The sequence below is a fragment of the Marivirga tractuosa DSM 4126 genome (assembly GCF_000183425.1).
GTDB classification, from domain to species: Bacteria; Bacteroidota; Bacteroidia; order Cytophagales; family Cyclobacteriaceae; genus Marivirga; species Marivirga tractuosa.
Window position 1 is genome coordinate 57672 of sequence record NC_014759.1, and the last position, 57671, is coordinate 115342.

Sequence of the window (57671 nt, forward strand, 5' to 3'; positions counted from 1 at the left end):
TGACTTGGATACTGAACAAGAAACTAGCTTAGAAGAACAAGCAGTTTAATCATCTCGCTATTCAATATATTTTTTTACATCCTGAGCGGTAATTGTATCTGCTCCTAATATTATCAGTCGCTCCACCACATTTCTAAGTTCACGAATATTACCACTCCAATTGTATTCTTTTAATTGAGTTAAAGCATCTTTATCAATTGATTTCTTTTTGGACCCATGTTCTTCTGCAATGTCGCTGAGGAATTTCTCAACTAATTCAGGAATGTCATCCTTTCTATCCTTCAATGGTGGAACATTTATTCTAATAACACTTAATCGGTGGAATAAATCTTCTCTAAATTCACCATTTTCAATAGCATCTTTGAGATTTTTATTGGTAGCCGCAATGATTCTTACATCTACTTTAATATCCTTGTCTCCACCGACTCTGTTGATTTTATTTTCCTGGAGAGCTCTTAATACCTTTGCCTGAGCAGATAAAGGCATATCCCCAATTTCGTCCAAAAACAAGGTTCCTCCTGTGGCTTGTTCAAATTTCCCTATTCTTTGCTTTACGGCAGAAGTAAACGACCCTTTCTCATGACCAAATAACTCACTTTCTATCAATTCTGAAGGAATTGCTGCACAGTTGACTTCTACCATTGCTGATTTAGCTCTATCGCTTTGTTCATGGATTTGTCTTGCTACCAGTTCTTTACCAGTACCATTTTCACCTATGATCAATACTCTTGCATCAGTGGAAGCCACTTTTGCTATTGTCTCTTTTACCTCTTCTAATTCTTTAGAAGAGCCAATCATTTCATACTTTTTGGAAACCTTTTTTCTAAGTGTTTTAGTTTCGGCCATTAGACTGGATTTATCCAAGGCATTTCTCACTGACACCAATAATCTATTTAAATCTGGTGGCTTGGAAATGAAGTCGAAGGCGCCTTTTTTAGTAGCTTCCACGGCATTGTCTATTGTGCCATGTGCTGAAATCATAATAAATGGAATTTCAATACCTTTTTCATAAACAGCATTGAGGAGTTCCATGCCGTCCATTTTTGGCATTTTGATATCGCAAAGCACAAGGTCATAATGCTCATTTTCGATTTTCTTTAAGCCATCAGCGCCATTTGCTACTTCTTCTACTTGATATTTTTCATATTCTAGTATTTCCTTTAAAGTTTGGCGAATGCTGGCTTCATCATCTATCAGTAATATTTTGGACATATTCTTGAAATTTGGATACTTTAAAATAAATAAAAAAATGCAAGCCTATAAGCCGAGTTCTGTTTCCGTCAAAAGACGGACTCTTATCATTTATCTAACGCAGTCTACCCCTTTTTACTACCCCGAATACTCGGGATTTTCGGACGAGCAGCCCTTATTCCTCAGCTATAAATAGCCAAGAAAGCAAAAATGTATGTGACCTTACAACCCGAAAGGTTTACCGTGCACTCGAATATTACTATACGAGACGGTGGGCTCTTACCCCACCTTTTCACTATGACCATAACGATTTAGACAAGCCAAATGTCATGGCTACCTATTTTCTGTGGCACTATCTGTTCCTGATTTTAACATCAAGACCCTTGGTTTCTCAAGGTACGGTGCTCTATGTTGCTCGGACTTTCCTCCCTCCGATAAATCGGAGAGCGATAAGACAGCTTGCAATTTTTTTTAATACATTATAATTGACAAAAATAAGACCAAAAAATCGATTTGGAAGAGTAAGTAAAGAAATTAGTTGAAATTAAGGTGTAGAAAGATGGGCAAGTTTAGTGTACGTCCTGCCCAGTTAATTTATGTTCCCAAGCATCAGCAACAGTAGCCACTTCCTCAATGATATCTTTTAATACAGCTTCTGTAGCACTTTCTTCTAGAATAGCTGCTTCCACTCTAATAAAGTCATCGACCAAAACAAAGCGTGCTGAACAAAATGTAGCATTTGCTCTGATAAGGTTTTCTAGATTAATTCCTGTATTGAATTCACAAACTTTGGAAGTAAATTCTATGCTGGGTTTATTGGTGATATCACTCTTCTTTAAAGTGCCCAACACAGCTTGATATCTATTTCCGCCTAAAGGATAAATAACTACCGATTTATTGGTGTCATACTCTTGGAATTGCCCACCTACTTCGTTGGCGTATGATTCCATAAATTCATTAAAATTCATAAGGCTGTTATTATAAAGTTTTCTTAGTCATTCTTAAATGATTCCTCAATCAATAAGGTTCATTTAATAACAAATTTAGTAAATTATTGTATAAAATTTAGAAATAATTTTATTTAATCTTTATTAAAGTTGCGCCATAACCAAACTTTTCTTTGTGAGTATCTTTAAAAAACTGGATATTATGATGTTGTGATAGTAGTTTATGAATGTTGTTTCTCAAAACTCCGTTGCCGACTCCATGAATAAAGATAATTTCATCTAAACCAGCCATAACAGCTTCATTGAGTTTTTCCTCGAATTTTGACAGTTGAATTCTTAAAATGTCCTCTTTAGGTAGGTTCTCATAATAAGGGTCAATAGTTTCTATATGTAAATCTATTTCTGGGATTTGAGCATTATTTTTTACTGTTGCTCTAAAATTCTCAATATCTTCCCGTCCCTTAAATAGACTGTCTTTTAATTTATCAATATCAATCTTTTCTGGCTCTACTGTTTCTTTTGAAGATTGATTTAAAGGAATTAAATAGCCTTTTTTATTTAGAAATGGAATTTCAGTTTTATCTTTTTGGAAATGTTTGGCTTTTATTTTAACGGTGATTTTTTCAGGTCTTATTGGAATAGACCATTTGCTGTTTTCTGTTAAGATGGTAAAGGAAAGCGGAGCCCAAGTATTGAGATGATCCATATTTCTTTCCGTGATTTTACTGGATTTTTCAGCAAATATTTTTTCCGATAAAATTGTTTTCTCTTCATTATTGCCACTTACTTCATTGGCTAATATTAGAATATCTTCTTTGGAAGGATTCAGGAAATATATACTGTTAAGATGATCATTTAAAGGTATGATAGCTAAATGAAAGCCTTTCAATTGATTGGGTTTTTCGTAAACTGTTTTTTGTTTAGTTGGCTTTTGACTTTCGTATTTAGGAGTATCAAATGCTGTGCTTTCATCAGAAGAAACCACAACCAATTCAGATTCCAATACAGGGATAGCAAATCCGTCTTCTATTTCAACTTCTACCAAAGATTTGTCTAGCATCTTCACTACTATGCCTTCTTCAGTGCCTTTCATTAATCTTACTCTATCGCCTATTTGCATGATTGTTCTAATTTAAAAATATAAGGGATGCAAAACTACGTCTTTTCCATTCCATTCTACAGCTGGGAACGGAATTTTCACCTTATTGATTACCTTCAATATAATTTTTAACCATTGCTGTTCAACTTTTATTTTTTCAAAGTTTAAATCCATGCTCAATAACCATTGTCTATTGGAATAATATCCATTTTCCAAATTATCAAATGGGTTTCCGTAAACCATTTGATTTCCACTGTAACCAATTGAAAATTGTAACCAATTGGGGAATTTATTCTCTTTACTGAAAATATTAAAATCAGTACTTAGCCAATACGTCTGGCCATTATAATCCTTAATTAGCTGTTCAATGTAGTTTTTGCCAAGGGTATTAGGCCTTAAATGGGCATACCGGCTTTGTGAAAATGAAAATTTGGGATTGATGTAATTTTGATCAAAAAGAAATTGTTGATAGGGGAGGAAGGCACCAATAATATTTGCTAAAGCATCTCCCCAAGAAGCTCCATAACTTGTAGAAAAGCCATCAAATATCTCTATAGGAAGCATCATGGCAGTAGAGCTTATACTACTGTAGAGCATGGCTTTTTTAGGCCTCATTCCTGCATTCTTTAATAATAGGTAGTTAATATTGGTAAGATGATAAGCAGTATAAAGATGGCCAACTTTATCCATCTGTAACCATTGATTATTGTCATTGAAGAATTGAAAGGATTGTGATTCATTGTCTTTATACCACAAAAATCCTAAGCCAGTCATTCCGGCAGCATATAGTGTGCTTTCTGCAAGAATAATATTTCTCAATTTCTTTCCATCAATGCTGTCTTTTTGTATTTGAGCAGATAACGGATTTTGGAATAAGAGTAAAATTGAAAAGGCAATAAACAATATCCTCATAATTCAAAATTAGGGATATTTCGCTATTATGCATTGTCCAAAGCAGATTTGTAGGTGTCCAATGCTCTTTGTCTTGCTTTTTTATGGTCAACCATTGGTTCAGGATAATCTGATGTGTTAATTTCAGGTATCCACTTTTTAATGTAAGCTTTATTTTTATCAAATTTATCCGTTTGGCTGTAAGGATTGAAAATTCTAAAATATGGTTGAGCATCGGTGCCTGTGCCAGCGGCCCATTGCCAGCCGCCATTGTTGGAAGCGAGTTCATAGTCCAATAATTTTTCAGCAAAGTAGGCTTCTCCCCACCTCCAGTCGATTAATAAATGCTTGGTCAAAAAACTTGCAACAATCATGCGGACTCTATTGTGCATATAGCCTGTTTCATTTAATTCTCGCATACCAGCATCTACTATAGGATAACCCGTTTTTCCTGCACACCATTTTTGGAAATCTTCTTTACTATTTCGCCAAGGAATAGCATCGTATTTTGCTTTAAAAGCATTCTTCACTACATGAGGAAAATTAGCTAGGATCATACTGTAAAAATCTCTCCAGATCAATTCATTGAGCCAAGTATCATTTAATTTTTGTGCATGAGCCACGGCTTCACGAATACTAATAGTGCCAAATCTCAAATGAATTCCTAACCTGCTAGTACCATTTTTTGCAGGGAAGTCACGTTCTTGATCATATTTTTGTATAGTGCTTTCTTCATATTCTTTCTTGGGAATAGGAACATCGGATTCCCTAAAACCAATTTCGTCTAAGGTTGGTATTTCTGGTTCAAATTGAAAGAAATTCTCTGCAGTTAAATGAATTTCATAAGGATGAATATGACCTGATTCTAATTTTTCTAACCATTTGTTTTTGAATGGTGTGAAGACTTTATAGGGTTCGTTTCCGCCCGTCAGGATTTCATCTTTTTCAAAAATCACATGATCTTTGAAATCATAAAAACCAATCCCTTTTTGTTGCAGAATATTGTCAATTTTTTGATCTCGTTCTAAAGCGTAAGGTTCATAATCTCTGTTGGTAAATACAGCTTGAATATTATATTCCTTTATTAAAGATTTATAGACTTCTTCTGGTTTTCCGTGTTTTATTAATACGCCAGAGCCTATTTTTTTAAGCTGATCATTAATTTCAGTAAGCTGATCATGGATGAAATTAACTCTGGCGTCTGACTTATCTTTAAGATCATCTAATATCTCTGAATCAAAAATAAATAGGGGAAGTACGGGGATGTTTTCTTGTATTGCATAGTATAAAGCAGTATTGTCATATAGTCTTAAATCTCTTCTGAACCAGAATATTGAAATTTTTTCCACTGTGAAAATGTTTGTTTAAGTCAATAACCAATCAGATTATTATAAGTTTTCTATTATTCTGAATTTTCATCCTCTTCTCTCAAAACCGCATCTGAATTGATATTTTGGGGCTCTTCTTCTTTTTCTTCTTTCTTTTTCTCAGAATTCTTCTTCTTTTCTTCTTTATTATTTTCAAAAATCTCTCGCAATTGATCGAAGCTAGTTACATGTACTAAACTGACTCCTGTACTAGTAGAGGCAGTATTATTGATTCGATCCAAAGCATTGAAATTAGTTCTATTATAGATTTTAGCCCTAAGCTTTCCATCAGGGGTTAGCAAATATTCAACAGACCAATCTCCCAGAATACCTAAAATTTCTTGGTTTACATTATCGGTTTCTCCTTGAGTAAATCCTCCATCTCTTGTTATTCTTAGTCTTCCACCCAGAAAGCTATAAGATAGCCTTAACTGGAAGGTATTGAATTGATCTTCATCAAATGAGCCTAAATCAACATCGATTTCAAGGTTTTCATCAATTTGTGTTACCCAATAGCTTAATTGGTTAGATAAAAACTCGCTCACGGAATTACCTACTGATCCACTCACAGCAAATGATGAACGTGGAGAGAGTCTTCGTAGAATTATTAAACTGAATACTTGTCGCTTTAATTCTTGCTCATCAGCTTCGAGTTCTGCCTCAAAGGCGGTTACGCTAGTCCTTAAGGGAAAACTTGTACCCGCTTCAGTGTAGATCTGATCTGGGTAGTTGATAAAATTAATATCAAAATCTACCTCTGGTTGTAATAAATCTCCTTTCAAATCCAAAAGAACTTTAGCTGGATACCTTCTTTTCAGTTCTGGAGAATTAGCAAGGGTTGAGTCTTGCTCCAAATTAATAATTGGTAATAAGGATACATTTTGTTCATAAACCGCTTGAATATCGAGATTAGCTTTATATGGATCTCCATCCCAAGTGATCTGGCTACCAGGCTGAATGCTAAATTCTTTATTGATGATGTTATAGAGAGTAAAATTGTAGCCTCCTTCAGTTAGTGTATAATCTCCTATCATAGAAAAAGCCCCATTGGTGTCAATATTCATACTGAGTTTGCCATTTCCCCTGCCCCGGATAATATCGCCTGATTTAATATCAAAGATGATTTCGGCATAAGCATCCGGAGTAAGTTCCAAATCAAAATTCATAGTTACCCCTCTAATGTCTACTTCTTCAATTCTATTGATTTTTTTGGTATTGTTATTTGCGGTATCCTTCACATTGATGAAATGAATATATTCTTCTCGCTCAATTGAGGAGCTGCTTTCTACCGGAATGAAAATTCTAGTTCCGCTTTCTGATTTTGCTTGGGCATCTATCGTTAGATTTCCCACACTTCCTGAAAAAGATACATTTCCAGTTACAAATGCAGTACCATAATACAATTCATTATCTTTTGCTGAAGTATTGAGTACCTTTAATTCATTCATGTTCCCTAATAAATCTAACCTTAGATCAGTAAATCCATCATGTAATAAATCACCATTTAGAAAACCCTTGTTCCCTTGATCATCAGTGAGTTGAATGTTTTCGAAAGTAACCTTCTCCTGATTGAAATTTATATTGCCTATATAATCATAATAGGTGTTCAAGTAATTAACTCTTATTCCGCCATTGGTAATTTTTCCTGTCCCATTGACAACCGGCCTATTTAAATTGCCGGTAATGCTAAATTCGCCATCAACTTCACCTTTCATATCCGAAAAAATAGTGTTTATAAATGGCTCAACTATCACTAAGTTTGTTTTCCTCAGTTTTGCATTTAAGTTTAGGGGGTTTACCGATAGGGAAGGAGCAAAAGTGCCTTCCAGTCTTATAATGTCTTTATCTTGGCGCTGGACTGTGTAGTCCATCAATAATTTTTGTTCGTTGGGTTGCCAATTAGAAAAGCCATTAATGTTACCAATCAAAAATTCATCTAAGTAAAAATTCAGCAAACTCAATTCAGTGGACAGCAAAAACTGATTTTGGAAATTTTGTATATCTATAAATCCATTTGCTATACCTTTGAAATCATGTTCTTCTACTAGCTCATCAATATTTTCAACATTGAAACTGTCTATTTCAATCAGTAGAGATTTTGTAGAATCCTTGGAAAGTTCACCATTTGCTACGATGCGTTCATCATTTGAAGAAATCCCAAAGTTCTTAAAGATGTAATTGTTGCCAGTAATTTTCAGGTAATTGTTTTTTACAAAGTTCCAGCTTTTTGAAAAGACTTGTATATCGGACTTTTCTATTGATAGGCTTAAACTGTCTTGCAAAAACATTAGATTTCCGCTGATATTGAGTTGGTTTTTACTTTGAAATTGATCCAAATAAGTACTGAAATTGATTTCTCTACCAGTCCAGTATAGTTCCATGCTCAGATTTTCACTATTGATATTGCTATTTAATTGTTGTCTTTCAGAATTTATAAAGCCTATTCCCAATACATCCTGACTCAAATGGTATTTACTGAAATTTAAATCTATAGTGTTTTTGGAGAATATATAATTCTCGTATTTCACTGTGTCAAAAGTTGATTCAATGAAAATAGTACTGTTTTCACCGTTTTGAAATTGCCCTTTAATTTCAGCACCATTTTGTACTGAAAGTTGAGGTATAAAAAGTTGAATTAAAGGGTTGATTTTCTTAATTCGAAAATCAAAATTCACAGCATACTCTTCCAAATTTACATCTGGATCAATTGTATTATAATAATTTTCAATATCATCCTTATTATTTTCAATATTAAGTCGGTATTCCTTTACTGTTCTAAAAAGATCTTTTTGAAGTTGAGTAAACTGATATTCACCGTCAATCTTGGCTCTAAAAAGGTCAGAATTGATTTTCAATTTTCTGAAACCATCATTTTTGGAAGTATTGACTGTTAGCGAATCTAACTGAAGAGAATTGTCCTTATAAACTGCATAGATTTTTTGCAATGAAGTGTTACCTTCAATACTATCTAAGGTTATTCCTCTACCATTAAGATTTCCCTTTGCTGTCAAAATGAAATCATCTTTGGTGATATTGAGGTCTTTAAAGTTAATGGTGTCTAAATCTGCCGTTACATTTATCAAGTTCTTATTTTTTCTTAAATCAATAGATCCATCCATCTGAAATTTTAGAAGGGGATCATTTATTTTAAGCTTACCATTAAAAAATTCTGATGCCAATTCAGCATTGGTGATAATATTTTGATATTCATACCCATTTATTCCTATTAAATTGATAGTGGCATTCAAATTCAACTTGGCAGTTTCTAATGTGAAACCACTGCCTTGAATATTTCCCGTCATCTGTACTTTTTGAAAAATAGAATCAGCATCAAGAAATTTACCTAAATCAAAATTATAAGTAGAAAGGCTTCCTTTGTAGGTTGAATTTCTCGAATCCTTTGCGATTTTTAGATTCAAATCTGATTCCACTCGGCCTAAAGGAGAAGTGAAAACACCATCTGCAACAAAGTCAGTTGGGAATCCTATGAAACTTCCTCTAAAATTGGTAATCCCAAAATTTTGAATTCTTTGAAAGGAGATACTGTCGTTTACATATTGTTGAAGATCAGCTGGTGTTAAAGATGAATTAGTTAGCTTTAAATCAATAAATGACTCTGAAAAATTAGGTAGTCCGTCAATTCTCACATTTCCTTGTAAAAAACTTGATTCACCAAATTTCATGTTCAAATCTTTTGCTGAAAACCTTTTTATTTTCCCATTGAATTTTCCAGAGAGATTGATCTTATCGTCATATTTTTTAACATAAGGGGCAAAAAGTGCTAAATCCTCCGTATGGATCACAGAATTTTTGAAATTCGCATTAATATTGACCGAATCAATTATATAAGAGAGGTCATTCATGCTGTTATAATTGAATACAATCGAATCAGCGATGATGCTATTATTAACTTCCAAATTGAGTTTAGTCAAAGAAAGTCTGCTCTGAGAAATTTCGAAATTTGAATTCAAATGGTGAATAGTTAGATTCGTCACAGAATCTATTGCTGATAACTGATTTATCTGAATTTGAATAGTATCTGACTTGCTAAAGAAATTGCTCAGATCAGCATTTAGCTCATGTAAAACAAATTGATTATAATTAAAGCCATCCTTAATACTATCGGTATCTAAATTGATAACTCCTAAATTAATGTTGGAGAGTGAGGCCTCACGGATTAATAAGTTTTTAACCGCCTTATTAGAGCTGTCGTTTGTCGGTGCAGATAAATTTCTGATGGCTTCTACAAGGTAATCTATGTTGAAATAGTCATCTCCTTTCTCCCTTATGAGCATTATCCTGCCATCTTGCAATCTTAAATTGTCAAAAAGTATGCTTTCATCATTGATGAGCTGCTTAATATCATAATCAATCCAAATCTTTTTAAGATCAATAAATCTGCTCTTATCTTTATTTTTTACATAAAGTCCAGACAATGTGATTTGATCAAACCATTCAATATTGATTTTTTCGATGCTGATATCAAAGCCTAATTTTTCACTCAGATAATTGCTACCATATTGGGCTACTTTGGTTTGGACTGCAGAGGATTGCATTGCCAGGACGATAACACTTAATGAAAAAAATAGAATAAGGAATACCCATAATATTGCTTTTGCAATACCTTTTTTAATACCTTGCGTTATATTTTGCTCTTCTTTCAAATTTTATGGATATCAATATTTTAGCCATCGAATCTTCCTGTGATGAAACTTCTGCGGCAGTTGTACAAAACGGGAAAGTACTTAATAATATTATCGCTACTCAGTCGGTTCACGAAAAATATGGAGGCGTAGTTCCCGAACTGGCTTCCCGTGCGCACCAACAACATATTGTACCTGTTGTAGAACAAGCACTTTCCGGTGCAAATATAAGCAAGAAGGATTTAAAAGCAGTGGCTTTTACCCAAGGTCCTGGTTTATTGGGTGCATTATTGGTGGGGAGTAGTTTTGCTAAGTCGTTGTCATCAGCTCTGAAAATACCCTTAATTGGAGTAAATCATATGCAAGCCCATATTTTGGCACATTTTATAGAAGATCCTAAGCCAAACTTTCCTTTTCTGTGCCTAACAGTAAGTGGGGGACATACCCAAATTGTGAAAGTCAATGATTACTTGGATATGGAAATTTTAGGTGAAACCAAAGATGATGCTGTAGGCGAAGCGTTTGATAAAATAGCCAAAATTATAGGTTTGCCTTACCCAGGTGGACCGATGATAGACAAACAAGCTAAAAATGGAAATCATCAAGCATTCCAATTTCCTGAGACGGAAATGCCAGGATTCAATTACTCATTCAGTGGAATTAAAACTGCGGTTTTATATTTTCTTCAAAATAATAGTCAAAAAAATGCCAATTTTGTAGCGGATAATCTGGATGATATTTGTGCTAGCGTTCAGCATCGCTTAATCATGACTTTACTGCAGAAATTAAAAAAAGCATCTAAACATACAGGAATAAAAGAAGTAGCCATAGCAGGCGGAGTGTCTGCAAATTCTTATTTAAGAAAAATGTTAGCTGAAACAGGAGAAGAGTTAAATTGGAACACTTACATCCCAAAGTTTGAGTATTGCACAGATAATGCTGGTATGATAGCCATGACAGCTCATTTCAAATATCAAAAGCAAGAATTTTTAGGAATGGATGCTGCACCAATACCAAGAATGAAATTTTCAATTGATACCATCAAATGAAAGAAATTTTTATAAAAGGAGATAAGAAATCCCATACTTTTCAAGTAAAAGCACAAGATGTGGCACATTTTGAACAAGAAGCCGTACATGACGTATGTGCTACTTTTACTTTAGCCAGAGAAATAGAATGGACAACACGTTTATTCGTTAGAGAAATGCTAGAAGATGGAGAAGAGGGGATAGGAACACATTTAAATATTGAACATTTATCTCCTGCTTTAATTGGCAATGATGTTGAAATTGAAGCAGAATTTAGTGGTATTAAAGACAGGGAAATAGTGTGTAAATATGTAGTAAAAGTTGGAGAAAGGCTTGTAGCTACAGGTTCTACAGGTCAGAAAATCCTTCAAAAAAATAAATTAGCCCAACTTTTTGATAGTTTATCAAAATAAAGTATTAATTTTTGTTAGAATTGTGAAATATGAGTGATAAAAAAGAGTTTAGTACTTCGGTAACCGTAAAAAATAAGAAAGCTCGATTTGAGTATGAATGGCTGGATACTTATCTAACTGGTATAGTTTTGCAAGGGACTGAAATAAAAGCTATTAGATTACATAAAGTCAGTCTACAAGAAGCCTATTGCTATATTCACAGAGGAGAGGTATTTGTCAAAGGAATGCACATTGGGCATTATGAATTAGGTACTCATTACAATCATGAAGAAAAGCGTGAACGTAAATTGCTCCTAAAGAAGCAAGAAATAGAAAAAATAAGAAAACGGATGGAAGAAAAAGGCTTAACCCTTATTCCAACTAAACTTTTTATTAACAATAGAGGATTAGCTAAGTTGGAAATAGCCTTGGCAAAAGGTAAAAAAATGCATGATAAGCGAGACAGTATTAAAGAAAAAGATATGAAGCGTGAACTGTCCAAAATGAAATTTTAGTCTATGATTTCAATTGGGGAAAAAGGTATTTGTAGATTAAGTATTGTTCCAGTGCGAGCAGAAGCATCCGATGCTTCTGAAATGGTTACACAGTTATTATTTGGGGATCATTATGCCGTTACGGAATTTTCAAGTGATTCTAAATGGATTAAGATTAAAATTTACTTTGATAGCTATGAAGGTTGGATAGATGCAAAGCAATATCATTTCATAACAGATGAGTATTTTGAGCAAATCAATAATTCAGATTATAAGATATGTACAGATTTAACGGCAAGTATTTTATATCATAAAAATTTATTGCCCGTTACAATGGGTGCCATTATTCCAATCTCAACCAATGAGATATTTGCTATTGAAGAGCATTTGGGTTTTAATGGCGAAGCAAAATCTTTAAGTGCGAGACGAGATTTCGATTTCTTAAAAAGCATATCCAAAAAATATATGAATGCGCCCTATTTATGGGGTGGAAAATCTCCTTTTGGCATTGATTGTTCCGGTTTTACACAAATTGTTTTTAAAATCTGCGGTTACAGTTTAAAGCGAGATGCTTCTCAGCAAGTACAGCAAGGGAAGGGTGTAGATGGTTTGGAAAATGCGCTGCCTGGCGATTTAGCTTTCTTTAGAAATGAGCATAAAAAAGTAACGCATGTGGGCATTTTACTTGAGAATCAGGAGATTATTCACGCTTCTGGCAAAGTAAAAATTGATTTTTTAGATGAAAATGGTATCTTCAATGCTGAACAAAAAGGATACACACATTATTTGACAGATATTAAAAGAGTATTAGCATGAGAAATTAGGCCGATTTTTCATGCTTGATTAAAAATTTGAAAGCATGAAGATTGGTTCCACCCGCGCATTAGTATTAAATCAGGATTATACTCCTGTTACGGTTTGTAGTATTCCTAAAGCTTTTCTATTGTTATTTTTGCAAAAAGCGGAGCTAATTGAAAAAGATGAAGCTCGTAAACTACGATCAGTTGATCGCTCTTTTCCTTTTCCATCTGTCATCAGATTAACTAATTATGTAACTATGCCTTATAAAGGTGTGATGCTAACTCGTCAAAATGTTTTTAAACGAGATGGACATGAATGCCAATATTGTGGTACTTCTAAAGATTTGACTTTAGATCATTTGATTCCACGTTCAAAAGGAGGTAAGTCTAAATGGACTAACTTGGTTACTGCCTGTAAGCGATGTAATGCAAGAAAAGGAAATAACACACCAGAAGAAAGCGATTTAAAACTCAAACGGCCTCCATTCAAACCTAATTATGTGATGTTTATTCGTGATTTTTCCGGACAAATAGACGAAAAATGGATGCCTTTTTTGAAAACGAAACAAATGAGTGCATAAAAAAACCGCTCTGTTGTTACAGAACGGCTTTTCAATTTAGTGAATAGTTGGTTATGGTTATCTATTACTATCTCAAAAATAGCAATTCTCTGTATTTCGGCAATGGCCAAAGTTCATCATCTACATACAGCTCAAGTTTATCAGCAGCATATCTGATTTTGTCAAAATAAGTCTCTTTTACTTCATCACAATATTTTGCTGCCCTTAAAGTAGTATCGTCAATTTGGTTGAGCTCTTTACGCTTTTCAATCATTTCATGCACCATGCTTCTTAAATCTTTGGTATATCCTGAGATTAATTCAATATTTTTCAAGATTTCAGAATTATCCAATTTCAAAGCACTTAAATTCTTGGCATTCTGCGCTAAAGTGTTTTGATATTTTACCGCAGTAGGAATGATTTGATTTAATGCAATATCTCCCATCAAACGTGACTCAATTTGGATTTTCATTATATAATTCTCCAAATAGATTTCATTACGAGCCTCCAATTCCTCAGGAGTCATCACATTGTGCTTAGCAAAAAGCTTTTTGGATTTTTCTGATACAAATGATTCTAAAGCTCTTGGGGTATTTTTCACATTCGGCAAGCCTCTTTTCTCGGCTTCTTTTTCCCAATCTGCTGAATATCCATCTCCCTCGAATCTTACTTTCTTAGAGTCTTTAATATATTTTCTTAATATGTTGACAATAGCAATTTTCTTGTCGGTTCCTTTTTGCATTTCAGCTTTCACTTCCTTGTGGAACTCATTTAATTGTTCGGCCATAATCAAATTCAAAATTGACATTGGCTGTGCCACATTTTGATCTGAACCTACTGCCCGAAACTCAAATTTATTACCCGTAAATGCAAAAGGAGAGGTTCTGTTTCTATCGGTATTGTCCAAAATGATTTGAGGAATTTTATCTATGCCCAGTTTCATGTACATATTATCCCCTTTATCTATCTTGATATTACCTTTTTCCTCTAATTCATCTAGTACGGCTGTTAACTGCGAACCAATAAAAACTGACATAACAGCAGGAGGTGCTTCATTTGCCCCCAATCTATGGTCATTACTAGCGGAAGCAATAGAAGCTCTTAATAAATCACCATTTTCTGCAACAGCTTTAATGGTGTTTACCAAGAAAACTAAAAATAAAAGATTTTCTCTTGCACTGTTGCTTGGCTGGAATAAGTTAACTCCAGTATTGGTAATCAATGACCAGTTATTGTGTTTTCCACTTCCGTTTAATCCTGCAAATGGTTTCTCGTGGAAAAGTACTTCCAAATCATGTCTGGCGGCTACTCTTCTCATTACATCCATCATCAAACTGTTGTGGTCAGTGGCCACGTTGATGTCTTCAAATAATGGAGCTGCCTCGAATTGGCTTGGAGCCACTTCATTATGTCGAGTTGAAATCGGAATGCCCAGTTTTAAACATTCAATTTCAAAATCTTTCATATAATTATAAATCCTGCTTGGGATAGATCCAAAATAATGATCATCCAATTGTTGGCCCCTAGCTGGATTATGACCAAATAAAGTTCTTCCAGACATTAATAAATCAGGTCTTGCATTAAAGAGCGCTTTATCCACCACAAAGTATTCTTGTTCGCAACCCAAGGAAGCATTTACTCTGTTTACATTTCTGTCAAATAATTGCACTACTTTGGTTGCTGCTTGATCAACAGCTTCTACTGCTTTAAGCAATGGAGCTTTATGATCTAAAGCCTCTCCTGTATAAGCTACAAAAATAGTAGGAATACAAAGCGTTCTTCCAAAAATGAACATAGGGGAAGAAGGATCCCAAGCTGTATAACCTCTAGCTTCAAAAGTAGTTCTCAATCCTCCATTAGGGAATGAAGATGCATCAGGTTCTTGTTGAACCAACATGGAGCCAGCGAAAACTTCAATACCTTTTTGAGCATTGAAAAATGAATCGTGCTTTTCTGCAGTTGAACCTGTTAATGGTTGGAACCAGTGTGTGTAATGGGTCACGCCTTTAGTGATTGCCCAAGCCTTTACTGCAGAAGCAATTTGGTCTGCAGTTTCCATATCTATTTTTTTGCCTTTGTCTATGGCACTACTTACTTTTTTGAAAACATCAGGAGCCAAAGTTGCTTTCATTTGGTCCAATGTAAATACATCCTGTGCAAAATAATCTGAAATTTTGTTGGATGGTGCCTCGATTCTATCCGTAGTTCTTTTTGAAACGATATCGAGTGCGTTGAATCTTAAATGAGCCATTATTATGTTTTTTGGTTTAAATTTCGATTCAAATTTAATGATTTTTTGGAACTTGGCTTAATTTAGGTTAAAATTATATCTGACTTTTTTGATTTATATTGTTTTTTGTCTGAAAAGAGGTTTTTTTGAAGCGTTATTTTAAAAAATTGTTTCTTTTTGAAATTATAAGCAGCTTTATCATCTTTGTAAACTTATTCTATATAAACCCTGCATGCTAATCGAAATGAAGGTAAGAAGGCATAGAATGTTGATGAACTTGGCTGTTAAACCTTGACCATTCCTTGTAGTAAATTAAAAGTAGTTATACATATATGAAACAAAGACTCTTATTTTTAGCTCTCTATGGGTTAGCTTGGTTGTTACTTTTTACTTTTTTTCGCGTTGTTTTTTATGCTTACCAATTCGCATTATTGGAAAATATAGCCATTTCAGGAATATTGCGTTCATTCTATTATGGTCTTCCTCTTGATTTATCATTTTCAGCTTATATTTTGGTAATTCCTGCACTTCTCATTGCGTTCACCACCATTTTTTCAGCGCATATTATCAGACCGATATTGAAATTATATTCTGCCTTAGTTGTAATATTTGTGGTACTAGTACAGACAGTAGATTTAGAATTATTCAGAACATGGGGCTTCAGAATCGATAATACCCCATTACAATACATCGATACACCTGGCGAAATGTGGGCGTCTTCTGCTTCTTCACCAATTCTCCTTCTTGTTTTAATATTTATTTTCACCATGGTAGCCATCAATTATGGTCTAGGTAAATTGATAGATCGTTCATTTAGGTCTTTCCCTGAAATGAAAATATATTACTTCCCTGTTTTTATTGTGTTAATGGCTTCATTGATAATACCTATTCGTGGTGGATTTCAGTTGGCACCCATCAATCAGAGTATTGCTTATTTTTCTACAGATGATATTCTGAATCAAGCCGCTTTGAATGCTCCTTGGGTTTTCTTTCACAGTGTAATGGCATCTGATGGAAAACCTGTTAATCCTTATGTTTCAATGGATTGGGAAAAAGCTGACTCCTTAGTTTCACCACTTTATAAAAAGCAGGCATTACCACCGCAAATTCTCAATAAAGACAGTTTGAATGTGGTGCTTATTGTCTGGGAAAGTTTCACGTCAAATGTGGTAGCGTCTTTAAATGGCGAAAAAGGTGTTACGCCTAAATTTGAGGAACTAATGAAAGAAGGTATTTTGATTGAAGGTATGTTTGCAACTGCCTCACGTAGCGACAAGGGCTTAGTAGCCTTATTAAGTGGTTACCCTTCTCAGGGAAATGAGTCCATCATGAAAATTCCTAACAAAACGAAAAAACTACCAGCATTAGCACATGACTTCAAGAATGCAGGTTATAAAACCAGTTTTTATTATGGTGGTGAATTGGAGTTTGCCAATATGAAATCTTACCTTATGAATAGTGGGTTTGAAAATATTTATGGTAAAGAAATTTTTGATGAGAAGGATATGAATTCCAAATGGGGCGCTCATGATGGTGTGGTTTTTAACAAACTCCTGGAGGATATGAAAACTGCAGAAACTCCTTTTTTTAAAAATATATTTACCTTAAGTAGTCATGAACCATTTGAAGTACCGGTAAAATCTGTTTTTGAAGGTAAAGATGAGCGAAGTTTATTTTTGAACAGTATGCATTATACCGATGAAGTACTCTATGATTTTTTACAGCAAGCTAAGCAACTTCCCTCGTACAAAAATACGCTCTTTGTTATAGTTGCTGATCATGGGCACCGACTTCCTGAAAATGTGCAGACAGAAAACCCTGAAAAATATGAAATTCCTGTATTATGGTATGGCGAGCCTTTGCAGTTTAAAGATTCTGTAATCCGGAGAGTTTGTCAGCAAACTGATTTGGCTTATACTTTATTGAATGAACTTAAATTGGATGCCTCAGCCTATAAATGGAGTAATAATATTTTCGATGCGGATACACACCAGTTTGGCTTAGCGACAGCTAAAAATGGATTTGTTTGGATTGATACATTGGGCGCTGTTTCTTATGATTATTTGGCTCATAGTACGATTTATAATGCACACCCTAAAGCTGACAGTGTGCTGGAATTAGGGAGAGCACATTTACAACTGACATTTCAGGATTACTTAAATAAATAGTGTCTTTGCAGCTCGAAATAATCATGCATTTCCACTTATAGGATTTAGATAACACATTGTGCAGTATTAAGTGGTTGTAAAAAATGAAGTAATGAAAAAAGTAGCATTTTACACCTTAGGTTGCAAACTTAATTTCTCAGAAACATCCTCTATTTCAAGAATGTTTGAAAACAGAGGTTACGAGAAGGTGGATTTTCAGGCAAACCCTGACATTTTTATTATCAATACCTGTTCAGTAACAGAAAATGCTGATAAAAAATGCAAAAAGGTTGTAAAAGAAGCCAAAAAAATCAATCCTGATGCTTTTGTAACTATTATCGGCTGTTATGCACAGCTAAAGCCAAAAGAAATTTCAGAAATTAAAGGGGTCGATGCCGTTTTAGGTGCAGCAGAGAAATTTCAGTTGATTGATAAATTGGATGGCTTCACTAAAAAGGATGCTCCTCAAGTATTAGCTTCCGATATAAAAGAAGCCAAGAGTTTTAATAATGCTTTTTCGATAAATGACAGAACTCGGACTTTTCTAAAAGTTCAGGATGGTTGTAATTACCATTGTGCATTTTGCACCATTCCTTTAGCTAGAGGGAAAAGCAGAAGTGACACCATCGAGAACATTGTAAAAAGCGCCAAGCAAATTGCAAGTGAAGATGTAAAAGAAATTGTATTAACAGGAGTGAATACGGGGGATTTTGGTATTCAAGAGGGGAAAAGAAAGGAGCGCTTCGTGGATCTTGTTAAAGAACTGGATAATGTAGAAGGGATAGATAGATTTAGGATTTCTAGTATTGAACCTAATTTGTTAACAAATGAAATTATCGAGTTTGTAAGTCAATCCAAAAGATTTGTGCCCCATTTTCATGTCCCACTCCAAAGTGGTAGTAATATAATTTTGCGTAAAATGAGAAGACGCTATTTGCGAGAACTTTATGAAGATCGAGTAGCGAAAATTAAGCAATTGATGCCGCAATGTTGTATTGGTGTAGATGTTATTGTAGGATTCCCAGGAGAAACAGATGAAAACTTTTTAGAGACTTATCATTTCTTGAAAGAATTGCCGGTCTCCTATTTGCATGTGTTCACCTATTCTGAAAGACCCAATACTGATGCAGACGAAATGGACGAAGTAGTTCCAATGAAAGTTCGTAATGAGCGTTCTAAAATGCTAAGAAGCTTATCTGAAAAGAAAAAGAGAGCTTTTTATGAAGAAAATCTGGATAGGGAAGAAGTAGTATTATTTGAGAAGGATATCCATGATGGCTTGATGGAAGGCTTTACGGATAATTATGTTCGAGTGGTAGCCAAATACGATCCGATCTTGATTAATGAATTGAAAAAGGTGAAACTCAGCAATCTGAATGCTGAGGGATTGATGGAAGTGACCGAGGTAGAAACTGAAGTTTTGCAGCATTGAATTTCCTAAGTTGACAAGTTAGCACGTTGTCAAGTTTTCAGGTTGACGTGAATCTCCCTGACTCGTTTTAAGTAAAGTTTACATAAAAAAAGCTGTCTCTTACGATTAGTAAATGACAGCTTTTTTTGTCTTAATTCTAGAATCTTATTTAGATATTCTCTCAATTAAATCAGCGGCTCTGTTAGAGTAGCCTGCTTCATTATCGTACCATCCAACAACTTTGGCTAATTTGCCTGAAACTGAAGTTAAGGCAGAGTCAAAGATACAAGAATGCGTGTTTCCAACGATATCAATTGAAACAATTGGATCTTCTGTATACTCTAAAATACCCTTCATGCTACCTTCAGATGCTTTTTTCATAGCAGCATTAACTTCCTCTTTAGTTGCTTCTTTCTTCAATTCTAAAGTGAAATCAGTTAATGAACCATCAGGAATTGGAACCCTCATTGCTATACCATCTAATTTACCTTGTAAGTGAGGTAAAACTAAACCAACAGCTTTTGCAGCTCCTGTAGAAGTAGGGACGATAGAGTAAGCAGCAGCTCTAGCTCTTCTTAAATCCTTATGGGGCCCATCTTGTAAGTTCTGATCAGCAGTATAAGCGTGAACAGTAGTAATGTAACCCTTTTCAATTCCAAAAGTGTCATCTAAAACCTTAGCCATAGGAGCAAGGCAGTTGGTAGTACAAGAAGCATTTGAAAGGATGGTTTCATCTCCTGTCATTGTATCGTCATTAACACCTAATACAACAGTAGGAACGTTTCCTTTTGCTGGTGCAGAAATTACTACTTTTTTAGCACCTGCCTTAATATGTTTTCCAGCATTTTCTTCATCCACAAAAAGCCCAGTAGATTCTAAAACGATTTCTACACCCATTTTTCCCCAAGGAAGGTTGGCTGGGTCTCTTTCAGCTGAAACAGCAATGCTTTTTCCATTAACAATAATAGAATTGTCCGTATGCGAAACATCTCCTGGAAATTTACCATGAACTGAATCGTACTTTAATAAGTGTGCTAAAGTTTTGGTATCAGTAAGGTCATTGATACCGACCACTTCAACATTATTTTTTTGCAGCAGGGCTCTGAAAGTTAATCTTCCAATACGCCCGAATCCGTTAATTCCAACTTTTACGTTTGACATGTTGATATAATTTATTTTAGTTAAGTTAAATTAAGGCGTAAATATAAACCTACTTGCCAGCATTATCAAATTAGAACCCTAAAGGTTTAGCTTTGAAAATTATTTTCTTTTTTTTTAGGGTAAGGGTTTGTAATTAAAAAACAGCCTTCTATATTTGCATCTCCATTTACAAATGGCCCGTTCATCTAGGGGTTAGGATATCAGGTTTTCATCCTGGAAACAGGGGTTCGATTCCCCTACGGGCTACTTTAGAGTACTTAATAAAGTCGTTATTAAGTGATAGATTTTAATGGAAGATTAGATTTTTGTTCAGGTTATTTTTGAATGAAATTTTATCAAATTACCGTTTCACTTTGGGGTGATCAGTCTTCAGCTGACATCTAGGGGTTACAGTATCAGGTTTTTCACTTAAAGAGTGACCAGCTTCTGGCTGGCATCCGCAGGATAGAGCTTGATATTAGAATTAGGTTATAAAAAAAAAAGTAGCATGGCCCGTTCATCTAGGGGTTAGGATATCAGGTTTTCATCCTGGAAACAGGGGTTCGATTCCCCTACGGGCTACAAAGGCTGTCAGAAATGGCAGCCTTTTTTTATTGCTATCAAATCAATTACTTTAGTATTTAAAATAATTATGATCATGTGGTATTATTGTTATGTATTAGAGAGTACAGTAGACCATACTACCTATGTTGGGTCTACGGACAACTTAAAGGAGACTCTAGGAACATAATAGCGATAAAACAAAATCTCTAAAACACAAAATTCCAATGAGGTTAGTTTATTGTGAAGCCTACAGAAGCAAGACACTAGGCATAAAAAGAGAGTGATTTTTAAAAAAGAATAGTGCGGTAAAAGCTGAGCTTTATAGCAGAATTTTTGAATAGAAATTAAGGGTTCTCAGCCGGAGGCTGACCAGCCTCTGGCTGGGATTCTCCGCTAGCTAGCGGACTACAAAGGCTGTCAGAATTGGCAGCCTTTTTTTATTTCTAGCTAAAAATACATTTTAATAATTAATGAAAATGTAAAATGTCTTGTTATTTATTGAGCTAAAAACGACTCAATATAATATTACTCATCCTTCTTTATCCACTTTTTCCGCATAATCAAGCCAAAGACAATAGAAAACAGTACAGTCTTGAAAAATGATTCCTGTATTTGATCAGTAAGTGTTGTTTCATCTTCAATTAAATACATTAAGAAAGAATCTAATATCCAAAATACCAAGGCCGTAATCCCAATCCTGATCAGAAATGTTTTATTCATATCTCTCAATTACAAATTACTCCTCCAGTGTGTCTTCCAATTCTCTCAAATCCACAGGAACCACTCTAGAAATTCCTAATTCAACCATAGTTACACCATAAATCACATCTGTGCTGGACATGGTTCTTTTATTGTGTGTCACAATAATAAACTGTGATTCTTTCGAGAATTCTCGGATGATATTATTGAATTTATCAATATTGGCATCATCCAACGGGGCATCTACCTCATCAAAAATACAGAAAGGTGCAGGCTTTAAAAGATAAATTGCAAAGAGTAGGGAAGTAGCCGTTAAGGTTTTTTCTCCTCCTGATAATTGATTGATGGTCAATGGTCTTTTACCTTTTGGCTTTGCCATGATCTCAATTTTGGACTCTAAAGGATTATCTGGATCAGATAATTGTAAATCACACTCATCTTCATGGGTGAAAAGCGTACGGAATACCTTTTGAAAATTCTCTTTTATTTTTTCGTAAGCTTCAATGAAATTAGTTCGGGCTACTTCATCAATTTCAGTAATGGTGTTGAGCAATGATTCTTTCGCATTGCGTAAATCTTCTCGCTGGGTTAAGATGAAATCATTCCGTTCTTTAATTTCTTCATAAGCCTCCATTGCCATTGGGTTAATGGGGCCAATGCGCTCCATTCTTTCCTTTAATTTGCTTACGGTATTTCTTAAATCATCAGCCGTTTCATCAGTCTCCACTTCCTCTTCTTGAGAATTCATGATCTTATCCAAATCAATATCGAATTCCACAGAAAGCCTTTCTTTCACACTATTCAGCTCTAGTTTGGTTTCATTCAGGTTATTCTGAATGTGCATCAAAAGCTCGTCTACTTGCTCTTTATTGCGCTGAATATTCCGGCTTTCTTTCTCAATTTCGTCAATTTGCCCACGGGCGGCATAGTAATCTTTCTCTACATCATTTACACCAATTTCAATCTGCTCTTTTTCATCATACATTCCCAATAATTCATCATCATTGGTTTCAGCCGTATCAATTATGCCTTTTATGGCTTCCTCATTTTCTTTTAATTCAAGCTGGTTTTTCTCTAATCGGTCTTTGCTACTTTCAAAAGCAGTTTGCTTATAGCTTATTTCTTGCTCGAGGCTATTGACCCTATTTTGCTGCTGATGAAATTCAATATTTTCCTGATTGAAGGCAGATGATTTTTGGCTTAAAATTTCGTCTTGAACACTGAGGTCTTCACTTATAATGCTGAGCCTTTGTTCAATCTCCTTAAGTTTATCAGACTTTTTGCTAGCATCGGGCTTAATGGCTTCAATTTCCTCCATTAATGTTTCTCGCTGCTGTTCCATGCCCTCGCGCTTATTGGCAGCACTATTAAGCATTTGAGAAAACTGTTCTTGTTTAGTTCGAACGGAAACATATTCAGAGTTTACTTCATTTATTTCCGTTTGAAGGATTTCAATATTTTCTCTGTAGCTATGTTCCTTTAAGTTATCCAAATCATTTTGTCGGCTTTCCAGGCTTTCTTTGATTTGGCTTATTTTTTTATTTAAATCCTTTATTTCAACTTGAAGCTTCTCTAAGTTTTTGGCTCTACCAATTCTTTTTCCTTCAAAGAGCCCTACGGAGCCTCCAGACATGCTGAATTTCCTTTTGGTAACCTTTCCGCTTTGGGTGATAAAGACACTGTCTTTATCATCAGGAATGGAATTGTAGTCACCTTTTACTACATATACATTGTCAAGAATGAAACCAATAAGCTTCTTGTACTTGGCATCATACTCTACAATTTCAGTAGCAGCCACAGCCTGATCGTAAAGCTTTGAATCACTTGGTTTGAATTTGTCAAAATTATCTAAAATGAAAAAATGTGCTTTTCCTTTGCTAGCATCACTTAATAAATTGACTGCTTCAAAAGCTTGGGCTTCAGTTTCCACTATATAATAATTCATATAGGGCTCAAGGAAGTTTTCAATAGTAATGCGGTAATCTTCAGAACAAGTTAAAACATCTGAAAGGAGAGGAGCATTTTTACCCCATTTTGAACTCTTCTTTAGGAATTTAATAGCTTCAGGAAATCCTTCTAAATTATCAACCAAAGATTTGGTCAGATTGTATTCGTTTTCCCTTGCATCCAGCTTACGAGAAGATTGGGTCAATTCCTCCCTGATTAATTCAATGGTGTTTTTATGGTCTTCAATTTGTTGATTGAGATGATCTTCCTTGTGTTTAAGATTAGATAAGTATTCGTTTTTTTCTTTTAAGATTTTTGAAAGCTCTTCCAGTTTAGCGTCAAATTCTTCCAAACTAGCAGATTGCTCCGTAGTATCTGTACTACTCTTTTCCAATTCCTGTTTTACTGATGAAAGCTGAATTTCTTTGATTTCCAGTGATTTGTTGAGCTGGTAAACTTCATTTTGTAAAGCTTTTTGCTGTTGATTTAAAGTATTGACTTCCTCTCGGATAGCAGCAGTTTTATTTTTCTGTTCTTCAAATTCAGATTTTAGTACTTCAACTCTTTGTTCTGTCTCAAAGAATATCTTTTCTGCTGAGGTCTTTTCTTGCTCTAAACTTTTAATACTGAAAGAAGCCCGTTCATTGCTTTGCTTATCCTGCTCAATTTGATTTTTTAAACTATCACTTTTATCCTGCAAGAAGCGTAATCGCTCATTCTTGATTTTCTTTTCGCTTTCATATTGCCTGATTTTATTCACGTGTTCATTGAGTGCTTTCTGACGGCTAGCCAATAACTTCTCTTTTTGCAATAATTCAGATTTGCCTTTTTCCAAAGCTGCTTCCTGTTCAGCTAATTGTCTATTTAGGCTGAGTTTTTTGTCATTTTCAGCTTCAACTTGTTTGGTGAGGTTAAGAAATACTTCTCTTTTGTCTGCTACTGTTTTCTTAGCCAGTAAAATACTTTTCTCCTTGTATTCACCTTTGTATTGATAATATCGCTCAGCTTGCTTCGCTTGTTTCTCAAGTGATTTTAAGTTTTTCTCAATCTCAAAGAGTAAATCTTCTACTCTTTCTAAATCAGCGTCCGTATCGGATAATTTTTTGATCGTTTCCTTCTTTCTGATTTTGAATTTACTAATACCAGCCGCCTCTTCGAACAAGCCTCTTCTGGAATTGTCTTTGTCAGTCAAGATATCATCCACCATTTTTAATTCAATGATGGCATAACTATTAGAGCTAATCCCAGTGTCCATAAAGAGGTTTGTAATATCTTTTAATCGACAACTCACTCCATTGAGTAAATATTCACTTTCCCCGGTTCGATAATACCTTCTGGTGATGGTAACATTAGAGTATTCGGTTGGAAGAAGATTTTTGGTATTATTAAAAGTAAGTGAAACTTCAGCTAAATTACTTTGCTTACGTTTTTTAGTACCATTAAAAATAACGTTCTCCATTTTATCGGATCGGAGCATTCGTGATTTTTGTTCACCTAATACCCATCTAATGGCATCCACTACATTGGATTTACCACATCCGTTTGGCCCCACAATTCCAGTGATACCTTTATCAAAATTAATGACCATTCGGTCACCGAAACTCTTAAATCCTTTTATTTCAAGTTTGGTTAGCTGCATAATTCTTACTCAAAAAATCTACGCTCGAAAAAAGCGGATAACAAATTTATAATTTATTTGGAGAAGTGGGTAATGATAAAGGATGTTCTGTTTAAAAAATGCTTAAACGGTTGATATAAAACTACTGAATTGATTTTGTAAACTTATTTGAAAGTAAATTTAATCGTAAATAATACTGTAATGACTCAATTTTTAGTTGAAATTTTATTATTTATGTGTCGGAAAAAACCTAAAAATCACCAAAACTATGAGTCATCCTAATCTGCTCACCTCTACCCGAGAACCCCTGGATGTTGAATTGAAAGTTAAAGAAGGAAAAGTGCCTGATGATTTATCAGGCTTTGTATTTATCAATTCAGGTGCAGGAACAGTTAATAGTGGAGGATTGCCCTATGAAAGAAAGCTTCCTAATGGGGAATTTAACCAGGAATTTGGTTCACCTGTTATAAACGGAGATGGTTATATGTACCGTTTTGATTTTACAGAAGAAGGCAAGGTGAAGCTGAAAACACGATTGTTAAAAACACCTTGTTTTTATGCTGATATTGCTTCTAGCCCTATTTTGAATCCGAATAATCCTTTTGCAGATATTGCCTTTAAGAATAGGGGGTTAGCTAGGATGTCTATGAAGTTAGGGACAAGGAATCAAATTAATACTGCCATAACACCATTCCGAAAACCAGGTGATAAGCAATCACGGCTTTTAGCCACTTTTGATGCTGGTAGACCCTTCGAATTTGATCCCAAAAGTTTGGATTTAATTACACCAATAGGTGAAAATAAGTTTTGGAGGGCTGGAACTCCGCCATTTTTGAATAACCCATTTCCCATGGTGTTGACTACAGCTCATCCGGTTTATGATCCCGAAACCAAGGAAGTTTTTAGTGTGAATTTTACTAAGACTACTAGAAATTTGTTGAGTGCTACAGAGATTTTTCATTTGATATTCAGGAGTGAGGAAGAAATTGAAAGAAGATTAGAAGAAAGAATTAGTAGATGGGAAGCCATAGATGATAAAGAGCAGGTAGTAAAGGAGGTAAATGATTTCTTTTACGAAGAAGCCACGGAAAAAGAACCCAAATCCATTTGGGATAAACTAAGGGGATGGTACTGGAAGTTAATTGGGAGACATTTTTCCAATGAAGATGCTGTTTATTTAGTTCAATGGACAGGATCTAAAAATCCTAAGTCCTATAAAATTGTGAATGAGAATGGTTCTAATATTCAGATTCAACACAATATGCATCAAATTGGATTCACTAAGGATTATGTTCTTTTAGCGGATACCAATTTTAAATTTACATTAGATGTGATGTTGAATAATCCTTTTCCTAATAACCAGAGGATTGATTCATTTTTAAGGGAATTGTTGGATGGTGCTCAAAATGATTATTCAACACTTTACATAGTACATCGAAAGGATTTAGTGCCTGAAAATAAGGAAGTGAAGGCACATAAGGTAGTACTTCCAGTGGAAACGGTTCATTTCTCAGCTAACTATGAAAATCCTAATGGGGTTGTTACTTTACATGCGGCACACAATTGCAGTGCATGTCCAGCAGAATGGGTTCGCTATTATGATGAATGTAAATTACATAATAAACCAATCGATCCCCAAAGAGTTGGGATGTTAGCAGTAGGGGAGATGGATATTGGGAAAATTGGTAAGATTGTTATTGATGTAAAAAATCGGGATAATCTTGAAGATAAGACGGTGTTTTTACATTTGGAAGGTAAACCTGGGACAAAAGATCCTGGCCCTCATACTTGGGGAGTTGGGCTTTACACCTATTGTGATATGCTTTCACCTGATAAAAATGTTGGTGAGATAAAACATATTTTCTGGCAGGCATACGGTTTAGATGATCAGCTCTTAACAGATTTTATGTACAGACTTTATCAGGATCCTAAAAGAAACAGAGTGTATAGTGCTGAACAGATGCTTGAATTTACAAAAAAGGGTGCTCCATTTGTTCTAGAGACAGTTGAAACTGATTCGATGAAAGCTACGGATCACTATAGTTTTCCTGCTCATACGTTTATGTGGTCCTTGCAGTTTATACCTAGTAAGACTAAAAATAATGCTATTCCTGAATCTTTGAATGGTTATATTTTATGTACGGTAATTGGAGAACAAAAAAATGACCAACAGACGAATTCCTACTTCTCGGAAATATGGATATTTGATGCGTCTGATTTGAAGAAAGGTCCTGTAGCAAAGCTACATCATAATGAATTGCAGTTCGCTTTTACGATCCATTCAGTATGGGTGAAAGAGGCTGCGGAAGTAAGTATTCCTGATTATAAAATTGATATAAAGCAAGACTACAATGAGCAGATAAAACATATTAAGCGTAGGTGGCTACGTAAAAAAGTACAATCTTTGATGAATGATCATGTTTATCCTCATTTTCGATAAATGATTTTTATTTTCAATAATACTGTGTTAATCTCGCATTGGAATTTTTTATAAAAAGTACATGAAGCTTAATATTGCAGATAGTTTTGGTATCAATTTGAATGAAGCTTGGAAAGAGGAGTATAAGCGAATAGGACATGTTTATGCACGATGGGGTGCACTTCTGGTTATATTTCTATTTCCACTAAGTACTATTCCAGAGCTTTCTATTGAAAAGGCTAATATCAACGTTTGGTATGCCTTTAGATACGGACCGTCCGTCATTGTAGGGATTGTATTTCTACTGCATCAAAAGTATAAGTTTAGCCATGAATTGTTGTTTGAGATTATTGCATTCTGTCTTTTTACATCTGCTGCTTATATGGTGGATTGTGCTGATTGGATGACCTACATGATTTCAATGGTCACAGTTTTTATCACCAGCGCAGTTTTGGTCATATTAAGACCATTTTATTTTGTCATTAACTTCTTTGCAGTATTCCTAATTCAGGTACTAGTCCACACTTATTTTTGCGAGGCAGGAGTATTAGATTATTTCATGATGAAAGGAGTTAACATTTTAATTGTAGTAGGTATTGCTACATTTTCAATGGCAGCTTTTAGATACTATATCATGAAGAATAACTTCATGCATCGTGTGGCTCTTCAGGAAGCTCATTTTGAATTACAAGAGAGAAATCAAAGTTTGATAAAGGCACAGAAAGATCTAAGATTTAAGAGTGATCAAATTTCTGAGCAGAATGAAGAGCTTAAAATGCAGAAGGAAGAAATTCTTTCACAAAGGGATGCAATGCAATCGCAGAAAGAATTTATTGAAAAACAGAACAGAGATATAATTGGTAGCATTCGGTATGCTCAAAGGATTCAATCTGCTATGCTATGGCCGCAATTATTTTCTTTCCATTTATTTCCGCTGCCCAATAAAAATCACCTGAAACAATATCCCTAGGTATAAATAATACAAAAGACTTAGGTAGTAATTTTTTAATAAATGTATTGGTAGATAGACTGTACTGGTCATGGTGTTCCTGGTGCTTTCATGTCGTTGGTGGGTGATACCAACATGAACCAGATAGTTTTGCAAGAAGAAGTGACCGATCCAGCAGAGATTTTAAATAAATTACATGAAGGTGTTTGTGGTTATTTAAAACAGTCTGAAACGGAAAATCAAGATGGAATGGATGCAGCTATAGTGGTTATTGATGAGCAGAAAAAGTCCATTCAGTTTGCTGGAGCTAAGAATCCACTTGTGATAATTAATGATAAGCAAGAAATTGAAATCATTAAGGGTGATAAAATGTCTATCGGTGGTAAGAGAAAATCCAATATTGATGAGCGCTTCAAAACACATAAAATTGAATATAACTCTCAAAACACTTTCTATATTTTCTCGGATGGGTACCAGGACCAATTTGGCGGTCCAAATGATAAGAAGTTTATGGTCAGAAGCTTTAGAAAGTTACTACAAGAAGTTTCTGGAAAAGCGATGAATGATCAGTATCATGTCTTAAACAAGCGATTCGATGACTGGAAGCATGGCTATAGTCAGACAGATGATGTACTATTGATTGGTTTTAAGTTAGAATAGTTTAATGATTTACTTTTTCATTAGCGAATGATAGCTTTTTTTATCTAAAGTTTTCGTAATTTTATTTTATGGAAGATTACAAAATCCTCATATATATAGTTCTTTCAATTTTATACTTTCTATTTAAAGGAAGGGGTAAAAAGAAAAAGCCTGTCACTAGGAAAAAAGCTGATTCTCAGCAAGCTGAACAAAGTTCAAATCAGAAAAAGAGACCAAAATCTTTTGAAGAATTGTTGGCAGAATTAAGTGGTGAAAATCTTGAGAAGGAAGAGGAGACACAAAGTGGTGATGAAATTCTAAGAGAAAGTGAAGAGATTAAATCTCTTTCAGAGCAAGTTGATGAACGTCCAATGCATCAGCAAGTAAGCCAAGAAGATTATGAAAATGCTGATGAAACTTTAAAAGAACTTTATAAAAAAGGAGAGAAATTAAAAAGTATTGATGAGTTAGTTAATATTGATAAAGTTTCAACCCAAAGCAACAGGTTCAAAGAGTTTGAGGATCAATCAAATGAAAATCAATTTGCTCAAGAAATAAGAGAGGGCTTGTCCGATCCTGAAAGTGCTAAGAAAGCAATTGTTTATGCTGAAATTCTTAATCGGAAGTATTAATGCTGACCTCTTGTAATTTATAATTTTCTATAAACCACTCGTCATCTGCATTTTTTTCCAGCTGCGCATCTAATAATATTTTTTGTTCTTTTTCATAATACATTCTCGAATTTTGATAAGATAACAACACTTTCGCTGTGGATTTTGTAAGCATAAATTCATCAATCCTGATGATGAATTTATGCTCTAAATCGTCTAAGTCTCTTTCAGAAATAATTCGAACAGATTTATCATGTACTTGTAGTGTAATGTCTTTATTCTCCAATGCAGGAAAGCCTATCATTAATACTTCTTGTCTAGAGTTTGTACTGACAAACCGAGGGGAATAAGATAAGTGTTTTTGAAATTCTTCAATATCAAAAACACTCTGTAAGATCTCTTGTTGCTCATTTTGTTGCGATATTTTCGAAGTAAAGGGAGTTAGCAGTATAAAAAATAGGCTGAGAGCGTAATTCATTTTATTATTTAATTGATATAAATAAATATAATCAAATCTAATTAAAATGATTATGAATTAATATCTTAAATTTTATGGAAGTACCTTTTAATTACAAATTGCCTATAAAACGAACCTGATTGGGATAACTCTTCTAGAATTAACATTTTCTCCATTTTGTTTACCAGGAATCCAGTCACCGTAGTTTTTAAGTACTTGAATAGCTAATTCATCACAGCCACCACCAATTCCCTTTACGGCTTGCATGTTACTTAAGCTTCCATCCTTTTGAATCACAAACTGGATATAAACCACGCCTTCTATTCTATTACGAATGGCTTGTTCAGGATAGTTTCCTTGTAAATCATCACTTATAGCTTTATAAAATTCATGAATTCCGCCTCTAGGCTTTGCCTGTTCCTCAACTAAGGTTAAGACTCTTGTGTCGTCAATATCATCATTTTGTAGTACTTCATTAGTGGGTATAGAATTGCTTTCCTGTTTTAGGACTACTTCCTCTGATTGATTTAAGTCGCAGGCAAATATAGTACTTATCAAAACCAAACTGAGCCCCACTAAGAAAGGCTTACTTTTTGAATTTTTGTTACTTCTCAACATGTTCAACCTGTTTAAGATGGTAGGCTTCGCAAAATAGCTTACAAATTGAAGTTGCTTGTAGTTGAGTGTTTGCTGGACTAGCAATTGAACGTAATTAGTTTTTGGAGTGTCTTTGCATGCATATTCATCAGCTAAAAACTCGTGATTTTCAACTATATATTTTTTGATTTTCTTGTTAAAAGGATTGAAAATTAAGATTGATGATAAGATTTCTACCCAGATAATATCAAAAAAATGGAATGTTTTTCGATGAGCTTCTTCGTGTTTAATTATGACATTTTTGTTTTCATCATTCTTCAGTGTATTTGGAATCAAGGTTTTGTTTAGAAATGTAAAGGGAGGGATTTCATCTTCAACCCAATATATCTTTCGCTTGAAATCAAATCTTGCGAAGCGATAAAGCAGTTTGAATTGGTAATAACTTTTTGTAAATTTTATTAAAAAAATAGAAGTGATAATGAAACTAAAAACCCGTATATCCACGGGAAAATTACTTCAAAAGTAACTAAATTGTTTGCTGCTGTATTAGCAGAATTACTCATTCCTGCACTGTAGGTAGCAGTATCTAATAGAGATGGTTCAAGAAATTTTATGTTGTTAAAAATTTTAAAGTCTAGCAAAGGGGCAACAATACTTACCCCATATATTGCTAGAAGATAAAAACGATTGAAGGTGAAGCTTTTTTCAGTTCTTAAAGTAAAATGATAAATACCCCCTAGAATCAAAAACAACAAATGGGCTTTTAAAATGTAAATTAAGGTTTCCATTATGGACTATTTTTGATCTTTCAGATGCTTCATAACTTCATCTAATTCAGTGGTACTGAGGTTTTCCTCTTTCGCAAAAAATGAAGCCATATTAGCAAATGAGCCTTCAAAATAGCCATGAATAAGTTTTTTGAGGCTTTGCTTTTTGTATTCATCCTTTTTTAGTAACGGATAATACAAATAGCTTTTACCTGTTTTTTCATGTCCAACTACTCCTTTTCTTTCTAGTATTCGAATAATTGTACTTACGGTATTGTAAGCTGGCTTGGGTTCTGGCAAAGTTTCTAAAACTTCTTTTACATAAGCTTTCTTCAAGCTCCATAGCTTATGCATGATTTGTTCTTCTGCTCTTGTTAATACTAACATAATTTTCCCTATTATTTTGTTAAAAGCGTCAATATAAAACTAATGGCCTAGTTTTGAAAGCATATCGTAAGTTTTTTAGAAAAAAAAACATTAATCTTACTGAATATTATAAATACCTGCTTTACAGCTTGCTATCATTCATTTTCGTTGCTGCTCATATTATAGTTTTTATTCTTCAAGAAAATTAAACGATCATCTTTTCCCACCTCTTCAGGATAGCCTGAAATGATGTGTAATTTCTTTTCAGAAGTAATGATAAATAGAGGGATTATTGTTTTTCCCTTTTCTTCCAAAAATTCTTCATATTCGGATTCCCCATAAAATTTAACTTCTGATATCTCGCTATTTTGTCTTAAAAGATGATTAAGGCTAAGATAGTCTAACCTTGATTTAAATAATACATTTTTGGGTAATGGTAAATTCTCATTTTCAGCTTCTTCCTTGCTTACAATTCTGTAGGTGTTTTCCATCCCTAATTCATTGTCAAACCAACTCAAAGCAAGCGAATTAATGCCTGAGTTACTGGTGACAGCCATCATCTTGCCAATTTGTGATAAATCTACTTCTTCAAATATTTCTTCCGAAAGTATATTGCCTTCATATACTTGCAAATTGAGCTTTCTAGCCTCATTTACATTATGTTTTGCTGTATCAGCTAGTAGAACATAAAAACCTTCTTTTTTAAGGAATAAAGCTAATTTCTTAGCTATTTCATTCGCTCCCACAAACAAAACTCCTTGAGGTTCTTTTCTCAAAACACCTAACCATTTCCCAACGTATTTGGCACTAGTTCCTTGAATGACAACAGTTCCTACGATTACTAGAAAAACCAATGGTAATAATAATTCTGCTTCTGATTTAAGGGCTGCACTGGTGGTATCTGAACTCAATAAATCCAAAGAAAACAGTGAAGCAACTGCTGCTGCCACGATACCTCTAGGACCAATCCATGCTACAAATAATTTTTCTTGCCATCGAAGCGTTGACCCGATTGAACTCAGCCAAACACCTAATGGTCTGAGAATGAAAATTACTACAGCAAATAATAATAGACTTCTAGTTCCTAGTTGTTCAATTTGAGCAATATCAATTCTACTCGACAGTAGAATAAATAGGAGGGTAACTAAGATAAGACTTATATCTTCTTTAAATGAGAGTATTTTTTTAAAATCATCTAGTTTCATATTTGCTAAAACAATTCCCATTATGGTGGTAGCTAATAGACCAGCTTCCTTTTGTAGTAAATCAGAAACTGAAAAAACTAGAATTACAGTACCTAAGGTTATTACATTCCTTAAATAATCTGGAATCTTATTTTTACTGATGATATACCAAATCAATACTGCTCCAAACCCTCCAATGAAGAAACCAACTGAAATGGTAGTAAAGAAATCTTTTAATGCTTCCACAGTATAATACTCACCATTGGATGAACTCTTAATAAATTCATAAACCAATACTGCTATCAAAGCACCTAATGGGTCAATCAATATGCCCTCCCACTTAAGGATGGTGTTAACCTTTGCATTTGGTCGTACATTTCTTAATATGGGTAGCACTACGGTAGGCCCAGAAACTATGATTAAGCCACCAAATAGAAGTGCCATGGACAAACTTAAATCAAGTATTGCAACTGCTGCAATAGTGCCTCCTACAAAGGTAATTAGGACACCTACTATAAGTAAGTTTCTTACTGTACTGGCTACTGTTCTTACTTCTTTTAGATTAAGAGTCAGACCGCCTTCAAAAAGTATTACACCTACTGAAAGAGATACAAATGAAAATAATAGATCACCCGAAAAAATCTGGTCACCATCAATGAGTTTACTACCCTCAGGTGTAAAGAAGGTAGAAAATGGGCCAACTACAAGTCCTATTAAAATAAGTGGCAGGATTGCGGGCTGTTTTATTTTCCATGCTAACCATTGAGCAAATACGCCCAATACTAAAATGCTTGCTAACTCTATCATTTTGTAAGAATTCTGATTAAATCAATTCTAAAAATACTGATTAATTACTGTTTTAGTAATCTTAATGCTTATTTATTTTCCTTTCATTGAATGAATGAAAGTGAAACTGAAAATAATATAATTTAACAGCTGAGTGTTTTTGTGAATAGAAAGACCTATTTCTCATTCAGGAGTATATACCTTTTTGTTTTTATTATTGAATGCAGGTTCTATTTGGGATAATGGAAATATAAGGGTGAAAATGCTACCTATTCTTGAGTCACTCTTTAATTGAATTTTGCCATCCAATTTCTCCACTGCTTTTTTAACTAAATATAATCCTAAACCATTTCCAGTGGATGTTTGAGCGGTTCTTTTAAACATATTAAAGATTTCATCCTGAGAGTCTTTCGATATTCCAATACCATTGTCATGGACACTTAATATAAGTTGTTCATCTTTTGTGGTTGCCTCAACTAAAATCTCTATTTTGTTAGAATTATTAAAAACGAGACTATTTTCAATTAGATTACTGATACAGATTTGCAGTATAACCGGGTAAAATAGAATTGATTCAGTTTCACACTCTATTTGGAGTTCACAATTATAGTTTACGCCATCATCGACTTTCTTATCGATCACCGCATTGGCAATTTTCTTGATTTCAAGTTTTAGGTCAAGAGTTTGTGGAGCTTTTAAATTTTCAAAATCTCCCAAAAAACTAACTGCTTGAAGCTTTTGAACCATGCTGTCGAGTTTTTTGACAGTGTAGTTAACTTGTTTGAACAGATGACCGGCTTCTTCTGACAGGTTGTAGCTTTTTGATATACCGACTAATCCCATTAAAGTAGTCAGTGGCCCTCTAAAGTCGTGAGATGCCCTATAGAAAAAATGATCAAGTTCAGAAAGTGCATCTTCTAAAGCAAGGGTTCTTTCTTTGACCCTTTTTTCTAAAAACTGATTTAATTGATTGACCTGGTCATTAGCTTCCTGCAGTTCTTCTGACTGAGCCATGATTTCTTCCTGCTTTTCTTGGATTTCAAAATTTAACTCTCTTAGCTGCCGGTTAGTTTTTGTCTTGATTTTCAGATATCTAAATATGATATAACTGAGAATTAATAAAGTTAGAATACCAATTACCAATACAATGAGTGTATTTCTTTGAGATTCAATTGTTTTTTTGTTGATAGCTATAGTTTGTTCATTATTTTTCCTTTGAAGGTTTAATAGCGCTAGTTCTTTTTCTTTACTTTTTAAGTCATATGCAGTTTCAAGAGTAGCTAATTCTAAAGTTTTGTTTTCTTGAAAGAGCTCTTCTTGGATTTTTAATGCTTTTTGTAAAAGTCTGTGAGATTTTTCAAAATCTCCTTTATTGGAGGCTATTTGAGCTTGACTTTGAGAAATCTTCAGTAGATAATTCTTTTCTCCTAATTTTTCAGCTCTTTTTTGTCCTAACTCAAAGTAATAGATAGCAGAATCATAATTACCGATTTTTCTAAAATATTCTCCTAATACCCATTCTCCTACCACTAGTCCAATTTCATTATGTAGATTCTTATCCACATTGTAACTATAGCGATATAAGTCCAGAGCAGCCTTTTTCTTCCCTAATTTTTCAAGTACAATTGCTTTGTTGAATTTAACTGCGCTTAATGATCGTATGTTTTTGGTGATTTCGTGATAGTGAACTGAAGAATCAAAGTGGATTATTGCTGAATCTAATTTTTCTAAATCAGAGTATAAAGAAGCGTAAGTATTGTGTATATTTCCAAGATATTTGATGTTGTAAATTTTCTTAGCCATGCTTAATGACTGATCCAAGTATTTTTTCGCTCTATCATTCATTTGCATGGAATAAAATATCCAACCTAATTCATAGTAAGCTATCATTATTTCATTCCTGTTATTACTTTGTTCAAAAACTTCCAATGATTTGAAGATATATTCACTAGCATCATTGTATTTTCCCATCCACGACAAAAGCATGCCCGTAAATAGATCAATGCTTGCTTGTCCGAATTCATAACCTAGGCTATCGTAAATAGCTTGAGATTTAATAAGTAAATCAGAACTTTTATTATAGTTACTTACCTCCATTGCATTTTGCGCCAATAATAAGTAGAGTTCTGCTATATTCATTTGATTGTTAACAGTGGAATTATAATATAATAACTCCTTGAAAATGGAATCCGACTTTTGATACTGGGCAGTTAAATGGTAATATTTTCCCTTCATCTTATTCAATCTGCGTTGGCTTTTTTCTGAATCAATTTGTAGAATTAGTGAATCAGCAATATGAATAATGGAATCTGATTTTTCGGTGAGCCCAACAGAAGTAGAAGCAGAAAGCTTAAACATTAATAAATTGAATAATTCAACAACATTAGTTTCAACATTATTGATTCTTTTCTCCAGCATCTCAATGGCATCCATGAACCTACCAGTTTTTTCCATTGCAGTTGTGGTAGTAGCCAAGTACTTGTATACTTCTAGATTATTGTCAATGGCAATTTTAGTGGCTTTTTCATAGTAATGGATGGCACTGTCATAATTCAAATCCGTGTAAAATGATATGCCATACTGTGTAAAAGCTTCTGCCCTCAGTTCTGGTGGTGTTTTGGTACTCACCATCGAAAATGCTTCTTTTGCAAGTTTTTGTGCTTTAGGAATATTGCTGTGCCAACTTTCCTCAGATCTTTTTAAAAGATCACTTAAAGTTGAATCACTTGAAGCAGTTTTATCTTGACAATATAAAGCTGTTGATGCTATAAATATGAGAAATATTAATAGTATCTGCTTACACTTTGTGATATGAAGGATTGAAATTTTCAATCTATATTTTTATAATTAGTAATTTGAATAAATATACTTAAATAGGAAAGTATTTATAATAATAAGAATATTTTATTTCGACTGCCAATTGTTTTCTATAGACGGTTGGCATAAAATATAATATTAAATTCGGGTAATTTTATTATTTAAATTAACTATCATCAGGTTCTTCTTGATTTGATCTAAACATTTTATTTTACCATGAAAACAAATGAGATGGCAAATAGTCCGTGGAAATTATTAAGTACAGAAATGCAATATGATAATCCTTGGATTAGGGTTGAAGAAGATAATGTCATCAATCCGAGCGGTAAGAAGGGCATATATGGAAGAGTGCATTTTAAAAATGTGGCAGTGGGTATTGTTCCTATAGATAATGAAGGAAATACTTGGCTGGTCGGGCAGTATCGCTATCCATTGGATGAATATAGCTGGGAAATCCCCGAAGGTGGATGCCCTATTGGAGAAAAGGAATTGGATGCAGCCAAAAGAGAATTGAAAGAAGAAACGGGTTTAATTGCCGAGCATTGGGAAGAATTTTTAAGAATTCACACTAGTAATTCCGTATCTGATGAAAGAGGAGTTGTTTTTATAGCAAAAGACTTAACTCAAGGAAATACTCAGTTTGAAGAAACAGAAGATCTAAAAATTAAAAAGCTTCCGTTAGAGGAAGCCTTTCAAATGGTTATGGATGGGGAAATAACCGATAGTATTAGTATGGCAGCACTGCTGAAATTGAAAACTCAACTAACAGGATAAATCATAAATGAGTTAAATTGATATATCTCTAAGAGCTGAAATAAGGGTTTTATTTTCTGTTGAAGTCCCAACTGTTATTCTTAGGCAATCATAGCATAGTTTAACATTTGACCTATCCCGAACTACTATTCCCTTATTAATCAGTTTTTTATAGATGGTTTTCGCCTCATCTATTTTTACTAAAATGAAGTTTGCATCTGTATCAAATACTTTTTTAACACCTGGTATATCTTGCAGCTGTTGATTCAGTGAATCTCTTTCTGCTAATATACCTTTAATCTGACGCAGAAATACATCTGATTGCCTTAATGATTTTTCGACCAGTTTTTGGCTTGGTCCACTAATGTTATAAGGAGGTTTCACTTTATTTAAAATATTGATTAATTCTGGATTTGCAAAAGCCATTCCTAATCTTGCAGAAGCCATTCCCCAAGCCTTACTTAAAGTTTGTAATACAACTAGATTAGGATAACTCTTCAATTTATGAATGAATGATTCTTGAGCAGAAAAGTCTATATATGCTTCATCAATAATGACTATTCCTCTAAAATTTTCAAGTAAAGTTTCAATATCATCCTTTCTTAAACTATTTCCTGTGGGGTTATTAGGAGAACATATAAAAAGCATTTTGCTTTTTTCATTAGTAGCTTTTAAAATTGCAGCCACATCAAGTTGAAAATCTTTGGTTAAGGGAACTTCTATGTTCGCTACATTATGAATTGAGGAAGACACCTTGTACATTCCGTAAGTAGGAGGACAGGTTATCACATTCGAATCTCCACCTTTGCAGAAAATTCTGAAGAGTAGATCAATAGCTTCATCACTTCCATTCCCTAAGAATATATTTTCTGATGCTATGCCCTTTATCTTAGAAAGCTGTTGTTTGATTCCCATTTGCAAAGGATCAGGATAGCGATTCCAGTTTTGCTGTTCCTCATCAAACGGATTTTCATTGGCATCAAGAAATACTTTAGCATCTCCAGAAAATTCATCCCTAGCTGATGAATAGGCTTGTAGATTTAATATATGAGGAAGTACTAAATCCTTCCAATTTACAGTATTGCTCATTCTAGCAAATCATTTATTTTTTCAACTTGTTCAATCGGACAGTAACCGCATTTTTATGAGCGATTAAAGACTCCGCCTCGGCCATTATTTCCACATGTGGTCCTAAATTTTTAAGTCCTTCGGCTGTAATTTCCTGATAGGTGATGTTTTTGACGAAACTATCTAAAGATACACCACTATAGGCTCTTGCAGCACCATTGGTGGGTAGGGTATGGTTTGTCCCTGATGCATAATCCCCAGCTGATTCGGGTGTGTAATAACCTAAAAATATAGAACCAGCATTTTCAATTTTGTCTGCAATATTTCTAGCATTTTTCGATAATAAAATCAAATGTTCAGGAGCATACAAATTGATTAAGTCAATGCATTCTTTTTCATCCTTTAGAATAAATACAGCACTATTCTGCAAACATCTATCTGCTATTTCCCACCGAGGTAATTCGCTTAACTGGTGATAAATTTCTTTTTGTAGAGCATTTAACATTTCAGTTGAAGTAGTGACAAAAATCACTTGACTATCTACCCCATGTTCTGCTTGAGAAAGTAAATCGGCAGAAATAAAGGCAGGATCTGCATCCTCATCTGCATAAACTAACACTTCAGAAGGGCCGGCTGGCATATCAATCGCAACAGCTTCAAGACTTGCCAGTTGTTTGGCAGCAGTTACGTACTGATTTCCTGGTCCAAATATTTTGTCAACTTTGGGAATGCTCTCTGTACCATAAGCCAATGCCGCAATTGCTTGAGCACCCCCGACTTTAAAAATTTGTGTGATTCCTGCTACCTCAGCTGCATACAATATGGCAGGATGGATATTTCCTTCCTTATTAGGAGGACTGCATAAAACTATTTCTTTACAACCAGCTATTTTCGCAGGAATTGCCAACATTAATACTGTGCTGAAAAGTGGAGCAGTACCACCAGGAATGTAAAGGCCTACCTTAGGAATGGCTACGGATTTTCTTTCGCAAATGACACCTGGCATTGTTTCAATTTTCAATGGAGCAATTTTTTGAGCTGCATGAAATTTGAAAATGTTATCGTGCGCAATTTTGATTGATTCCTTTAGTTCATCAGAAACTTTTGAAGAAGCTGTCTTAATTTCCTCGCGAGTCACCAATAGTTTTCCTAGTTCAATCCCATCAAACTTCTTGGTATAGGCTTTTAATGCCTGATCGCCATTGCTTTGAACTTCTTCCATGATGGGCTGTACTACTTTCCTGATGTCAGAAAGTGATTCAGTAGGTCTTTTCAATAATTTTTCCCAACTCTCTCTTTTGGGATATGTATAATCCTTCATAATTTTTTTAATCAAGCAATTATTTATAATCGCACTAACCCTATCAGATTTCGAGTTTTAAAATGGTTGGTGTGCCACCAACCATGGTCAGTTTCCGTGGTCGGTGGCACACCAACCAGTACATGTATTAAATATACCTGACAGACTTTATTCCCCAATAGATTTTCAAACAATCATTTTTTCAATTGGAGCTACTAATATTCCTTGAGCTCCGGCTTTTTTAAGTTTTTCAATTACTTCCCAAAATTCATCTTCTTTTACTACAGAATGTAAAGAACTCCAGCCCTCCATCGCCAATGGCAAAACAGTTGGACTTTTCATGCCAGGCAGTAAACTTATTATTTCATCAATAGACTCGTTAGGAGCGTTTAATAAAATGTATTTATTGTTTTTACCAGCTTGAACGGCTTCCATCCTGAATAGTAGCTGGTTTAAAATTTTCTCTTGTTCTGCGGATAAATTATTGCCAGAAACCAACACTGCTTCAGAGCGCATGATGACGTCAGCTTCTTTTAATCCATTACTCAATAAAGTACTTCCAGAGCTTACGATGTCGCAAACAGCGTCAGCTAAACCAATGCTAGGCGCAATTTCAACAGAACCACTGATTTCATGGATCTCTGCATTGATGTTGTTTTGTTTTAAATAGTTACCTAAAATTTTAGGGTAGGAGGTAGCAATGCTTTTTCCATCGAGTTCTTTGATATTTTTGTAATCCCAGTTTCGGTCAACTCCAATAGAAAGTCTGCATTTCGAGAAGCCTAATTTCTTGACAAGTTTTACATTTTTTTCATATTCCACCAAAACGTTTTCTCCCACTATTCCCAAATCAGCAACTCCATCTTCTACATATCCTGGAATATCGTCATCTCTCAAGAAAAGAAATTCAAGTGGGAAATTATCTGCAACAGCTTTCAGTTTGCCTTTTCCATTGCTGAATTTTATACCGCATTCTTTAATTAATTTGAGTGAGTCTTCGCTTAAACGACCTGACTTTTGTATGGCAATTTTTAATGTATTCATCTTTGATTTTTGATTTTTAAAAATAGTATTTAACTAAGAGATTTTCTAAGGAAATGTTTAACGATTTTCCTTAAATAAATTTTACATGCAGATACCTGCGTAGGACGATATAGTGAATTTATTCCTCTTAAAACGAGGAATGATGGAATACATGAACAGCATGAAATGCCTGAGAAGCATTTTGCTTTAATAAGATATGTGTTGTTCTGTTGTTCATGTAAGGGCAAATGTAATAAGCTTTTTTTAAAATGCTACTATTTTTCAAATGCTTTTAGAAATTTTCACTTAAATATGTGTTGTTAATAGACACTTATTGATTCCTAAAATAAAATTATCTATTTTAGAAACATGAGAAGAATAGATGCTTTATTAGAAGAATACGGAGCAAGTCATAAAAATAAGACCAATAAAATGGTGCATTGGATTTGTGTCCCTTTGATTTTTTGGAGTGTGGTCGCACTTTTATATTCCATTCCTAATGATATGTTGACTTATGCATTTGGAGTTGGCTATTTTGATAATTGGGCTGTAGTTGTTTTAGGAATAGTCTTAATTTATTATATCAGTCTGTCCATACCGCTTTCTTTTGGAATGGTGGCATTTGCGGTTCTATGCATTGCTGTTGCTCGTTGGGCAGACCAATTGAATTTCCTTCCTTTATGGGGAATAGCATTAATCGTATTTTTCTTAGCTTGGATTGGTCAGTTCTGGGGACATAAAATTGAAGGCAAAAAGCCTTCTTTTCTGAAAGACTTGCAGTTTTTGTTAATCGGCCCAGCTTGGTTAATGCATTTTATATATAAGAAAATAGGAGTGAAATATTAAGTTTGCTCTACTCTTGCTCCGATTGGGATTCAAACATTAATCCTTCAATTTTGCTTGCTTCTTCTTCAAATTTTTCTTTTAGAGATTGTTTAATGCCTAAAGTAGCAGAACAGTTTTCAGTAAATTCTTGATGTTTGATATCAGCCTCAAACTCAGAAATTAAGCGCATTACTTCATTTGTGATCTCATACCCATATTGAATATCATAAATCTCTTCAATGGTAACTTCCATTATTTTCGAGGCTTCCAATGCTTCGAAAGCCGCTGTTTTATAGGCATTAATTAAGCCCGGAACTCCTAATTTTGTACCACCGAAATAGCGAACTACCACTATTAAAACTTCCGTTAAGTTTTTTGATTTAATTTGCCCCAAAATAGGATCACCTGCCGAATGATTAGGCTCTCCATCATCGTTGGCTCTTAGTTTATCTTTTGATAAAATGTAAGCATAGCAATGATGTCGTCCATCATAATACTGCTTTTTTACTTCCTCTAGTTTTTCTTTCACTTCCTCTTCATCTCTAACTCGACAAGCCAAACCAATGAATTTACTTCCTTTCTCCTTGTAAAAACCTTCACCACCTTTAGAAATTGTATAGAAATAGTCCTTCATTTATTCACTAAAATTTTATCAAAAGAATGCCCAAATTAGAGGTTTTTGAGCAATTTAGTCTCAAAAATAGCATTTATTGCATCATAAAAAGTATTTTTACCTCTATGCGGCAAAACTATCAAATTTCTGAGCAATTCCCTTCGCCTGAGGAGGAAGAAGCATTAGGGATTCCTGTTTTCCTGTTACAAGATTATGCTGACTTGTTCAATAGAACAAAGTCTATATCTCCTGTACTAATAAGAGATTCTAAGCATCAACTAGTAGCTTTTTGGGTTTTTAGTGAAGAAAATAATTGTTGGTTTAGTCCTGTTTCAGCGCCTTTTTCTTGCCCTCAGGTTTACAATGAAATGAGTTTTGAGAAATCGTGTAAGATGAGTTTTTCATTCTTAAGAGACAAGCTTTCTAAGCCTATTCAATTTATCTATAATCCACTTTTTTCAGGATTTATAAAGTTTCAAAATTATAGAGTATTAAATGTTGAGCTTAATCATTATATAGAAATTGATCAGGATAGTTTTATGAATAAGCTTCCTCAAAAAAGGAGAAAGCAGAAACTGAGAGCATTAAAGAGGGGTGACTATGCTGTTGAATACATTGGAATTGACCAATGGGAGAGTATTTATAAACAGAACCTCAGATGGAGAATTGAAAAGGGGCATCAAAATTTTATCCCTCTGAAGTTGATGCTGCAATTTAAAAATGCATTTCCAGAAAATTATCTGGGCTTTCAATTGAAAAATTCAAATGAATTGATCGGATGTGCATTTGTGGTAAAGGTTTCACATAAGTATCTTTATTTATACAGCTTGATCACCAATCCGGAATATGATAAGTACGAGCCTTCACTGTTATTATATGACAAGATTTTTGATTATGCGAAAGAGAATGATATCCAACTATTAGATTTAGGTACTTCAATGAAATTAAATGGAGATATCCATAAAAATATAGCCAATTATAAAAAAGATATTGGTGCTTTAGCAATGAGGAAATACACGTTCGAATGCTGAAATATTGGACAAAATATCAGCACAGCATTTGGAGTGGATTGCTTCTTATGATTCGAACCCTTGCTGGATTTGGTGCACAAAAAGTAGTCGCTATTTTCTATGGACCTGCAGGAACTACGCTTTTTAGCCATTTTCAAAACTTTGTAGCTTTATTTGCGCAGCCAATTCAAGATGCAGTAGCTAATGGGTTGATTAATGCGTTTCCGAAAAAGTCATTAAAGAATGTTCAAGTTGTAGGAGCCTCTATTATACTTTTAATTCTATTGGCTTTTTGCAGTGGTTTGTTTTTGTTCATCAGTGGGCAGTTTGGAGCAAGTATTTTCAGCTTTAGCCTGAGTGATTGGTTGTTAATCATTCCTTCTATTCTTCTTTTTTGTTTTGGATTAATAATTGCCGCTGTTTATGTTATTCAAAAGAAACTGAGGCTTTACTCCATTATTCTACTCATTCAATGGTCAATATTCTTTTTCTCCATAAGTTTAATTGATTTACAGCTTCATCAATTTTTAATCTATTGGTTAATTATTCAATCTCTTTTCACATTCTTTTTGATCATACCTGTTTATTCTTTATTGAAATTCAATTTTAAGATTGAAGAAAAGGTGAAAAACCATTTTAAGCAATTTTTGATTATGGCTCTGGTGATATGGTTGAGCAGTAAATGGGTAAATTATTTTGTACGTGAATTTTCCATCCAAGAATTTGGAGTTATTCAAACAGGTTTTTGGCAGTCAATTGTTAGAGTTTCAGAAGCATACAGAGGGCTGATGATAAGCTTTTTGTTTTTGACTTTATATCCTTTTCTTTCCCGTAAAATGGAAAGTAAAGAATTGAAAGTTAGTGCTTTAATGAAAAAATACCTTTATTATTCTTTGATTTCTTTGAGCTTTCTCTTCTTGGTATTTCAGTTTGATGCATTAATTTTAAAGATTTTGTACGATGAACAATATGTAAAAGCATCAAACTTGTTTCAATTGCAGATCATAGGTGATTTTTTTGCCTTTTTAGCTTTCCCGTTCTCAATCTATTTAATAGCATCCATTCAAACCAAAGTCTATGTTATAACAGAATTATTGAGTGCGATTATATTTGTAACTTTAATAACCCTTAAATCTACTATTGGGATTGAAGTATTGGTTTATGCTCACATTGTACGTTTTACTTGCTATTCAATTATGGTGGGTATAATAGGGATAAAAAAATTAAGAGATGCCTTCTAAAGTTTCAGTTATATGTTTATGTTATAATCATGAGGAGTTTGTGGAAGCGGCCTTAGCTTCTGTTATTGCTCAAACGTATCCAACTGAGCTGATTGTAGTGGATGATGCTTCTTCTGATGATAGTGTGCAAAGAATCAAAGGTTTTATAAGTAAGCATGCTGATCGGAGCATTCAAACGATTTTTAATGAGAAAAATCTAGGGAATTGCAAAGCCTTTAACGCTGCACTAGAGTTGACAAATGCTGAATATATTATTGATTTGGCAGCGGATGATATTCTTTTACCCAATAGGGTAGAAGAGGGCCTGAATAATATGAGTACGAGACCAGAGGTGGCTATAAATTTTACAAATGCCAATTATATAGATGAAAATGGTAGATATGTTAAATCGCATTATGCCGTAGATGATAAAGAGAAATCTAAGATATTGGTTCCGGAAGGGGATTTGTTTGCAGAGATATTAAAGCGGTATTTTATTTGTCCGCCAACTTTGATGTATAGAGCTTCCTTTTTAAAGGCTATTGGAGGTTATGATGAGGAGCTAGCTTACGAAGATTTAGATATCATGCTAAGGCTTTCAAGAAATCATGCCTTCAGTTTTACTGATAAAATATTAGTAGAAAAAAGAATTCTTAGTACCTCAATGGCTTCTTTGCAGTATAAAAAGGGGAATAAACAATTGAATTCAACCTTAAGGATTTGTAAGAAGTCTTTTGAAATGATTCAAAACAGAACGGAGAAAAGAGCATTGTTGCAAAGGATTCTTTACGAAGCAAAACAAGCTTTTATGCATAAAAGGTTCTTATTATTCGCAGCATTTATTACTTTAGGGTTTAAAACTATTTTACAAAAATGAAAAAGATACTTTTTGTGTGTTTGGGTAATATCTGCCGCTCACCTTTGGCAGAAGGTTTAATGACGGATAAAATAGTTAAATCAAATATGGAGGATCAGTTTAAGATTGATTCATGTGGAACTGCAGATTATCACATTGGTGAATTACCTGATGAAAGAACTTGTGAGAATGCCTTAAAAAACGGATTGGAATTAAAACAAAGAGCCCGACAATTTGAACCAGCCGATTTCAATCGCTTTGACCATATTTTGGTCATGGATAATGCCAATAAAATGAAAGTAATAGGTCTTGCAAGCTCTGAGGAGCATTTACACAAAGTTCAATTAATGCGAGACTTTGAAACTGAATCGAATTTACAAGGTAGCGATGTTCCAGACCCTTATTATGGAGGAACTGAAGGCTTCCAAAATGTATATAATATCTTAGACAGATGCACTGATAATCTGTTAAACTATCACCTCCAAGCAATCGAAAACTAATCTACGTGCTGTCTTAATTCTTAATTGAAGCAATATGCCTTTTCAGAATTTCAATTACTAATTAAAAAATTACTAATTATTAATTAATCTAGTTATCCCACCAACTTCTTCTTCTGTTCAATTTTAAATCTTGAAGGATTGATGCTTTCACTCCTATATCTACACTAAACGATTGAAATCTACCAAATGGAACCCAATTGGCATTAATTTGCCAGCAGTGAAGATTTCTGAAGATATTGATGGAAGTTTGTGTAAAGTCATCTTTTTCAAAATCATAACCTGAAGTAAATCCAACTTTCCAGTTTTCAGTAAAATTCACATCACCACTAAAATTCATGGTTTGTTGAATTGTGGCTTCTTCATATCCTTGTCTACTCCATCTAATGTTATATCTTACTCTCAAATTCCATGGAACATTGAAATCAACATACATATCAGGATTGCTTGCTAATGCTTGAACTTGATCTTCGGTAGCTCCAGCTTGTCGAGCTTGATCTTCTAATGCGTTTCTATTCTGATCATCACTTTTTTTACCTGCTGGATTTAAATTGGTTGAAAGTGCAATATTAGCAGTTGTTAGCCTACCTATTCCTCGCCCAGCTTCCCAAGCATACTGATCGATTTTTCTTTGATACACTTCTTCAGTGCCATTAGATTCAGTGATTATGCTATCTAAAACCATAACATAAGGATCAATTCCTGTTTGCAGGTTTACATCCAATTTACCATTAAAAAGATTTGTTCTAGCATTGATTGAGATAGGTGCTAATTTGAATGAATCTGCGATTATATTATAACTTGTTGAAAATGACAGGTTGTCAAATATTTTAACTTTTGACGGTAAATCAGAGGTGTCATTTTTCTTTTTCACTTTCATTTCAACAGTATTGGCTAATGAAATTCCAATTGTCCCAGATTTTCCTCTACCTGGGCTTCCATAAACAAAGCCATCATATTTCGAATAAATATCAGTATTTCCCAATGAGTCGGTTTGAACTTCTTTATAAATACCATATTGTTCTTCACCAAAATCAGGTCGCCAATTAAAGTTGACAGAAGGAGTCATAATATGACGAACTGCCTTAACGGGGCCATTTTTAGGGTAAATTGTACCATAAAGACGCGTTGTAAATCCAATTCCCGCACTGTAGGATGATGCCCTGCTAAATTGATTCAGGGTATCGATCACAACTGTTTTGAGCGAATCACTATATCTATGATTCAATTCTTTTAGGTACCAAACTTCATCATAGTTGAAACTAGGACTTGCCGTAATGAATTTTAATAAATTAAAAGAGGTAGAAACAGGAACTCTATGGCGGCCTCCATTATTTGCCCTTTCAAGTAAATAAGGAAGGGTTTCCCTATTAAAATCAGCAATACTGTCTTCCGTTTCGCCCACCGTTCCTAAAGCATTTGTAATTCTATTAGTGGAAGTGAAGTTATACGAATAGTTCATCTTTTGAACCCAATCTAACCCCTTCACATTGACATTTTTAAAAGGATATTGTCTGTTCATATTCAAAGCTACTTCAGGTAATAATATGTCAATTTCATTTGTCCGGACATTTTGATTATGTCTTGCACTTATGGCGTAATTAAAAGGTGTGCCTTGAATTACATTTGAATAAGAAACATTTGAGTTGAAGTTTGCTGTAACCTGTTGCTGGTAATTTTGTGTAGGGTTATTTTGGTTAAAGCTAGATGTACCAGCATTTACTGAGGCAGAAAAACGTCCAGTACCTTTCGATTCGGGTCTGTGAGACCATTGCACCCAAAAGTCACGGGCAATTGCTGAGTCAGCCTCCGTTTCACCAACTTGCTGTTGGTTAAATCTTATACTTAAATTTCCATTATAGCTGTATCTTTTTTTGTAATTAGAAGCAACAGAAAGTCCATAACTTCCTTTAGAATATATTTCACCTCTTAATGCCATGTCAGCATAATCATTTATCGCCCAATAATAGCCGCCATCTCTTAAGAAAAACCCTCTTCTATTCTCCTCACCATAGGTTGGAAAAAGTATCCCGGATGTCTTATTATTTGGCATAGGAAACATCCCAAAAGGAAATAGAAATGGGGTGGGAAGTTCGGTGATTTCTAGATTAAAAGGTCCTGCTAAGATTTTATCTCCTGGGATCAGTTTGATTTTATTGGCTGAAATACCAAAGTGGGGATGTTCTAAATTACATGTGGTATATAAGGCATGATCACTGAACATTTCATCTTTTTCATTTTTCTTGGTCCAATTTGAATGCATAAAGGCTTCCCCTTGCTGTGTGACTACTCCTTTTATAATTGCTTTTTTTGTATCAAAATTATAAGTAATCTTTTCCGTTTGATAAACCTGGCCTTTATCAGTGAAGACGGGTTCTCCTGTTATTTTCCCTGCGGTGTCTTGCAATCCACTAGCATCTAATATTTTAGTATTATAGTTGACTTTTATTTTATCTGCCTCAAGTTCAATATCCCCATAATCCACATGGGCATTTTTATACATAATAATATCTTGAGTTTTTAAGTTAAAGTTTAAAGAGTCCTTGGCATTGTAATTGACAGTAGTAGCAATATCGCCTTTCTTTTTACTTTTAACAGAGTCAGTAGCAGCTGTTTTAGTAGAATCAGAAAGATTGGTTAATGTAGAATCCTGTATGAATTTTGAAGAATCAACTTTAATAGAACTGTCAATGATTGAGTCAGATTTTTGAATTACTGAATCAACTTCTTGAGCGAAACCCAAAAAAGGTGCAACAAATATGAAAATACTTAAAATATACTGCCTCAAATTATTCTGTGGATTTTTCCGATTTGATGAATTTTTGCAATCTTTGTGTAAAATTATACTTTTCAAATTTAACAACCGAAAGATTGTGAAAAATATTACCATCCTTTTTACACTTACACTTTTGATGGTCCTTGGCTCATTCACAAATCTTAACAAACCCTCATATAAAGTTGACAAGGTTGTGATTGATGCAGGACATGGAGGCAAAGATAGTGGGACTCGGGGCGTAATGTCAAAGGAAAAAGACATAGCTTTAGAAATTGCCTTAGAATTAGGTGAAATCATTAAAGAATATTTACCTGATGTTGAAGTCATTTACACTAGAACTGATGATAAGTTTATTGAACTTGATGAACGCTCGAACATCGCAAACAAAAATGGTGCCGACCTGTTTGTTTCCATACATTGTAACGCAGTTGATTACAGTGATAAGGTTCATGGTACTGAAACGTGGATAATGGGGCTTCATAAGTCAGAAACTAATTTAAATGTGGCGAAAAGGGAGAACTCAGTGATTTTGATGGAGGATAATTATGAAGAAAAATATGAAGGTTTTGATCCTAATGATCCGGCTTCACATATTCTTTTTTCTTTATATCAGAATGCTTATTTGGCCAATAGTTTGAAGCTAGCCGAAAAAGTTGAATACCAGTTTGATAAAAGAGTGGGTCGCCATAGTAGGGGAGTAAAGCAGGCAGGCTTTGTGGTATTGTTTAAGAGCTCTATGCCAAGTGTTTTAATAGAAACAGGTTTTCTCAGCAATCCGAAAGAAGAGAGATATTTGAACGATGAGCTCGGGCAAACGTATATAGCTTCTGGTATCTTCCGTGCAGTACGGGACTACAAAGTCGAAATTGAATCAATGAACTAAAACATATACAACTTTGAAAATAGCTAAAGAAATTAAAGTTGCTGTACTAGCAATTTCATCAATTGTCATATTTTATTTTGGATTTAATTATCTAAAAGGAATTGATTTTTTTAATCCCACGAATGAGTATTACGCTGTATACGATCATGTAAATGGCCTTACAGCTTCAAACCCAGTTCTTTTAAGTGGATTGTCTGTAGGTAGGGTTAGTAGAATTGAAATACTTCAAGAAAGGGAAAACCACCTGAAGGTGTACTTTGAAGTGAGGGAAGATATTAGTTTAGGAGAAGAATCGGTTGCCATGCTGGCCACGGATATTTTGGGATCTCAAACTATTGTTATCAAAAGAAATATGGTAACTAATCCTTTACCAGAGGGAAGTGAGATAAAAGGAGATATTGAACCTTCATTAACCTCACAGATTCAAGAACAGGCATATCCAGTACTGAAAACCTTAGATTCTGTAGGTCAGCATTTGAATAGTATTTTAGCCAATATTGATAATAATGAAGAAGCGATAAAAAATATTATGCTTAATGTTGAAGTCACAACCCAAAATTTGGCGAAAATATCAGAAAAACAAGCGACTATCAATGCTGTAATTGATGATTTCAAAAAAATATCTGCGACATTGGCAGATGAAAAAAATGGACTCAAAGCTTTATTAAAGAAAACTAATGGAATTGCAGATTCTGTAAATGCATTGGAACTAGCTAAAGTAGTTAACAGACTAGATACTACATTAATTAATATCAATAATACTGTTGCTGCGATGCAAGATGGAGAAGGAACAGTTGATAAATTACTCAACGATGATTCTTTATATACAAACTTGAATCAAACTTTAGTTGATTTAGATGCACTCTTAATTGATATGAAGGATCAACCTAAAAAATATGTTCACTTTTCTTTATTTGGAAGGAAAGATAAAGACAAGAAAAAGAAATAACGGAAATATTCAACTAATTATTAAATATACCAGGAAACGACTCAATGGATATCGCATTTAATAAAAACGAAGACCTCAATAAGCAAGAGGTAGACAAACTAAAACACAAACTAGAAAAAGTATATTTAGGCGGAGGGAAAAAAAGATTGCCTCGCAGCACGAAAAAGGTAAACTCACAGCCAGAGAACGCATCGATTATTTGGTAGATGATGGTTCTGAATTTTTAGAGGTTGGCGCTTTTGCTGCTGACGGAATGTATGAGGATGTTGGTGGATGTCCTTCTGCTGGAGTGGTAACAGGAATAGGTTATGTAGAGGGAAGGCAAGTAATGATAGTAGCAAATGACGCCACTGTAAAAGCTGGAGCCTGGTTTCCAATGACAGCAAAAAAGAATTTACGGGCTCAGGAAATAGCAATGGAAAACAGATTACCGATTATCTATCTGGTTGATAGTGCAGGAGTTTTCTTACCCATGCAAAATGAAATTTTCCCAGACAAGGAGCATTTCGGAAGACAGTTTAGAAACAATGCTAAGATGTCTTCAATGGGTATCATTCAAATTGCTGCCATTATGGGGAGCTGTGTCGCTGGTGGTGCCTATTTGCCTATTATGGCGGACGAAGCGATGATTGTCAATAAAACAGGCTCTATCTTTTTAGCAGGATCTTATTTGGTGAAAGCTGCGATTGGGGAAGATATTGATAATGAAACTTTAGGAGGTGCTTCAACTCATTGTGAAATTTCTGGTGTAACGGATAATAAACATGAAACCGATCAGGACTGCTTGAATGATATCCGAAGAATTTTCAATAAAATCGGTAGTTTTGAGAAAGCTGGTTTTAATAGAGAAGAGCCCGCAGCACCCGCTAAAGATGAAAAGGAAATCTATGGCTTACTGCCCAACGATCGGGTAAAGCCTTATGATACCAGGGATATTATAGCAAGACTAGTAGATAATTCTGAATTTGATGAATACAAAGAGCTTTACGGTCAGTCAATTATTTGTGGAACTGCCAGAATTGATGGCTGGGCAGTTGGAATTGTAGCCAATCAAAGAAAAGTTGTGAAAACCAAAAAAGGTGAAATGCAGATGGGGGGTGTAATTTACTCCGATTCTGCTGATAAAGCAGCACGTTTTATTATGAATTGCAATCAACGTAAAATTCCATTGGTTTTCTTACAGGATGTTAGTGGTTTTATGATTGGCAGTAAATCTGAACATGGAGGTATCATCAAGGACGGTGCTAAAATGGTAAATGCTATGGCCAATTCTGTTGTGCCAAAATTTACTATTGTAATTGGTAATTCTTATGGAGCAGGTAATTACGCAATGTGCGGAAAGGCTTATGATCCTCGTTTGATCTATGCCTGGCCAACAGCACAAATTGCAGTGATGAGTGGAGCAGCAGCAGCTAAAACCTTATTGCAGATAAAAGTGGCAACTTTAAAAGCTAAAGGAGAAGTTATTTCCGATGAAGACAAGGAGAAAATGTTGAAAGACATTACTGATAAATACAATGAAGAACTATCTCCTTATTATGCTGCTTCTAGATTGTGGGTAGATGGGATTATAGATCCTTTAGAAACCCGTAAGGTAATTTCAATGGGAATTGAGGCAGCAGATCACGCCCCTCTTGAAAAGCCGTTTAATGTAGGCGTAATACAAACCTAAATCACTGAAAATTGGAATTGGATAAAAACGAATTTAAAGCATTAGTTTCCCTTTTGGAAGATGAGGATGAAGAAGTAAATCGTCATGTGGAAGGGAAAATAATGTCTTTGGGCAGTGATGTGATCCCTTTTTTGGAAGAGCAATGGGAGAATAGCTTTGATCCGAATATTCAACGGAAAATTGAGGATATGATCCATACTCTTCAGTTTTCGCAGTTAAAGGAGCGATTTAGAGCATGGAAGGAAACGGGAGGAGAAAGCTTGCTGGAAGGCATGTGGTTAATATCTCTATACCAGTATCCAGATACAGAGATCAATGATCTAAATAAAGAAATTGAGCAAATCTATTATGATATTTGGGTTGAATTGAAGGAAGATTTACATCCTTATGATCAAATCAAAATCATAAATGGTGCGCTTTTTACCAAATTAAAATTCAGAGCCAACACTAAGAATTTTCATTCTCCCAATAATTCCTTTTTAAAATCAGTTTTAGAGAGTAAAAGAGGAAATCCTATTTCGCTTTCTGTGGTTTATATGTTGGTTGCTGAAAAGCTAGGTTTGCCTATTTATGGCGTAAATTTGCCAAACCTTTTTATTATTACTTATAAAAATGAAGAGCTTCAGTTTTATGTCAATGCCTTCAATAGAGGCTTAATTTTTTCTAAGAAAGACATAGACAACTATTTGGCTAATCTGAATTTAACTCCAAAGCCGATTTATTATGAACCATGCTCTAATGAAGATATTATTAAAAGGGTATTAAGAAATCTCATTTTGGCTTTCGAGAAATTAGGAGAACACCACAAATCAGAAGAAGTGAAAGAGCTTTTAATTGAGGTTTCTGGCGGCATTGATTTAGATGCTTTAGGGCTTTAATTTTGTGATTTATTTATAGAGAGTGATTGGTCTATCGCTCGACTCTGGCTAGTGATGGCTACTTTGTGCCTCTGGCACGTAATAGCTGATTGCTTCAAGTTTAAAGTTCAGGATTTCATAGCTAAATCCGTCAGAGGCGGTAGTAATTTCCAATGGCGAAGCTATCGGAAGTAGTAGGATATTTCATCAAGTCACATTCAAACAAATAAAATACTCTCCTAGCTCATAAAAAGCTAATTGATAGCTTTGTTTGAAGTTTCCTTTTTGAATTTTACCCGTCATCAACGTCCAATCTTTGTTTTCTGGCTTAACACTCAGATGTTCCCTAAAATCCAATTCTCTTTTCATAAAAAGCTTATACAAAACCTCCTTTGCAGACCAAACTTTAGAAAAGTAGACTAAATTATCTTGGCAATAGAACATTTCCTCTGCTGTGTAAAGTCTGGGGGCTATTTTTGCCATTTTTGGTTTAGGTTTTTCTATGTCTATGCCTACATCTAGTTGATAACCAATGGTTAGAGCGATATAATTTTCAGTATGCGATAATGAGATATCATATTCTGAATCAGGAATTTGAGGTTTTCCATATTCATTTCTAAAAATAGGCTGGTCTGTGATTTTTAGCTCATGTAGAACAGTTTTACAAAGCATTCTACCCGCCATAAATTCTAATTTCTTTTCAGGATGTGTAGTTTCCAATAGAATTTTTTCATCAATTAGGCTTAACTGGACATTTTTGAGATAGAATTCCAAATCCTCTTCAATTTTCCAAACAGCCAAATGAATATTCTCGTTGATTTGCTTTATGTATTCTAATGCCATCGCTTAACTTTACAATATGCCTAAAATTAATGTAGAAAAAATTCAAAGCCTAACCGGACACAAAGATTGCTTATATGTAGTGGAACCTGCAAGCGAAAGTCATCTCTTTTTTTCCGCAGGTGGGGATGGAATCGTTGCTCTCTGGGATTTGAAAGATCCTGAATTGGGCACCATGGTGGCTAAGGTACAGAATTCTGTTTATGCACTTCATTACCTTAAGGAAAATAACCAATTGATAGTTGGGCATAATTATGAAGGCATTCATTTGGTGGATGTAGCAGAAAAGCAAGAACTAAAATCAGCTAAAATTACTGAAAGTGCTATTTTTGATATTAAAGTGGTAGGCAATATTATTTTAACCGCTTGCGCAGATGGTCAATTGATTTTATCTGATTTAAAAGATTTGAGCACCATAGCAAAATTACAATTGAGCGATAAAAGTGCCCGAACTATTGCGGTTCACCCTGATTTAAAAGAAGTGGCTATAGGTTTTAGTGATAATACAATTAAAATACTTTCTACAGCCGATTGGCGTTTAAAAAAGGAGATAAAAGCTCATGATAATTCGGTATTTACACTACAATATTCATTTGATGGAAATATATTACTAAGCTCAGGTAGGGATGCGCATTTGAAAATTTGGGATGTAAAAAGCAATTATTTATTAATGGAAACTATAGTGGCTCATATGTATGCTATAAATAATATCAGCTTCCGACCTGATGGAAAGTATTTTGCCACTTGCAGCATGGATAAAAGCATAAAAATTTGGGATTCACACTCTTTCCGCTTGCTGAAAGTGATTGATAAAGCCAGACATGCAGGTCATGCCACTTCGGTGAATAAATTGCTATGGACAGATTATCAAGACCGGCTAGTAAGTGCTAGTGACGATCATACTTTATCAATTTGGGACATTCAAATGCATAAATAAAAAATAAGGCTGTATATTTATATCTTGAAAAAGTGAAATACTTTTCTTAGCATTAAGACAATTCCCAGTCTGATGCGTTATTTAATAAAATAATAGTATAACAACATGAAGATTACTCCTTTAGAAATACGACAAAAAGAATTTGAAAAAGGCTTTAGGGGCTATGATAAAGATGATGTCAAAGCATTTTTGGCTTCTCTTTCACAAGAGTGGGAGCGAGAGATGGATATGCAAAAGGAGTTAAAATTGAAACTAGAAGCGGCTGAAAAGGAAGTAGAAAAACTTCGTCAGGTGGAAAGTTCATTATATAAAACTTTAAAAACCGCAGAGGATACGGGAGCCAATGTTATTACTCAAGCCAATAGAACTGCCGAGTTACATTTGAAGGAAACACAAATGAAGGCCGATAAATTATTGTCAGATGCTCAGCAGAGAGCCAAAGACATAGTGGAAGATGCCAATCATAAAGCTCAAACTATTTTGGAAGAAATGGAAGATGAGCTAAAAGAAGTAGCGGATGGTTTCAAGCTATTGGAGAGTCATCGAGATAATGTGGCGGAAGAGCTTAAAAATTTAAGCACAGGCTTAAACGATAAAGTGAAAAAGATTGAAGACCGCATGCAGCATGTGGATATAGAAACCCACCTCAAAAGAGCCAGAAAAGCAGTTAAGAAAATTCAAAATGCAGATGGCTATGAATTGGAAGAGCTTAAATCCAAGCCCATAGAACATGAGGCAGCAAAACCTCCTAAAGCAGAAAATACACCAAAGCAAGAGGAACCAGCTAAAGAAAAAAAGGAGAAAAAAGATGATGGTGGGGAAGACACCTCATTCTTTGATGAAATTACTGCCGATTAAACATATTCAATAATTATTTTATGAAGGGAAAAGTAGCACTATCCGGTATGGCTTTTTATGGCTATCACGGCTATTATGTGGAGGAGAATAAACTAGGTAATCATTATACTGTTGATTTGGTTGTAGAAACCGAATTTGAACAAATGGATGATAGCCTGGAAAGCACTTTAAATTACGAAACGCTTTATAAAACTACTGAAGAGGTGATGAAAAAGCCTCTAAAATTATTAGAAACTCTAGCTTTTCATATCGGAAAGAAAATCCTATCAGAAAATGAATCTGCTTTAAAAGTATTAGTTCGAGTGAACAAAATGCAACCTCCCATTGGGGCTTTATGTGATAAGGCTTATGTGGAGTTAGAGGTGGATAGGGAAGATATTTCTTAAGAGAGATACACTTTCGTTATTCTACTTCTACAGAACCAGATTAGAACGTCATCCCTTTGAAGAAAGGAATCTTGTCCTATTGAAACGAAGTTTCATTAACCTTAAAGAGTGCCATAACCTTCTCAAGTCTCATAACTAGTGGCACAAAAACCATTTTCGTAATATCTATAAATATTTTAATCATAGATTAAAATCAAAAGATTCCTGTCTTCACAGGAATGACGCAAGGATGAAATTTTATATCAATAGGAAAGTTTTTGAGTTAGGTGTTATATTTTAATATAATTTGTTTGAGGTCAATAAATTGGTACCGTGAACTCTACATGTTAACTAAAAGTTGAAATATCGTTTAAAGATTATCTCATCAGTTGGGAAACACCATCATCCCAAGGATTAAAATTAAATACATTCATTTCTAATTTGCCTTTTTGTTGAATTTACTGCTATTTCACATTCGGAAAGATTGAACAGAACTATTAGCTATGGAAACGACAAAGAAATATAATCCCGAAACTTATAAAACGCCTACTGGAAGTCAATTGAACTGCAAAGGCTGGGTTCAAGAAGCGGCACTTAGAATGCTGTTGAATAATCTCGATCCAGAAGTGGCAGAAAGACCGGAAGATTTAATTGTGTACGGAGGAAGAGGTAAAGCAGCCAGAAATTTCGAATCACTGGATTTAATTATTAAAGCTCTTAAGGATTTAGAAGAGGACGAAACTTTGGTAGTCCAATCTGGTAAGCCCGTTGGGATTTTACCCACACATAAAGATGCCCCAAAAGTGTTGATTTCCAATTCTCAGTTAGTTCCAAATTGGGCTAATTGGAAGCATTTTGATGAACTGGAAAAGAAAGGCTTGATGATGTATGGACAGATGACAGCTGGAAGTTGGATTTACATCGGTTCTCAAGGAATTGTTCAAGGAACTTATGAAACTTTTTCTGCTATAGCCAATAAAGATTTCAATGGAAGTTTGAAAGGCACTTTAACTGTTACTGCAGGATTAGGTGGTATGGGTGGAGCTCAGCCTTTGGCTGTGACCATGAATGACGGGGTTTGTCTGGTTGCCGAGGTAGAACAATGGAGAATTGACAAAAGATTAAAGACTAAGTATTTGGATGAATCCATAGAAGATATGGATGCGGCTATTGATAGAGCTTTGGAGGCCAAAAAGAACCAGGAAAGGGTATCTATTGGAGTTCCATATAATGCTGTTCATCTATTAGAAAGATTGAAAGAAAGAAATGTTATTCCGGATGTTTTAACCGATCAAACCTCAGCGCACGATCCTTTAATCGGTTATGTCCCGCATCAAATCAGTTTGGAAGAATCTAATGTATTAAGGGAAGAAAATCCTGATAAATATGAAGAGTTGTCTTATGAGTCTATGTATCGACATGTAGAACTGATGTTGGAATTGCAAAAGGCTGGAGCTATTACTTTTGACTATGGAAATAACCTTAGAGCAAGGGCACAGGAGAAAGGCTTGAAAAATGCTTTTGATTTCCCTGGATTTGTACCAGCTTATATTCGTCCACTTTTCTGCGAAGGAAAAGGGCCATTCCGTTGGGCTGCACTTTCAGGTGA

47 protein-coding genes, 2 tRNA genes, 1 other RNA gene and 1 pseudogene (2 of these 51 cut by a window edge) are annotated in these 57671 nt (G+C 34.5%); 28 read left to right on the forward strand and 23 right to left on the reverse strand.

Annotation, left to right across the window (positions count from 1 at the left end; all coding sequences use genetic code 11):
• Window positions 1–49, forward strand: the end of a protein-coding gene (locus FTRAC_RS20060) for a putative periplasmic lipoprotein (RefSeq protein WP_262492798.1). It extends 83 nt beyond the left edge of the window; the window shows 49 of its 132 coding nt (coding positions 84–132); the start codon falls outside the window, past its left edge; the stop codon is at window positions 47–49.
• Window positions 50–57: 8 nt separating this feature from the next.
• Here the strand turns inward: FTRAC_RS20060 and FTRAC_RS00250 are convergent, their stop codons facing one another.
• From FTRAC_RS00250 to FTRAC_RS00275, 7 genes are all read right to left on the reverse strand, one after another.
• Window positions 58–1212, reverse strand: a complete 1155-nt coding sequence (locus FTRAC_RS00250) for a sigma-54-dependent transcriptional regulator (protein WP_013452218.1) — start codon at window positions 1210–1212, stop codon at window positions 58–60.
• Between the two features lie 32 nt (window positions 1213–1244).
• An RNA gene (gene rnpB, locus FTRAC_RS19545) (RNase P RNA component class A) lies at window positions 1245–1657 on the reverse strand.
• Between the two features lie 103 nt (window positions 1658–1760).
• A complete protein-coding gene (locus FTRAC_RS00255; protein WP_013452219.1) occupies window positions 1761–2159 on the reverse strand; it encodes a hypothetical protein in 399 nt (132 codons plus the stop codon).
• A gap of 109 nt (window positions 2160–2268) precedes the next feature.
• Window positions 2269–3258 carry a Smr/MutS family protein gene (locus FTRAC_RS00260; RefSeq protein WP_013452220.1) on the reverse strand — a complete coding sequence of 330 codons (990 nt, stop codon included), beginning with the start codon at window positions 3256–3258 and terminating at the stop codon, window positions 2269–2271.
• 12 nt (window positions 3259–3270) lie between these two features.
• Window positions 3271–4149 carry a DUF2279 domain-containing protein gene (locus tag FTRAC_RS00265; RefSeq protein ID WP_013452221.1) on the reverse strand — a complete coding sequence of 293 codons (879 nt, stop codon included), beginning with the start codon at window positions 4147–4149 and terminating at the stop codon, window positions 3271–3273.
• Window positions 4150–4175: 26 nt separating this feature from the next.
• A complete protein-coding gene (locus tag FTRAC_RS00270) occupies window positions 4176–5477 on the reverse strand; it encodes a cryptochrome/photolyase family protein (protein ID WP_013452222.1) in 1302 nt (433 codons plus the stop codon).
• 53 nt (window positions 5478–5530) lie between these two features.
• Window positions 5531–10159 carry a translocation/assembly module TamB domain-containing protein gene (locus FTRAC_RS00275; RefSeq protein ID WP_013452223.1) on the reverse strand — a complete coding sequence of 1543 codons (4629 nt, stop codon included), beginning with the start codon at window positions 10157–10159 and terminating at the stop codon, window positions 5531–5533.
• 5 nt (window positions 10160–10164) lie between these two features.
• On the opposite strand from FTRAC_RS00275, the gene tsaD reads away from it, so the two are divergent.
• From tsaD to FTRAC_RS00300, 5 genes are read left to right on the forward strand one after another with little or no spacing between them, the layout of a single operon-like run.
• Window positions 10165–11187: a tRNA (adenosine(37)-N6)-threonylcarbamoyltransferase complex transferase subunit TsaD gene (gene tsaD / locus FTRAC_RS00280; protein WP_013452224.1), complete on the forward strand. Its 1023-nt coding sequence runs from the start codon at window positions 10165–10167 to the stop codon at window positions 11185–11187.
• Window positions 11184–11579 (forward strand): thioesterase family protein, encoded by a 396-nt coding sequence (locus FTRAC_RS00285; protein ID WP_013452225.1) that lies wholly within the window; start codon window positions 11184–11186, stop codon window positions 11577–11579. Before tsaD ends, FTRAC_RS00285 begins: the two co-directional genes overlap by 4 nt.
• Before the next feature lie 29 nt (window positions 11580–11608).
• Window positions 11609–12073, forward strand: coding sequence for an SsrA-binding protein (smpB, locus tag FTRAC_RS00290; protein ID WP_013452226.1), 465 nt, complete (start codon window positions 11609–11611; stop codon window positions 12071–12073).
• A 3-nt stretch (window positions 12074–12076) separates the two neighbouring features.
• Entirely contained in the window at window positions 12077–12868 is a 792-nt protein-coding gene (locus tag FTRAC_RS00295; protein ID WP_013452227.1) for a C40 family peptidase, read from the forward strand.
• A 43-nt stretch (window positions 12869–12911) separates the two neighbouring features.
• Window positions 12912–13433 carry an HNH endonuclease gene (locus FTRAC_RS00300; RefSeq protein ID WP_013452228.1) on the forward strand — a complete coding sequence of 174 codons (522 nt, stop codon included), beginning with the start codon at window positions 12912–12914 and terminating at the stop codon, window positions 13431–13433.
• Between the two features lie 67 nt (window positions 13434–13500).
• Here FTRAC_RS00300 and FTRAC_RS00305 read toward each other — a convergent pair whose 3' ends face one another.
• A complete protein-coding gene (locus FTRAC_RS00305) occupies window positions 13501–15663 on the reverse strand; it encodes a glutamine synthetase III family protein (RefSeq protein WP_013452229.1) in 2163 nt (720 codons plus the stop codon).
• A gap of 311 nt (window positions 15664–15974) precedes the next feature.
• Between FTRAC_RS00305 and FTRAC_RS00310 the strand changes: the two genes are divergently transcribed.
• Together FTRAC_RS00310 and mtaB are read left to right on the forward strand one after the other, a co-directional pair.
• Window positions 15975–17810, forward strand: coding sequence for an LTA synthase family protein (locus FTRAC_RS00310; protein ID WP_013452230.1), 1836 nt, complete (start codon window positions 15975–15977; stop codon window positions 17808–17810).
• Window positions 17811–17901: 91 nt separating this feature from the next.
• Window positions 17902–19221: a tRNA (N(6)-L-threonylcarbamoyladenosine(37)-C(2))-methylthiotransferase MtaB gene (gene mtaB / locus FTRAC_RS00315; protein WP_013452231.1), complete on the forward strand. Its 1320-nt coding sequence runs from the start codon at window positions 17902–17904 to the stop codon at window positions 19219–19221.
• Between the two features lie 144 nt (window positions 19222–19365).
• On the opposite strand, the gene gap is transcribed toward mtaB, so the two are convergent.
• On the reverse strand, window positions 19366–20361 hold the full coding sequence (gene gap / locus FTRAC_RS00320; protein WP_013452232.1) for a type I glyceraldehyde-3-phosphate dehydrogenase: 996 nt from the start codon (window positions 20359–20361) through the stop codon (window positions 19366–19368).
• 174 nt (window positions 20362–20535) lie between these two features.
• On the opposite strand from gap, the gene FTRAC_RS00325 reads away from it, so the two are divergent.
• Window positions 20536–20607: transfer RNA gene (locus tag FTRAC_RS00325), tRNA-Glu, on the forward strand.
• 243 nt (window positions 20608–20850) lie between these two features.
• Window positions 20851–20922, forward strand: a tRNA-Glu gene (locus tag FTRAC_RS00330).
• Window positions 20923–21429: 507 nt separating this feature from the next.
• On the opposite strand, the gene FTRAC_RS00335 is transcribed toward FTRAC_RS00330, so the two are convergent.
• On the reverse strand, window positions 21430–21624 hold the full coding sequence (locus FTRAC_RS00335) for a hypothetical protein (RefSeq protein WP_013452233.1): 195 nt from the start codon (window positions 21622–21624) through the stop codon (window positions 21430–21432).
• Window positions 21625–21640: 16 nt separating this feature from the next.
• On the reverse strand, window positions 21641–25189 hold the full coding sequence (gene smc / locus FTRAC_RS00340; protein WP_013452234.1) for a chromosome segregation protein SMC: 3549 nt from the start codon (window positions 25187–25189) through the stop codon (window positions 21641–21643).
• A 247-nt stretch (window positions 25190–25436) separates the two neighbouring features.
• On the opposite strand from smc, the gene FTRAC_RS00345 reads away from it, so the two are divergent.
• From FTRAC_RS00345 to FTRAC_RS00360, 4 genes are all read left to right on the forward strand, one after another.
• Window positions 25437–27608: a carotenoid oxygenase family protein gene (locus FTRAC_RS00345; RefSeq protein ID WP_013452235.1), complete on the forward strand. Its 2172-nt coding sequence runs from the start codon at window positions 25437–25439 to the stop codon at window positions 27606–27608.
• A 61-nt stretch (window positions 27609–27669) separates the two neighbouring features.
• Window positions 27670–28557 (forward strand): hypothetical protein, encoded by an 888-nt coding sequence (locus FTRAC_RS00350; RefSeq protein ID WP_041649351.1) that lies wholly within the window; start codon window positions 27670–27672, stop codon window positions 28555–28557.
• Between the two features lie 54 nt (window positions 28558–28611).
• Window positions 28612–29196, forward strand: coding sequence for a PP2C family protein-serine/threonine phosphatase (locus tag FTRAC_RS00355; RefSeq protein WP_262492809.1), 585 nt, complete (start codon window positions 28612–28614; stop codon window positions 29194–29196).
• 68 nt (window positions 29197–29264) lie between these two features.
• The gene (locus tag FTRAC_RS00360) at window positions 29265–29807 is read left to right on the forward strand and encodes a hypothetical protein (RefSeq protein ID WP_013452236.1); all 543 of its coding nucleotides are present in this window, start codon (window positions 29265–29267) and stop codon (window positions 29805–29807) included.
• On the opposite strand, the gene FTRAC_RS00365 is transcribed toward FTRAC_RS00360, so the two are convergent.
• The 6 genes from FTRAC_RS00365 to FTRAC_RS00390 all read right to left on the reverse strand — a co-directional run bounded on the left by FTRAC_RS00365 (window position 29791) and on the right by FTRAC_RS00390 (window position 36775).
• Entirely contained in the window at window positions 29791–30264 is a 474-nt protein-coding gene (locus FTRAC_RS00365; RefSeq protein ID WP_013452237.1) for a hypothetical protein, read from the reverse strand. The genes FTRAC_RS00360 and FTRAC_RS00365 overlap by 17 nt on opposite strands.
• Before the next feature lie 102 nt (window positions 30265–30366).
• Window positions 30367–31176 (reverse strand): M56 family metallopeptidase, encoded by an 810-nt coding sequence (locus FTRAC_RS19025; RefSeq protein ID WP_148230021.1) that lies wholly within the window; start codon window positions 31174–31176, stop codon window positions 30367–30369.
• Between the two features lie 122 nt (window positions 31177–31298).
• Window positions 31299–31628: a hypothetical protein gene (locus FTRAC_RS00375; protein WP_041649355.1), complete on the reverse strand. Its 330-nt coding sequence runs from the start codon at window positions 31626–31628 to the stop codon at window positions 31299–31301.
• A 6-nt stretch (window positions 31629–31634) separates the two neighbouring features.
• A complete protein-coding gene (locus tag FTRAC_RS00380; protein ID WP_013452238.1) occupies window positions 31635–31994 on the reverse strand; it encodes a BlaI/MecI/CopY family transcriptional regulator in 360 nt (119 codons plus the stop codon).
• A gap of 134 nt (window positions 31995–32128) precedes the next feature.
• Window positions 32129–33964, reverse strand: coding sequence for a cation:proton antiporter (locus FTRAC_RS00385; RefSeq protein WP_013452239.1), 1836 nt, complete (start codon window positions 33962–33964; stop codon window positions 32129–32131).
• A gap of 162 nt (window positions 33965–34126) precedes the next feature.
• Complete coding sequence (locus FTRAC_RS00390) at window positions 34127–36775, reverse strand: tetratricopeptide repeat-containing sensor histidine kinase (protein WP_013452240.1); 2649 nt, start codon at window positions 36773–36775, stop codon at window positions 34127–34129.
• Between the two features lie 216 nt (window positions 36776–36991).
• Between FTRAC_RS00390 and FTRAC_RS00395 the strand changes: the two genes are divergently transcribed.
• The gene (locus FTRAC_RS00395) at window positions 36992–37534 is read left to right on the forward strand and encodes an NUDIX domain-containing protein (protein ID WP_013452241.1); all 543 of its coding nucleotides are present in this window, start codon (window positions 36992–36994) and stop codon (window positions 37532–37534) included.
• A 12-nt stretch (window positions 37535–37546) separates the two neighbouring features.
• Here FTRAC_RS00395 and hisC read toward each other — a convergent pair whose 3' ends face one another.
• From hisC to hisG, 3 genes are all read right to left on the reverse strand, one after another.
• The gene (gene hisC / locus FTRAC_RS00400; RefSeq protein ID WP_013452242.1) at window positions 37547–38602 is read right to left on the reverse strand and encodes a histidinol-phosphate transaminase; all 1056 of its coding nucleotides are present in this window, start codon (window positions 38600–38602) and stop codon (window positions 37547–37549) included.
• Window positions 38603–38615: 13 nt separating this feature from the next.
• A complete protein-coding gene (gene hisD / locus FTRAC_RS00405) occupies window positions 38616–39902 on the reverse strand; it encodes a histidinol dehydrogenase (protein WP_013452243.1) in 1287 nt (428 codons plus the stop codon).
• A gap of 165 nt (window positions 39903–40067) precedes the next feature.
• The gene (gene hisG / locus FTRAC_RS00410) at window positions 40068–40925 is read right to left on the reverse strand and encodes an ATP phosphoribosyltransferase (protein WP_013452244.1); all 858 of its coding nucleotides are present in this window, start codon (window positions 40923–40925) and stop codon (window positions 40068–40070) included.
• Window positions 40926–41273: 348 nt separating this feature from the next.
• Between hisG and FTRAC_RS00415 the strand changes: the two genes are divergently transcribed.
• The gene (locus FTRAC_RS00415) at window positions 41274–41750 is read left to right on the forward strand and encodes an Mpo1 family 2-hydroxy fatty acid dioxygenase (protein ID WP_013452245.1); all 477 of its coding nucleotides are present in this window, start codon (window positions 41274–41276) and stop codon (window positions 41748–41750) included.
• Window positions 41751–41757: 7 nt separating this feature from the next.
• Here FTRAC_RS00415 and FTRAC_RS00420 read toward each other — a convergent pair whose 3' ends face one another.
• The gene (locus FTRAC_RS00420) at window positions 41758–42363 is read right to left on the reverse strand and encodes an IMPACT family protein (protein ID WP_013452246.1); all 606 of its coding nucleotides are present in this window, start codon (window positions 42361–42363) and stop codon (window positions 41758–41760) included.
• 26 nt (window positions 42364–42389) lie between these two features.
• Here FTRAC_RS00420 and FTRAC_RS00425 point away from each other — a divergent pair, with 26 nt between their 5' ends.
• Genes FTRAC_RS00425 through FTRAC_RS00440 form a run of 4 tightly spaced genes read left to right on the forward strand, consistent with a single transcriptional unit; the run spans window position 42390 to window position 45928 of the window.
• Complete coding sequence (locus FTRAC_RS00425) at window positions 42390–43373, forward strand: GNAT family N-acetyltransferase (RefSeq protein ID WP_013452247.1); 984 nt, start codon at window positions 42390–42392, stop codon at window positions 43371–43373.
• Window positions 43367–44593: an MATE family efflux transporter gene (locus FTRAC_RS00430; protein WP_013452248.1), complete on the forward strand. Its 1227-nt coding sequence runs from the start codon at window positions 43367–43369 to the stop codon at window positions 44591–44593. The genes FTRAC_RS00425 and FTRAC_RS00430 overlap by 7 nt, the downstream gene beginning before the upstream one ends.
• Entirely contained in the window at window positions 44583–45449 is an 867-nt protein-coding gene (locus FTRAC_RS00435) for a glycosyltransferase (RefSeq protein WP_013452249.1), read from the forward strand. The genes FTRAC_RS00430 and FTRAC_RS00435 overlap by 11 nt, the downstream gene beginning before the upstream one ends.
• Window positions 45446–45928, forward strand: coding sequence for a low molecular weight protein-tyrosine-phosphatase (locus FTRAC_RS00440; RefSeq protein ID WP_013452250.1), 483 nt, complete (start codon window positions 45446–45448; stop codon window positions 45926–45928). Before FTRAC_RS00435 ends, FTRAC_RS00440 begins: the two co-directional genes overlap by 4 nt.
• Before the next feature lie 88 nt (window positions 45929–46016).
• Here FTRAC_RS00440 and FTRAC_RS00445 read toward each other — a convergent pair whose 3' ends face one another.
• Window positions 46017–48779 carry a putative LPS assembly protein LptD gene (locus FTRAC_RS00445; protein WP_185094458.1) on the reverse strand — a complete coding sequence of 921 codons (2763 nt, stop codon included), beginning with the start codon at window positions 48777–48779 and terminating at the stop codon, window positions 46017–46019.
• Between the two features lie 58 nt (window positions 48780–48837).
• On the opposite strand from FTRAC_RS00445, the gene FTRAC_RS00450 reads away from it, so the two are divergent.
• From FTRAC_RS00450 to FTRAC_RS00465, 4 genes and pseudogenes are all read left to right on the forward strand, one after another.
• Window positions 48838–49584 carry an N-acetylmuramoyl-L-alanine amidase family protein gene (locus FTRAC_RS00450; protein WP_013452252.1) on the forward strand — a complete coding sequence of 249 codons (747 nt, stop codon included), beginning with the start codon at window positions 48838–48840 and terminating at the stop codon, window positions 49582–49584.
• A 13-nt stretch (window positions 49585–49597) separates the two neighbouring features.
• A complete protein-coding gene (locus FTRAC_RS00455) occupies window positions 49598–50533 on the forward strand; it encodes an MlaD family protein (RefSeq protein WP_013452253.1) in 936 nt (311 codons plus the stop codon).
• Window positions 50534–50577: 44 nt separating this feature from the next.
• Window positions 50578–52205, forward strand: a pseudogene (locus tag FTRAC_RS00460) (acyl-CoA carboxylase subunit beta).
• Window positions 52206–52222: 17 nt separating this feature from the next.
• On the forward strand, window positions 52223–53083 hold the full coding sequence (locus tag FTRAC_RS00465; RefSeq protein ID WP_041650046.1) for a transglutaminase-like domain-containing protein: 861 nt from the start codon (window positions 52223–52225) through the stop codon (window positions 53081–53083).
• Window positions 53084–53269: 186 nt separating this feature from the next.
• Here FTRAC_RS00465 and FTRAC_RS00470 read toward each other — a convergent pair whose 3' ends face one another.
• On the reverse strand, window positions 53270–53905 hold the full coding sequence (locus FTRAC_RS00470; protein ID WP_013452255.1) for a 4'-phosphopantetheinyl transferase family protein: 636 nt from the start codon (window positions 53903–53905) through the stop codon (window positions 53270–53272).
• Window positions 53906–53921: 16 nt separating this feature from the next.
• Here FTRAC_RS00470 and FTRAC_RS00475 point away from each other — a divergent pair, with 16 nt between their 5' ends.
• The 4 genes from FTRAC_RS00475 to hutU form a co-directional block, all read left to right on the forward strand.
• Window positions 53922–54839, forward strand: coding sequence for a WD40 repeat domain-containing protein (locus FTRAC_RS00475; protein ID WP_013452256.1), 918 nt, complete (start codon window positions 53922–53924; stop codon window positions 54837–54839).
• A 105-nt stretch (window positions 54840–54944) separates the two neighbouring features.
• Window positions 54945–55697 carry a DivIVA domain-containing protein gene (locus FTRAC_RS00480; RefSeq protein WP_013452257.1) on the forward strand — a complete coding sequence of 251 codons (753 nt, stop codon included), beginning with the start codon at window positions 54945–54947 and terminating at the stop codon, window positions 55695–55697.
• Window positions 55698–55717: 20 nt separating this feature from the next.
• Window positions 55718–56083, forward strand: coding sequence for a dihydroneopterin aldolase (gene folB, locus FTRAC_RS00485; protein WP_013452258.1), 366 nt, complete (start codon window positions 55718–55720; stop codon window positions 56081–56083).
• A gap of 482 nt (window positions 56084–56565) precedes the next feature.
• Window positions 56566–57671, forward strand: the 5' portion of a protein-coding gene (gene hutU / locus FTRAC_RS00490) for a urocanate hydratase (RefSeq protein WP_013452259.1). Its footprint extends 568 nt past the window's final position; 1106 of the gene's 1674 nt are visible here — the first part of the coding sequence; the start codon lies at window positions 56566–56568; its stop codon lies beyond the right edge, outside the window.

Coding starts and splice junctions, on each gene's coding strand:
- FTRAC_RS00250 (WP_013452218.1), bottom strand. CDS start 1,212: ATGTCCAAAATATTACTGATAGATGATGAAGCCAGCATTCGCCAAACT.
- FTRAC_RS00255 (WP_013452219.1), bottom strand. CDS start 2,159: ATGAATTTTAATGAATTTATGGAATCATACGCCAACGAAGTAGGTGGG.
- FTRAC_RS00260 (WP_013452220.1), bottom strand. CDS start 3,258: ATGCAAATAGGCGATAGAGTAAGATTAATGAAAGGCACTGAAGAAGGC.
- FTRAC_RS00265 (WP_013452221.1), bottom strand. CDS start 4,149: ATGAGGATATTGTTTATTGCCTTTTCAATTTTACTCTTATTCCAAAAT.
- tsaD (WP_013452224.1), top strand. CDS start 10,165: ATGGATATCAATATTTTAGCCATCGAATCTTCCTGTGATGAAACTTCT.
- FTRAC_RS00285 (WP_013452225.1), top strand. CDS start 11,184: ATGAAAGAAATTTTTATAAAAGGAGATAAGAAATCCCATACTTTTCAA.
- smpB (WP_013452226.1), top strand. CDS start 11,609: ATGAGTGATAAAAAAGAGTTTAGTACTTCGGTAACCGTAAAAAATAAG.
- FTRAC_RS00295 (WP_013452227.1), top strand. CDS start 12,077: ATGATTTCAATTGGGGAAAAAGGTATTTGTAGATTAAGTATTGTTCCA.
- FTRAC_RS00300 (WP_013452228.1), top strand. CDS start 12,912: ATGAAGATTGGTTCCACCCGCGCATTAGTATTAAATCAGGATTATACT.
- FTRAC_RS00305 (WP_013452229.1), bottom strand. CDS start 15,663: ATGGCTCATTTAAGATTCAACGCACTCGATATCGTTTCAAAAAGAACT.
- FTRAC_RS00310 (WP_013452230.1), top strand. CDS start 15,975: ATGAAACAAAGACTCTTATTTTTAGCTCTCTATGGGTTAGCTTGGTTG.
- mtaB (WP_013452231.1), top strand. CDS start 17,902: ATGAAAAAAGTAGCATTTTACACCTTAGGTTGCAAACTTAATTTCTCA.
- gap (WP_013452232.1), bottom strand. CDS start 20,361: ATGTCAAACGTAAAAGTTGGAATTAACGGATTCGGGCGTATTGGAAGA.
- FTRAC_RS00335 (WP_013452233.1), bottom strand. CDS start 21,624: ATGAATAAAACATTTCTGATCAGGATTGGGATTACGGCCTTGGTATTT.
- smc (WP_013452234.1), bottom strand. CDS start 25,189: ATGCAGCTAACCAAACTTGAAATAAAAGGATTTAAGAGTTTCGGTGAC.
- FTRAC_RS00345 (WP_013452235.1), top strand. CDS start 25,437: ATGAGTCATCCTAATCTGCTCACCTCTACCCGAGAACCCCTGGATGTT.
- FTRAC_RS00350 (WP_041649351.1), top strand. CDS start 27,670: ATGAAGCTTAATATTGCAGATAGTTTTGGTATCAATTTGAATGAAGCT.
- FTRAC_RS00360 (WP_013452236.1), top strand. CDS start 29,265: ATGGAAGATTACAAAATCCTCATATATATAGTTCTTTCAATTTTATAC.
- FTRAC_RS00365 (WP_013452237.1), bottom strand. CDS start 30,264: ATGAATTACGCTCTCAGCCTATTTTTTATACTGCTAACTCCCTTTACT.
- FTRAC_RS00375 (WP_041649355.1), bottom strand. CDS start 31,628: ATGGAAACCTTAATTTACATTTTAAAAGCCCATTTGTTGTTTTTGATT.
- FTRAC_RS00380 (WP_013452238.1), bottom strand. CDS start 31,994: ATGTTAGTATTAACAAGAGCAGAAGAACAAATCATGCATAAGCTATGG.
- FTRAC_RS00385 (WP_013452239.1), bottom strand. CDS start 33,964: ATGATAGAGTTAGCAAGCATTTTAGTATTGGGCGTATTTGCTCAATGG.
- FTRAC_RS00395 (WP_013452241.1), top strand. CDS start 36,992: ATGGCAAATAGTCCGTGGAAATTATTAAGTACAGAAATGCAATATGAT.
- hisC (WP_013452242.1), bottom strand. CDS start 38,602: ATGAGCAATACTGTAAATTGGAAGGATTTAGTACTTCCTCATATATTA.
- hisD (WP_013452243.1), bottom strand. CDS start 39,902: ATGAAGGATTATACATATCCCAAAAGAGAGAGTTGGGAAAAATTATTG.
- hisG (WP_013452244.1), bottom strand. CDS start 40,925: ATGAATACATTAAAAATTGCCATACAAAAGTCAGGTCGTTTAAGCGAA.
- FTRAC_RS00415 (WP_013452245.1), top strand. CDS start 41,274: ATGAGAAGAATAGATGCTTTATTAGAAGAATACGGAGCAAGTCATAAA.
- FTRAC_RS00420 (WP_013452246.1), bottom strand. CDS start 42,363: ATGAAGGACTATTTCTATACAATTTCTAAAGGTGGTGAAGGTTTTTAC.
- FTRAC_RS00425 (WP_013452247.1), top strand. CDS start 42,390: ATGCCCAAATTAGAGGTTTTTGAGCAATTTAGTCTCAAAAATAGCATT.
- FTRAC_RS00430 (WP_013452248.1), top strand. CDS start 43,367: ATGCTGAAATATTGGACAAAATATCAGCACAGCATTTGGAGTGGATTG.
- FTRAC_RS00435 (WP_013452249.1), top strand. CDS start 44,583: ATGCCTTCTAAAGTTTCAGTTATATGTTTATGTTATAATCATGAGGAG.
- FTRAC_RS00440 (WP_013452250.1), top strand. CDS start 45,446: ATGAAAAAGATACTTTTTGTGTGTTTGGGTAATATCTGCCGCTCACCT.
- FTRAC_RS00450 (WP_013452252.1), top strand. CDS start 48,838: ATGGTCCTTGGCTCATTCACAAATCTTAACAAACCCTCATATAAAGTT.
- FTRAC_RS00470 (WP_013452255.1), bottom strand. CDS start 53,905: ATGGCATTAGAATACATAAAGCAAATCAACGAGAATATTCATTTGGCT.
- FTRAC_RS00475 (WP_013452256.1), top strand. CDS start 53,922: ATGCCTAAAATTAATGTAGAAAAAATTCAAAGCCTAACCGGACACAAA.
- FTRAC_RS00480 (WP_013452257.1), top strand. CDS start 54,945: ATGAAGATTACTCCTTTAGAAATACGACAAAAAGAATTTGAAAAAGGC.
- folB (WP_013452258.1), top strand. CDS start 55,718: ATGAAGGGAAAAGTAGCACTATCCGGTATGGCTTTTTATGGCTATCAC.